The sequence below is a fragment of the Marinomonas sp. MED121 genome (genome assembly GCF_000153025.1).
In the GTDB taxonomy this organism is placed as follows: Bacteria; Pseudomonadota; Gammaproteobacteria; order Pseudomonadales; family Marinomonadaceae; genus Marinomonas.
In genome coordinates this window covers 563,294-620,964 of the sequence record NZ_CH672430.1, presented here as the reverse complement: position 1 = coordinate 620,964, position 57,671 = coordinate 563,294, and the positions used below count along the sequence as shown (strand labels likewise).

Here is a 57,671-nt window from a genome sequence, read left to right as displayed (position 1 = left end):
TAAAGCGCCCAAGCCTATGGGTCAGCACAAAAAAAGCCACACCGATAAGGTGTGGCTTTTTAGAGAAAACAAAGATTTAAAGCTAGATTAACACGATATTTTGAATATCAGTTATTAACGGCCTCATCTCCTTTTTCTAATAACATCAAAGGTGCTGCTTCACCCTTCATAGAATTGGCATCCATAACCACCTTCACAACATCAGTACGAGAAGGTAAATCATACATGCAATCTAACAAAGCAGATTCAAGAATACTTCTTAAACCACGCGCACCTGTCTTACGCTCTAGTGCAAGCTCTGCAGCAGCCTGAAGAGACTCAGTGGTAAACTCTAACTCAACACCTTCTAACTCAAATAAATGCTGATACTGCTTAGTAAGTGCATTTTTAGGTTCACTCAAAATGGTAATTAAAGCTTCTTCGTCTAACTCAGATAAAGTCGCCACTACTGGTAAACGCCCTACAAACTCAGGAATCAAACCAAATTTAACCAGATCTTCAGTTTCTACATTATGAACAGTATCAGAGAAAACCTTATCCTCTTCCTTGCTCTTCACAACCGCAGAGAAACCAATACTGCCCTTCTCAGTCCTGTCACTAATGACTCGATCAAGACCAGCAAATGCGCCACCACAAATAAATAGGATATTTGAGGTATCAACTTGTAAAAACTCTTGCTGAGGGTGTTTACGCCCACCTTGAGGCGGTACAGAAGCAACCGTACCCTCAATCAGCTTCAGCAAGGCTTGCTGTACGCCCTCACCCGACACATCACGTGTAATTGATGGGTTATCAGATTTACGTGAAATTTTATCAATCTCATCGATATAAACGATACCGCGTTGAGCCTTATCGACATCATAATCACATTTTTGCAGAAGCTTCTGGATGATATTTTCAACATCCTCACCAACATAACCTGCTTCAGTTAATGTAGTCGCATCAGCAATAGTAAATGGCACATCTAATACACGCGCTAATGTCTGCGCCAATAATGTTTTACCACTACCAGTTGGTCCAATAAGCAGAATATTACTCTTACCTAGCTCAACACCATCAGTTTTACCCTGATGTTTCAATCGCTTATAGTGATTATAAACCGCAACCGCCAATACACGTTTTGCTTTTTCTTGACCAATTACATATTCATCAAGGGCAAACTTAAGCTTAGCTGGAGCAGGAAGCTCATCGCTCTCTTCACTTGTTTCATCTGTTTGCAATAACTCTTGCGTAATAATGTTATTGCAAAGATCAACACACTCATTACAAATATATACTGAAGGACCAGCGATCAACTTTTTAACTTCATCCTGGCTTTTGCCACAGAATGAGCAATATAAAAGTCGATCAGATTGCTCACCTCGACTAAACTTATCGTCTGACATTAAAATTCACCAATTAAACTTCGCGTTTTAACAATATATCGTCAATCAAACCATATTCTTTGGCTGCAGTAGGATCCATAAAGTTATCACGATCTGTATCTTCAGCAACTTCTTCAATAGGTTTACCTGTATGGAATGAAATAATTTCATTCAACCTATGTTTAATACTTAAAATCTCACGAGTATGTATTTCTATATCAGAAGCTTGCCCCTGATACCCACCCAAAGGCTGGTGAATCATGACACGTGAGTTTGGTAAACAGTAACGCTTACCAGCAGCACCCGCTGTTAATAGCAATGCGCCCATACTTGCAGCTTGCCCAATACACATAGTGCTCACATCAGGCTTAATAAACTGCATAGTATCGTAAATAGACATACCCGCAGTAACCGAACCACCTGGGGAATTAATATAAAGGTGAATGTCTTTATCTGGGTTCTCAGACTCTAAAAATAATAGCTGAGCAACCACCAAATTAGCCATATGGTCTTCAACCTGACCTACCAAAAATATAACGCGTTCTTTCAATAAGCGCGAATAAATATCAAAAGAGCGCTCACCGCGAGCAGTTTGCTCGATAACCATAGGCACTAGGCCTGCACTTGTAATTGCAACAGGACCAGTCGTTGGATTCGTCAAATTCATATTCCATTCCTTAAAACAAAAAAGCCGACATAGCATTAGCTATGTCGGCCTTAAATAGAAAGATAAGAGTTATCTTATGCTTCTTCGCCTTCCTCTACTTCAGCAGTAGCAGGAGCGTTTGGCTTAATAGCGTCTTCATAACCCAAAGTAACTTCAGTAACTTGAGCAGATTCTAGCAGTTTATCAACAACTTGCTCTTCAAGTACAGCAGATTGAACTTGAGAAAGTTGCTCTTTGTTCTTCAAGTAGAAATCGATAACTTGTTGTGGCTCTTGATAAGCTTGCGCCATATCTTCTAAGAAAGCACGAACGCGATCATCTTCTACTTTAATGTCATTAACTTTAACAACTTCTGAAATTAGTAGACCAAGTTTAGCGCGTTTGCTAGCTTCTTCTTGGAATAACTCACCTGGAAGTTGAGAAGCATCAAAACCTTCACCGCCAAATTGTTGAGCAGCTTGCTTACGCAATACATCAATCTCTTGATCAACAACAGTTTGAGGCACTTCAATCGGGTTAAGTTCAACTAGAGAGTCAAATAAACCTGTTTTCAATTTACCTTTAACAGCTTGATTCAGTTCACGCTCCATATTCTTACGAACTTCAGCGCGCAATGCATCTAACGTACCTTCAGCTAAACCAAACTTCTCTACGAAAGCATCATCTAGCTCAGGAAGAACTTGCTCAGCAACTTCAGTCACTGTGATCTTAAAGCTAGCTTCTTGACCTTTTAGGTTTTCTGCTTGGTAATCTTCAGGGAAGGTAACTGAAATTGTTTTTTCTTCGCCTGCTTTAGTACCTAAGATACCGTCTTCAAAACCAGGAATCATAGTACCAGAACCAAGTACTAGTTTATGACCTTCTGCAGCACCACCTTCAAATGCTTCATCACCTAGGTAACCAACAAAATCGATTACAACTTGGTCGCCATCAGCAGCTTCACGCTCAACAGCATTCCAATCAGCATTTTGCTTACGCAAAGTTTCTAGCATGGTATCTAGATCAGCATCTGTTACTTCAGAAAGAACACGCTCTGCAGATACCTTAGTTAAGTCATTTAGTTCGATTGTAGGATAAACTTCTACTTTCGCAACGAATTCTAGGTCAGCACCTTCTTCCATTTTTTTAGGTTCGATTGAAGGCATACCTGCTGGTTGAAGTTCTTCTTTTTGAACAGCTTCAACATACGCATCACGCATGATTTGCTCAACCGCTTCTAGACGAATACCTTGGCCGTATCGTTTTTTAACAACGCTAACGGGTACCTTGCCTTTACGGAAGCCATCGATACGAACAGTTTTCGCAGTTTTAGCAACTTCTGCGCTTACTTTTTCTTCGATACGAGCAGCAGGAACACTAATAGTAAGTACGCGTTCAATTGTCGATGTTGTCTCTACGGAAACTTGCATATAACTCCCCTTGGGAACCTTGCTATCCTTGTCGAATACCAATGAAAAGATATCGATATACAAGCAACTTTTGACAGCAAAGCTTAAAAAATTAAGTTGATTATTAACAATGAGATGAATGGCGCGCCTGAAGGGATTCGAACCCCTGGCCCTCCGCTTAGAAGGCGGATGCTCTATCCAACTGAGCTACAGGCGCATTACTCATTGCTTTTTCGTGGTGGGCTATTATAGGGAAGCTAACGCCTGCGTCAACAGGGTCCTTATAAAAAGCTAGACATTTTGAGTCAAAACATCAATATGCTCATTACAATCTGCTATTTTTTGATCAAAAACTGGGTTTTATGTAAAAAATGTGCAGAAATTACCGCTAAAAAAGATGCGAGGCATAATACAAGAAGCTTATACTGGGCGCAACGCTTACAGACTTAAATAAATTGAAAAAAACAAATAAAATCATAAATATGCGTAACGCTAAGCCATTTTATAATCACAACAAACTGACTGATCAAAAGTTCACCTACTTAAAGGCTTTCAAATGCTTAATCCAGTTACGACAAACCTTATAAAGCAGCTCAAAATTAGCATAACGCTTTTTAAGCAAGCCAATGCCTCTTTACGTGTTTATCAACTCACTCTCGCCAGCCTTCTCGCTGCAGTACCTATTATCACCATTATAATGGGCATACTAGGCTTCACCCCTACACTCAAAACAATGCAAGCCAATATGGTTAGTTTATTAGAAAAGCATCTCGCACCCGGTAGTAGTGAGGTGATACTACCCTATTTAATTAGCTTTTCAGATCATGCTAAAAACTTACCTATTCTTGGCATTGCGATTTTAATTTTAACGGCACTTCTATTATTAAATAGTTGTGAGCAAGCGATACAATCTATCTGGCAAATTAAACAATGCAGAAACCTTAAAGAGAGATTACTCACTTACTGGGCCATGCTTACTTTGGGCCCCATATTACTTGGGCTAGGCCTAAGCATTTATGCGACCTTATTAACATTAAAATGGCAAGGTATCGAAATTGCAGAATTTTTAGGTCATTTGGCAAACCTAAGCTCTTTTATTTTATATTTCTTACTCCTTTTTACTTTTAATTATCTAACCCCGAATACCAACACTGAGATCAAGCTAACGGCACTATCAACATTTATTGGTACGCTTATACTCAGTATTAGTAATTATATTTTCACCTCTTTTGCACAACTCTTTGCAAATTACCAAATTATTTATGGTGCATTTGCCGCATTACCCACACTCATAATTTGGCTTCAAATAAGCTGGAGCATAGTGCTAGCCTCGGCCTGTTTAAATGCAGCCTTACATAAACAAAGTCTTAGCAAAGACCCCCACATACTGTAAACTGCGCAAAAACCCATAGAGTTAGGTTAAATGAAAACTAAAATTGAACAATTAAATACGGTATTAAGCGAAGCCGATTGCCTAGTTGATGAAGCACAACTAAATAATATTCTCGATAAAATGGCGAGTAATATCAGCGAAGATTTAAGGGATAAATTACCACTTGTTGTTTGCGTTATGAATGGCGCCTTAGTTCCTGGTTCCGCTTTACTACAAAGATTACGCTTTCCTTTAGAAATAGACTTTATCCATGCCACACGTTATGGCATGGAAACTCAAGGGGATGCGCTAAAATGGTTGTGCTATCCACAATCAGAACTTGAAAACAGAGAAGTATTAGTCATAGATGATATTTTTGATCAAGGACACACCTTAAAATCCATCATTGATTGGTTTAAAAACCATGGTGCTGCAAAAGTTTATAGCGCAACCATTATTAATAAGTTACATGACAGAAAAGTTGAAATGCGCCCAGATTATGTCGGCATAGATGTAGACGATAGATTCTTATTTGGCTACGGCATGGACTACAAAGGGTATTTTCGAAATTTGCCTGGTATCTATGCAGTAAAAGGAAGCTAAACTTTTAGTTAATTTTGCTCAGAATACAGACATAAAAAAAGCGCCAATGGCGCTTTTTTTATGTCTCACTTTAACTAGCAAATTAACCCATTAAAAAACACGGTTAAAGCCATTTAATGCAGCAACACGATAGGCTTCTGCCATGGTTGGATAGTTAAAGGTGGTATTCAAGAAATACTTAAGCGAGTTAGCATCACCTTCCTGCTTCATAATAGCTTGGCCGATGTGCACAATCTCAGATGCTTGGTCACCAAAACAGTGAATACCCAACAACTCAAGGGTTTCACGATGGAACAAGATCTTCAACATACCAACACCTTCGTTGGTAATTTGAGCTCGTGCAGTATGCTTGAAGAAAGCCCTGCCCACTTCATAAGGCACTTTTTCAGCGGTCAATTCAGCTTCGTTCTTACCAATAGAGCTGATTTCAGGAATGGTATAAATACCAGTCGGTACTTCACTGATAAAGTGTCCACCTTCAAGACCATACATATTAGCAGCAACTGAGCGCCCTTGATCATAAGCAGCACTTGCAAGACTTGGCCAGCCAATGACATCACCAGCGGCATAAATATGTTCGACAGAGGTTTGATAGCTATCTTTAACCGCTAATTGGCCACGACTATTCGCTTCAATACCAACATCATCAAGTCCCATATCATCAGTATTACCAGAACGACCATTACAGAACAAGAAAGCGTCAGCGCGCATTTTCTTACCTGATTTAAGATGCATAATCACACCACGGTCGGTACTTTCAATTCTTTCATAAGATTCATTATGACGAATTAGAACCCCGTTATCACGCAAGTGATAACTTAGCGCATCAGTAATCTCATCATCCAAGAAACTAAGTAGTTTTGGACCAGGGTTAATGAGTTCGACCCTTACACCCAAACCACAGAAGATAGACGCATATTCACAACCAATGACACCTGCACCATAAATAATAATCGTACGAGGAGTGTGGTTTAGACTTAAAACAGTGTCTGAACAATAAATTCGTGGGTGATCAAAATCAATATCAGCAGGGCGATAAGGTCTAGAGCCTGTTGCTATAACAATTTTTTCTGCCCCAAGCAGCTCAGGTCCCTGCTCAGTCGCCACTTCAATAGTATTGGCATCTTTAAATTTGCCACGACCAAAATAAATATCGATTCGATTACGGGCATAATATTCGGTACGGCTTTTTACCTGCTTATCAATAACTTTATTAGCACGCTTTAAAACCTTAGGGAAAGAGAACCAACGTGGCTCCCCAATATCACGGAACATAGGGTTGGTATTAAAAACAATGATTTCCTTAACCGCATGTCTTAATGCTTTTGAAGGAATGGTGCCTAAGTGAGTACAACTCCCGCCAACCTGATCACTTGCTTCAATGACAGCAACTCTTTTACCTGCCTTGGCTGCATTCATTGCAGCGGATTCACCCGCAGGCCCCGTACCTAAAACCACGACATCATAATGCCTAGTTGTCATAGTATCCCCTTATCGTTATTTACTTAGACGCATCATAAAACTGATCATCAGACTGAACAGTTGCAGCTACACTTTTATTCTCTTCGTCACACTTTCCTTTGTCGCCACCGCAAATATCACAGGCAACTTCCATACCTAATGCGCTCATGCCTCCGCAAGAACCTGAAATAGGCTTGCGCCCCATCAGTACACCTACTGCCATTGCAGTAACAAGTAGCAACATCACGACAAATGCCAACACGATAGTAAGCATAGAATCACCTCACATTTCTTAAATTAAAAACTTATTGGACGCTTAAATAAGGCTCAAACGCCTTTGAATACTGCTCTACAAAGCCTAAATTCTCTTTTACCAACATATAAACAGCAAGCCCATTTTCTTCTGCAAACGCTAAGCCTTTTTCAGGCCCTAATACTGTTATCGCTGTTGCAAGGCCATCTGCTAATGTGGCATTTTTTTCTATCACTGTAACAGATACTAATCTATGGGTTATTGGTTTACCCGTTTTTGGATTAATAGTATGTGAATAGCGCACACCATCTCTTTCAAAATAATTACGGTAGTCACCAGAAGTCGCAATGGCAACATCAGCCAATTCAACTACTTTTTGCGCAACACTATGGCCACCATTAGGACTTTCTACCGCCACACGCCATGGTTCACCATCAGGTTTAGTACCTTTTGCAACTATTTCTCCACCCACTTCAACTAGGTAAGAGTCAATGCCTAGTCGCTCAAGCTTTTGTGCAACCGCATCTACACCATATCCTTTGGCAATAGATGATAAATCTATATAAACATCTTTTGCTTTCGACAACGTCTGCTCAGATAACGCTATCGCTGAAAAGCCTACTTTTTGTTTTGCGATCGCAATATCATCTACACTAGGCACAGTATCCGTTTTTTTACCTGGACCAAATCCCCACAAATTAACTAAAGGTCCCACAGTGATATCATATTCACCTTTAGACATTTTGCTAATCATAAGCGCTTGATCGATAACATAAGCTAACTCTGTTGAAACCCTCACCTCTTTATTCACACTAGTTTGATTAAATAGTGAAAGCTCTGACTGAGAGTCATATGTAGACATAAGCTCATTAATACGAACTAAAACCCTATCGACATCATCTTTATATTGCCATGCTGAGTCCATGTCCTCATTGGTATAAAATTTTACCGTATAAGTGGTTCCCATAGTAGGACCAGAGAAACTTACCAATTCAGGCGTAAAGGAAAATGCTTTAACAACGATTGCGAGAATTATCACTACACCCGCAATTAAGACATATTTTTTAGGCATAAACTTCATTTGATATTCTAATGCATTAAAAATAAAGACCCACCAATCGGTGGGTCTTTATCAACTAGGTAGTTTAACCACCAAAGTCATCTAGTAAGATATTTTCATTCTCGACACCTAAGTCAAGCAACATCTGTACTACCGCCTGGTTCATCATTGGCGGCCCACACATGTAGAATTCACAATCTTCAGGTGCTGGATGGTCTTTCAAGTAGTTTTCATAAAGTACATTATGAATAAAGCCTTGATAGCCTTCCCAATTATCTTCAGGCTGAGGGTCAGAAAGGGCAAGATGCCACTTAAAGTTCTCATTTTCGTCTTGTAGCATGTCATATTCTTCGTTGTAGAAAGCTTCACGCAAACTACGAGCTCCGTACCAGAATGACATTTTACGAGTAGATTTCAGACGCTTAAGCTGGTCAAAGATATGAGAACGCATTGGCGCCATACCTGCACCACCACCAATGAATACCATCTCAGCATCAGTATCTTTAGCGAAGAACTCACCAAACGGACCGTATACTTTAATTGTATCACCTGGCTTAAGGCTGAATACGTAAGAAGACATTTGACCTGGTGGCAATTCATCTTTGCCTGGAGGCGGTGAAGCAATACGTATATTAAACTTAACCAAACCTTTTTCTTCAGGATAGTTAGCCATTGAGTAAGCACGGATGACAGGCTCAGTGACTGTAGAAGTAAACTTCCACAAATTAAACTTATCCCAATCTCCACGATATTCTTCTTCAATATCAAAGTCTTTATAGTGCACAGTATGGGCTGGTGCTTCCAGCTGCACATAACCACCGGCACGGAAATCAACATTCTCACCTTCAGGCAATTTCAATGTTAATTCTTTAATAAAGGTTGCTAAGTTAGGGTTAGACTCAACAGTACAATCCCAAGCCTTAACACCAAAGACTTCTTCAGGCACTTCAACTTCCATGTCTTGCTTAACAGCAACCTGACATGATAAGCGAAGACCTTCTTTTTCTTCACGACGTGTAAAGTGAGACGCTTCAGTTGCTAGCATAGAGCCGCCGCCATCAAGCACCTTACATTTACACTGGGCACAAGTACCACCGCCACCACAAGCTGATGACAAGAATACGCCACTCTCAGCCAGTGTTTGCAGCAATTTACCGCCTGCCGCTACTTTAATTTCTTTTTCGCCATTTAGTCGTATCGTGATGTCACCAGAACTCACTAATCGTGCGCGAGCTACCAAGATGATAGCTACTAACGCCAATACGATTGCTGTGAACATCACCACACCTAGAATGATTTCTAAGTTCAGCATCTATTTAAACCTTATTCTTGGTTATTCTTGGCCAGCCAATTAAAGCTGAACACCCGAGAATGACATGAAGCCCAAACTCATTAGTCCCACTGTGATAAAGGTAATCCCTAAACCACGAAGACCAACAGGTACATCAGAGTATTTAAGCTTCTCACGAATCCCAGCTAATGCTGCAATTGCAAGCGCCCAACCAACACCAGCACCTACGCCATAGACAACACTTTCACCAAAGTTGTAGTCACGCTCTACCATGAACAATGATGCACCCATGATGGCACAGTTCACTGTAATCAAAGGTAGAAATACACCCAAGGCGTTATATAACGCAGGCATGTATTTATCGAGCAACATCTCGAGGATCTGTACCGCAGCAGCGATAACCCCGATATAACTCAATAGACCAAGGAAACTTAGATCAACACCAGGAAGACCAGCCCACTCAAGCGCCCCATCAGCTAACAAGTTAGTGTAGATAAGGTTGTTAAGAGGAACAGTGATTGCCAATACAACAACAACTGCGATACCAAGGCCAATGGCAGTTTCAACTTTTTTGGACAAAGCCAAGAAAGTACACATACCCAAGAAGAAGGCTAATGCCATATTCTCAACAAAAACAGCCTTAATAAATAAGCTAATATAATGTTCCATTATAGAGCCTCCTGCGCTTTAGAATTGGCAACAATTTTGAAATCAGCCTCTTCAACTTGATCAGATTTCCAAGCACGTAGCGCCCAAATAACCAAACCAATCACAAAGAAAGCACTAGGTGGTAGCAACATCAAGCCGTTTGGCTGATACCAACCGCCATTCTGTACTGTGGTAAAGATTTCCACACCAAATAACTTACCTGCACCAAGCAACTCACGGAAGAAAGCAACAATGATAAGCATAATACTGTAGCCAAGACCATTACCGATACCATCGATAAAGCTCATAACTGGGCCATTTTTCATAGCGTAGGCTTCAGCACGACCCATTACGATACAGTTTGTGATAATCAAACCAACAAACACAGAAAGCTGCTTAGAGATTTCATAAGCAAAGGCTTTCAATACCTGATCAACCACAATAACCAAGGATGCAATAATGATCATTTGTACAATGATACGAATACTGCTTGGAATATTGCTTCGAATAATCGAGATAAACAGGTTGGAAAACGCTGTTACCATAGTTAAAGCGATCGCCATTACAAAGCTAACACTTAAACTACTTGTTACAGCCAAAGCAGAACAAATACCCAGAATCTGAAGTGCGATTGGGTTATTGTTAAAAATTGGCGTAAATAAGACCTTTTTAACTTCAGACATAATTAAGCTCCTTCACCACGCAAGTTTGCTAAGAAAGGACCAAACCCTTCGTTACCTAACCAATAGTGAACTAGATTAGTTACACCACGACTCGTTAAGGTCGCACCCGATAAGCCATCAACTTTATATTGTGCTTTAGGATCTGCTTTATCAACTGAACCTTTTGCCAAGCTCAACACAGCTTCACCTTGGTCATTGTAAACAGTCTTACCTTTCCAAAGTGCTTTCCAGTTAGGGTTATCAACCTCACCACCTAGCCCAGGGGTTTCAGCTTGGTCATAAAAACCAAAACCAACAACGGTTGTAAAGTCATTTTCAAGCGCCATGAAACCATACATGGTTGACCATAAGCCATAACCATGAACTGGCAAGATAACCTTATCGATAGCATCACCCTGCTTAACCAAGTAAACAGTTGCGAATTTTGCACGACGTTTGATACTCGCAATATCTTGCTCTCCACTTAAGGAAACAGATAATGCAGGATCTTTCGCCGCCGCTTTTTGATCGTAACTTGCAACATCAATTCCAGCAGATGCCAATTCACTTTCAGATGCAAATGCACCAGTATCAAAGTTTATAATGCGAGTTTCGATTTGCTCAAAAGACGTATCAATAGACACGGTAGGATCAAGCAGCTCTGCTGCAGCAAGAATATTTTTCTTACGATCCTGGTCTTTGTTATTTTGTTGAGTTGACTTTAAGCCAACTGCCGCCGCTGCAACAAATACTGAGCACACTAGGCACAAAGATAGCGCAACCAGAACTGTTTTTTTAGTACTGTCGTTACCACTAGACATTGCGTGCTTTCCTCCTGCTGATGTTAGCTTGGACGATGAAATGGTCGATAAATGGTGCAAACAAGTTTGCAAACAAGATCGCCAACATCATACCTTCTGGGTAGGCAGGGTTTACTACACGAATCAGTACCACCATCAGACCGATCAACGCGCCGTAGAACCATTTGCCTTTTTGAGTCATAGACGCAGACACAGGGTCAGTTGCCATAAACATCATACCAAAGGCAAAACCACCGACAACTAAGTGCCAATACCAAGGTGTTGCAAACATTGGGTTTGTGTCGGAGCCAATCAGATTAAGCAAACTTGATGTTGCTATCATACCGACCAGAACACCTGCAACAATTTGCCAAGATGCTATCCGCATTATCAACAGAGCACTACCACCTATTAAAATGGCAAGTGTTGATGTTTCACCCATAGAGCCTTGTACAAAACCAAAGAATGCATCAGACCATGCAATACCGTGAGCAGCTAAATTTTGGAAACCGTCAGCAGCAACAACACTCAATGCAGTCGCACCAGAGAAGCCATCAACCGCAGTCCAAACAGCATCACCAGACATAGAAGCAGGATATGCGAAGAACAAGAATGCACGACCAGCAAGCGCAGGGTTCAGGAAGTTTTTACCTGTACCACCAAAGACTTCTTTCGCTAGCACAACACCAAAAGTAATACCTAAAGCGACTTGCCATAGCGGCACAGTTGCAGGTAATGACAGTGCAAATAGAATAGAAGTAACAAAGAAACCTTCGTTAACTTCGTGTTTACGTACGGCAGCAAACAAGACTTCCCAGAATCCACCAACAGCAAAAGCAACTAGGTAAATAGGTAAGAAGTGCATGGCACCATAAATCATATTGTCCCATAGGCTGCTGGCATCATAACCAGTCAAGGAACCGATAATGGCATGCTGCCAACCATCGCCACCTGTTACACCCATAGCATCCATCGCTGTATTTGCTTGGAAACCTATGTTGTACATACCAAAGAACATAGCCGGGAAGGTACACATCCAAACTAAGATCATAATACGCTTCATATCAACCGCATCACGAACGTGAGAACCACCTTTCGTTACTGAGCTTGGACGATAGAAGATAGTATCCACTGCTTCATACAGGGCATACCATTTTTCATATTTACCACCTGAATGGAATTCAGGCTCCATTTTATCAAGTACTTTTCTAAGCCCCATGAATCAACCCTCTTTTTCAATCAAAGTCAGGCAATCCCTAAGGATCGGGCCATATTCAAATTTACCAGAACAGCTATAAGTACATAGAGACAAATCTTCTTCGTCTAATTCTAATGCACCTAACAATTGCGCTTGTTCTGTATCTTTTACTACCAGAGATCTTAGTAATTGAGTCGGTAAGATATCCATTGGCATCAAACGCTCAAAATGACCTAGCGGTAACATAGTACGATCACTACCATTCGTTGTACTACTCATTGCGAAGTTGTTTTTACCTGTCAATTTTGACCAAAAAACATTTAACACAGAGTGTTTTTCAACACCTGCGCGCAAGTAGTGCATCATTTGACGTTCACGCCCTTCAGCAATCACAACAACTTGATTATGGTAACGACCTAGGAATGCATAAGGACCGAATGCCTTACGACCAGAAAGCACAGAACCAGAAATGATACGGTTATCACCTTCAAGTAATTCGCCTGACGTTAGACTATCAAGGTTAGCACCTAATTGTGTTCTTACTAAACGAGGCTTAACAACTTGCGGTCCTGCTAAAGAGATTACGCGCTCAGCATCAAGTTCACCTGTGACAAACAACTTACCAATAGCAACAACATCTTGATAGTTGATTGACCAAACACTTTTCTTATCGCTTACAGGATCAAGAAAATGTATATGTGTGCCCGCAAGGCCTGCTGGATGAATACCCGCAAATTCTTGTACGCTCACATCGGTTGTCGATGGAATTTTTGTATCAGGCGCTTTACAAAGAAAGACTTTTCCTTGAGTAAGACGAGACAAAACAGTCAAACCATCAGCAAAAGCTTCCGCTTTATCTGCCAGAACAACTTCTGCAGATGCTGCTAACGGATTGGTATCCATCGCCGTAACAAAAATAGAACTAGGAATCGATGCGACTTCAGGTACTTTTGAAAAAGGACGCGTTCTAAATGCTGTCCATAGACCTGAATCAATAAGGTTAGTTACTACAGCCTGTCGCTCTAATGACTTAAGCTCTGAACCTGAAAAAGAAGCAAATTCTTCCTTCTCATCACCTTGAACATCAATAACAACTGATTGCAATACACGCTTATCGCCACGATTGATGGCTGCGATAGTACCTGCAGCAGGTGCTGTATATTTTACACCTTCAGTTTTTTTATCTGTAAAGAGCAATTGCCCTTTTTTCACCTTATCTCCGACCGCAACTGCCATAGTAGGTTTCATACCATGATAGTCAGGCCCGATCACAGCAACAGAGCGTGCTGCTGGAGCATTCTCAATCACTTGATTGGGAGCGCCACTAATCGGAAGATCAAGGCCCTTAGTAATTTTAAACATATGTTCTGCCCAACAAAAATTGAACACAAAAGCGCATTACGTGATTTCTGTGACCCCCTCCGGGAAAACATTCACAATCCATCGGCTGTTACTAAAGCAGCCTTTTAACGTAAACTCACTTCACCAAAAAACCGACGCATTATAAAGATCATTATGCAGAATGACTACTGCTAGCTGGCGAGATAGCCCATTTGTTTAACGAATTAAGACATTCTTGTAGTGAAAAACGACCCATTTTAGGTGTTTTTTCAATTTTTCAAGCCTAAGTGATTATTTTAGAAACAAACCTTATATATTTTTGTCATGAGTCATATTCACCCTAGAAGCAAGCTTTATGAGGCTAATTCCATATCCTTCAATGCTATAAAACTCTAGAAGATATCTTAATAAAAAAAAGAAAATATCTGTATTTTCTTAATATGAATAATAATTCTAAAAAAACTTGCCCTTAAAAAGCGCCCTAAGGAATAGAAAGTCATTTCGCTTCGCTATTTTACTTTCCCATAGTCACACCGCATTGCCCCCATTAAATTTACTACGTACACTTGGCTACCTAATACTTATCTATTCAAAACAAGCATTCATGCACAACAGGGAATTTTGCCTTAATAATGTCGTTACTACCTTCGCTAACGCTAACTTTACGCCCAGGTTATGAAAACCAAGTCTTTGCTGAGAACAGCTCCACACTAGCTATTCAATTACTAGAGATGTGCCAGCAACTTGATGGGCCACTCATTTTATTAGTTGACTCTGTGGCGAAAATTAATCAGCTAGAAAGCGAACTTAGTTTCCTTAATAACAATAGAGTGCCTGTATTACGATTTGCTGATTGGGAAACACTCCCCTACGACGCCTTTTCTCCCCATCAAGATATTATTTCAGCTCGCCTTGAAACCCTCTCTCAGCTGGCTGATTTAAGACAGGCAATTGTCATAACCACCCTAGCTTCTGCTAATTCAAGACTTTGCCCAAAATCACATATTGATGCTCAACGCTTTGTTGTTAGCGAAGGTCAAAAATTACCCCTAGAAAAATTAGCGAGCCAATTAACCAGTGGCGGTTATTTACATGTTGAAAGCGTAAGAGAACATGGTGAATTTGCAATACGCGGCGCGCTAATGGATGTTTATCCAATGGGGGCGAATAACCCGATTCGCATCGATTGGTTTGATGATGAAATCGACTCTTTACGCTGGTTTGATGCAGAAACCCAAAGAAGTACAGAAAAGCTGTCGGCGCTAAAAATGTTGCCAGCCAGAGAAATACCAGCAAGCCAAGAAGGATGCCAGACCTTCAGACAAAAGTGGCGTGAACGCTTTAGTTCAAGTCCTTTAGATACCCCTATTTATCAAGATGTCTCAAACGGCATTATCCCAGCCGGGATCGAATACTATTTACCACTCTTTTTTAATAAGACTGAAAGTTTCTTTGATTATTTACCCAAAAACAGTGCGCTTGTTTTAAACGAAGACATTGGCACCCAGCTGGATTTTTTAGACAGTGAGTTTAAAGCAAGACATGAGTCACTAGGTTACAACCTTGAGCGCCCGATTCTTGAACCTCATGAAATCAACTTACGTAAAGAAGAGTTTTTTCAACAACTGAAAAGCTTTCCCCAAATTAGAATCAATAAGGGAGCTCACCAACACTTCACTTTATTACCTAATTTGATACTTGAATCTAAAGCCAAGAATCCTATCCATAAACTTGCTGATTTTCTAACAAACAAGAATCAACGCACTCTCATCGTCGCTGAAACCGCAGGGCGTCGTGAAGCGCTGTTAGAGCTTCTCAGTGAATACAAAATCAAACCAATACAATGCGACAGCTGGCAAACGTTTCTGCTTAACAAAGACACACTAAGCATTACGACAGGCTCATTAGAAAACGGCTTTATATTAGATCAAAACATCGCAGTGATTGCCGAGCAAGAAATTCTCGGTGAGCGAGTCTCTCAACATAGGCGCCAAACCAGCACGGATATCAATCAAGATGCCATTATCCGCAATCTTACCGAGCTCAGATTAAACGCGCCGGTCGTGCATATTGATCATGGCGTTGGCCGCTATCTTGGGCTCACTAATTTAGAGATTGATGGGCAAGAAACTGAGCTCTTAACCTTAGGCTACGCCAACGAAGCCAAACTCTATGTGCCCGTCTCATCACTGCAACTCATATCGCGTTATACCGGCGCAGATGAAGACCACGCCCCTTTGCATAAACTTGGCACCGAAAAATGGAGCCAAGCTAAACAAAAAGCGGCAGAGAAAGCGCGAGATACAGCAGCAGAACTACTTGAAATTTATGCGAAAAGAGAATCTCGTCAAGGTCACGCATTTAGCAAGCCAGATCAAGAATATGCCCTCTTCTCTCAAGGCTTCCCATTTGAAGAGACACCAGATCAGCAACTTGCTATTAGCGCAGTCATCCAAGATATGGTGAGTAAAAAACCCATGGATAGACTGGTCTGTGGTGATGTGGGCTTTGGTAAAACCGAAGTGGCTATGCGCGCAGCTTTCATGGCGGTTCAAGGCGGAAAACAGGTTGCGGTACTTGTTCCAACTACACTCCTTGCCCAGCAGCATTATGAAAACTTCTGTGACAGATTTGCAGATTGGCCCATCGAGGTCGAGCTTCTTTCCCGATTTAGAAGTGGCAAACAAACAAATGCCGCCATTGAACGCTTAGAACAAGGTAAAGCAGACATTGTTGTCGGCACCCACAAATTGATTCAAGGGGATATAAAGTACGCTAATTTAGGCCTAGTCATCATAGATGAAGAGCATCGATTTGGAGTGAAACAAAAAGATCAGTTTAAAGCGCTGCGCTCAGAAGTTGACATCCTCACTCTTACCGCGACGCCTATCCCGAGAACATTAAACATGTCCTTATCCGGTATTCGCGACTTATCTATCATAGCCACTCCACCTGCTAAGCGTTTATCCGTTAATACTTTCGTCAAGAAAAAGGACAACCACACGGTAAAAGAAGCCATTTTACGTGAGCTTCATCGTGGCGGTCAGGTGTACTTTTTACATAATGATGTACAAACTATCGCCAAAGCGGCCGAAGAGCTTGCTGAACTTATTCCGGAAGGTCGCATACTGATTGGCCATGGCCAGATGCGAGAGAGAGACCTTGAGCAAGTCATGTCGGATTTTTATCATAAAAGAGCCAATATACTTGTTTGCTCAACCATTATAGAAACCGGCATAGACATCCCCAATGCCAACACCATCATTATCAATCGAGCAGACAAGTTTGGTTTAGCCCAACTTCACCAACTAAGGGGGCGTGTTGGCCGCTCTCATCATCAGGCTTATGCCTATTTATTGACCCCAGAAGATAGGAATGTCACTAAAGATGCACAGAAGCGCCTTGAAGCCATCCAGTTAGCAGACACCCTTGGGGCGGGCTTTACATTGGCAACACACGATTTAGAAATCCGAGGAACGGGTGAACTATTAGGTGAAGGCCAAAGCGGCCACATTGAACATGTGGGCTTCTCTCTCTTTATGGAAATGCTCGATCGCGCAGTAAAATCCTTACAGCAAGGTGAAGCACCTGATGTAGATATCAGCACACCTGCTCAAACAGATATTAACTTAAGAGTACCCGCTCTGATTCCGGATGATTATTTAGGGGATGTCCATAGCCGACTTATCCTCTACAAACGTATCGCGAATGCGAGTACTGATAAGGAATTAAAAGAGCTTCAAGTTGAAATGATAGATAGATTTGGCTTACTACCAAATCCAACAAAAAACCTCTTTCAACAAACGCATATTAAATTGAAAGCAGAAAAACTTGGCATCAATAAAATTGAGGCGGGACCGCAGGAAGCGAAGATTTCCTTTAATGAAAAAACACCGATCGATCCAATGAAGCTAATTAACCTTATTCAAACCAAGCCTGATACCTATAAACTGGCAGGGCCTGCTGCACTAAAAGTACAAGCAAGCATGCTTAAAGCGGAACAAAGGTTTGAAAACATTCACAAATTATTGGAACTATTACATTAATGTCCATTCAACATTTAACGCTAGCGCTTATTAGCCTTGTTATCTCTACTGGCATTTTTGCAGAAGATAAAGAAACTCAAGAGGCAGAAAAGTCGAATGCGCGTGCCTATCGCGCCCACCTACTTACCTTTACCTGGTCAGATAAGATGAGTAGCGAGCAAATTAATTATGAGAACATTTATCAGTTAGAAGATATTCAACGCTTTGAAAATGATGAAGATGCCATTTTAAGCAGCAGCATTATCAATAAAACCTCTGCCAATGAAGGTGAAGACATCAACCCCTTCGCCCAATACCAAGCATTAATAAAGCGAAGAGTTAACATTCTATCGAATCAAACATGGCCGATGATTTTTGAAGACCAAGGCAGCATTAATTTTGCAGAGTTTCATAGTGATAACATTCTAGATGGTTACCCTGAATTAACAGGCCAAATCCAAGTAAAGCTAGGTCGCTACCTCGAAACAAAAGTACAATATCAACACTATCTATTTGACACCTTTACCACGCAAATTAAAGAGCCTGAAACAATCAATAACAGTCTAATATTTGATGAACTCGACCCTTTTTTAGACTCGCCAGACATCACTAAAACAGAGACAGTACAATTATTTGAGCCTGCGCTAGTACTTCGCTTTGAGGTAGAACGTAAAACGGCGAGCAAAAAACTCAACTACTTAGATCACCCAACTGTTGGCAGCCTACTATACTTTGAACCTATTTCTGTTGATGACGCCGAACACGAGCTCATGTTGCAAGCACTAACCGAAGAAGAAATGGTCAGAGATGCAGAAGCTAGCATTAGCTTAGAGGCCGAAGAGGAAGAAATAAACAGACTTATTCCGATCACAGAAAATGACGGCTTTTAACCATACTTTACAGATTTAATTGGCTAGGGAATAAAACTCTTCTAAACTCAATACATGCAATTAAACTTATTTAGATCAAACAAATAGACTCATATTCTGATAGGACGCAATTATGATAAAGACAATTAAACGCTTAATAGTCTGTTGTGCAATTGGCAGCTTTAGTCTAGTGCAAGCTCAAACACTTACCTTAGGAATAGTCCCTCAGCAATCAGCAAAAAAACTCGCTCGCTTATGGACGCCTATTTGTTCTTACTTAAGTGAGAAAGTAGGCCACGAAATCCGCTTTAGCACAGCGAATGATATACCCACTTTCGAAAAAAGAGTCTTAGAAGGTCAATATGATATTGCCTATATGAACCCTTATCACTATACCGTTTTTCACGAACGTCCTGGGTATAATGCCATTGCCAAGCAAAAAGACAAAAAAATCAAAGGCATTCTTGTTGTACCAAAAGACAGCACAATTACAAACCTTGAAGAGCTAGATGGCAGTACACTCGCCTTTCCTGCCCCAGCCGCGTTTGCAGCCAGTGTTTTGCCAAGAGCCAAAATGGCAAAAGATGGCATTAATATCACACCCAAATATGTGTCATCCCATGACTCTGTCTACTTAACTGTCTCACGTAATTTATTTCCAGCAGGTGGTGGCGTTCAAAGAACACTTAACAATACCGCTCCTGCTGTAAATGAAAAACTTAAAATTCTTTGGACCACACCTGGCTACACTCCCCACGCCATTGCCACCCATCCGGATCTTGATAAGGATTTGAAAAACAAACTTCAGCAAGCCTTGATTGATATGAATACAGATCCAAAAGGGCAAGCACTTCTCAAAACAATTAATTTTAAAGGAGTAGAAAGAGCTGAAAATAAAGATTGGGATGATGTTCGAGACCTTGACATCACCCTGCTAGAACACCTGCTGCAATAGTGTTATAAGCCTTAATAGGAGCACACCTTGTCACTAAGAACTAAAACCATTCTTGGGATTGCTTTTATTGAGGCTCTACTCCTTATCCTGCTTATCAGTATGACGCTGGATTATCTAAAGAGCACCAACTATTCAAGTTTAGCGAAAAGAGCCACCACCACTGCTGAGCTATTCTCGACGACAACCAAGGATGCCATCCTTTCCTATGACCTCGCCTCTCTAGAAGCTTTTGTCAGCGAAGTATTAAAGAACCCAGATTTAAGTTATGCCAGAGTACTTGGCCCAAACGGAGAAATATTCGCAAGTGGCGGCGATACACAGGCTTTAAACAAAGTATTTGCTGAGGATGACAGTGTAGAAACTGTCGATGATGGTATTTTTGATACTCACGCCATTATAGAGGAAAGCGAGGTAATCTACGGACGCGTTGAAATCGGCATCGATATCACAGGTATTTTAGACACCATCAAAGAAGCGGAACAAAGAAGTATTTTTATTGCAGGGATTGAGATGCTACTTGTTGCCCTCTTCTCTTTTGCGCTAGGGACATACCTTACCAGACAATTAAAAGTCTTGATGAAAGCAACGAAACAAATCTCTGCTGGAGACTTTAAAGTTAATGTCCCCGTATCCGGTAAAGATGAAATAGCAGCGGTAACTAAAGCGTTTAATAAAATGGCAAAAAACCTAAGTGAAGCCAGTGAAAAACGTGACTTATTTGAAGAAGAGCTAAAAGAATTTAATCAGAAACTTGAGGAAACCGTACAAAGGCGTACTAAGGTCATCATTGATAAGAATAAGCAACTTGAAGATGCCAACAAAAGTATTAAAGACACTCAAACTAAGCTAATGCAATCAGAGAAGATGGCCTCTGTTGGTTTATTAGCGGCTGGGGTTGCCCATGAAATCAATAACCCGATGAGCTTTATCATTAGCAATATAGAAACATTAGAGGAATATAGTGACCAACTCATTTCCCTCATCAATCTCTATCAGAAAGTGCTAGATGAAGATCAAAAAGATAAAGCAACAGCATTAGAAAAAGTAAAAAGCTTAGAAGAGCAAATAGACATAGAGTTTATTCATGATGATATTCCAGGCTTAATTAAAGACACCAAAGAAGGTACCACTAGAGTTAAAGAAATAGTCAAAGGCTTAAAAGATTTTTCCCATGCGGATCAAGAAAGTACACATTCCTATTGCGACCTTAACGAATGCATTGAAAGCACCCTTAAAGTTGTGAATAACGAATTAAAATACCACTGCGAAATCAAAACAAATTTAGGCAAGCTCTCTCCTACCTTTTGTGCTCCAGGGCAAATAAAACAAGTACTTCTCAATTTATTAATTAATGCAGGTCATGCCATTAAAGAGAAGGGTCTTATTGAAGTAAGTAGTATAGAAATTAAAGAGAAAATTAAAATTCGAATTAAGGATAATGGCTGTGGTATTTCAGATAAACAAATGGAAAAATTATTTGATCCTTTTTATACCACCAAGCCACTTGGCAAAGGCACAGGACTTGGCTTAGCCATTTCCTATGGCATCATCCAAGATCATGAAGGTACGATCGATATTGAAAGTGAAGTAGGTATTGGCAGCACCTTTATTTTGACACTACCAATCACCCAAGCACCAGAGACCCAAACTGAGCAATGATTATTGCTCAACAGGGCTTAGCAAAAATTAATAACCTCTAAATTGACTCACCTTAGTTACCCATTTTGTTGCTTTTGCTTCTAATGCAGACAATACAGACAACCCAAGCTTTTCAGCCAACTTTTTAGGCTCCTGATAACGTACAGAAACCACATCAGCCGAGTCAAAATGAGACACTAAATAAGCATCACTGGTACTCACTTGATCGACCAGATTATTCTTTAAGGCTTGAGAACCATACCAAACATCACCCGTTGCGATGGCTTCTATATCAATCACAGGGCGAGCACTAGACACAAACTCTTTAAACAAAACGTGAGTATCTTCAAGGTCTTGCTTAAACTTTTCACGACCTTCATCGGTATTTTCACCCAACATGGTTAAAGTACGTTTGTACTTACCTGCCGTATGAAGTTCTACATCCACTAAACTTTTATCTAATAAACGATGGATATTAGGTACTTGTGCTACCACACCAATTGAGCCCAAAATCGCAAACGGCGCAGCAATAATTTTATCGGCCACACAAGCCATCATATAACCACCGCTTGCGGCGACTTTATCAACACAAATCGTTAATGGTAAGTTGGCATCTTTAATGCGTTGCAACTGAGAAGCAGCCAAACCATATCCATGAACAACACCACCACCACTTTCCAAACGAACCACGACTTCATCGTCTGCTGAAGCGACAGATAAAACGGCGGTAATTTCACGACGCAAAGTTTGGGTTGCACTGGCTTGAATATCCCCATCAAAATCCAGTACAAAAAGTCGCTTTTTAGTCTCGATGACAGAAGACGCTTGTTTCTTTGCCTTTTTATCTGCTTTAGCTGCTAATTTGTCCTGCTTTTTCTTTTCTTTTTGCTGTTGTTTTAATTGCTTTTTATCAAGCAGTTCATTCTCTAACTGGGTTTTCGCCGTATCATAATTGTCGTTCAATTTAGTGATTTTCAAACCGCCTGGCTTTTCTTTACCTTTGCTCGCAAAGATCCCAGCGAAAGTGAGCACTATGATGAGTGCGACTGTCACCAGTTTTAACAGGAAGCCTGCATATTCAATTAAAAATTCCAATTTATTCCGCCTTTTTTGACTATTACCAATCGTTTTTTTGTAAAACTCTCTACCTTTGTATATATGGTAAATTTTGTTAAAAACAATGTCTTATATTAAAAAGTCTAGACTTCCTCTAACCCTCTTTATCTCTTATCATTCACGTCATTAATCTTTATCATTCCAAACTAGGAGCAAATCCATGACTGCGACCCTATTTCAGGCTCTCAGCAAGAACTTTTTAGGAAGTTCTCCTCTATGGTTTAAACAAACCATCATTGCATTTCTAATATTAAATCCAATTATTTTTATGACTGCAGGACCCTTTGTCGCCGGCTGGTTATTAATTGTTGAGTTTATTTTTACCCTTGCGATGGCATTAAAATGTTACCCACTACAACCTGGTGGCTTACTTGCCATTGAAGCCGTTGCAATTGGCTTAACAGATTCCCATGGTGTCTATACCGAAGTAGTCAATAATTTCCCCGTTATTTTACTTCTCATGTTTATGGTGGCTGGCATTTACTTTATGAAAGATATGCTGCTATTCATCTTCAACAAATTATTGATTCGTGTTCGTTCGAAAGTTGCAATTTCTTTACTTTTCAGCCTTTCTGCTGCAATCCTATCTGCTTTTCTTGATGCACTGACTGTAACCGCCGTACTTATCAGTGTGGGAGTGGGCTTTTTCTCTGTATATCATAAAGTTGCTTCTGGTAAAAAACCTGATCACGACCATGATCACGGTTCAGATGATCACGTCTTAGAAACGAATCGTGATGACCTTGAAAAATTCCGCGCTTTTTTACGTAGTTTATTGATGCATGGTGCTGTTGGTACTGCTCTTGGTGGCGTTTCAACCTTGGTTGGCGAACCTCAAAACCTACTGATTGCTGAAGTTGCAGGTTGGGATTTTGCTGAATTTTTCTTGTATGTTGCACCTGTGTCTATGCCTGTTCTTGTTGCAGGTTTAATCACTGTGGTCCTTCTAGAAAAAACGAAAAGCTTTGGTTATGGCGCACTACTACCGGACAATATTCGTCAAATTCTGCAAAACTACGATGAAGAAGCTGACAAACGCAGCACACCAGCCCATAAAGCAAAACTATTAGTACAAGCCGTTGTTGCGGTTATCTTGGTTCTATCTTTGGCTTTTCATATTGCCGAAGTTGGCCTTGTTGGTCTCATGATTATCGTACTTCTAACAGCGTTTAACGGCATCACAGAGGAACACAGAATTGGGCACGCATTCGAAGAAGCTTTGCCTTTCACAGCGCTTTTGGTGGTTTTCTTTACTATCGTCTCTGTCATTCACCACCAACACTTGTTCCAACCCGTAATCACTTATGTATTGTCTTTACCATTAAGCCAGCAACCCATTATGTTCTTTGCGGCTAACGGTATTTTGTCTGCGATTAGTGACAATGTGTTTGTCGCAACGGTTTACATTAATGAAGTGAAAGCCGCCCTTGATGCGGGTACTATTTCACGTGAGCACTTTGACAAGCTAGCCATCGCGGTTAACACAGGTACCAACCTACCCAGTGTTGCCACCCCTAATGGTCAAGCCGCTTTCTTATTCCTATTAACCTCAGCGATTGCGCCTCTATTGCGTTTATCCTATGGTCGTATGGTTTGGATGGCACTCCCTTATACCATTGTATTAAGCCTTGTTGGCGGCTTGTGTGTCAGCATATTTTTATAAATAGCACATAAGTTTAAACCCAAAAAAAAACCAGCTTAGGCTGGTTTTTTTATTTTCTAAAAAGTCTTAAAGACACTGTTCCGGGCAAAAATTAGACTTAGTAGCAAAAGATTAAGCAAAAAAAAGCCCTCTATAAAAAGAGAGCTTAATTTTAATCAGGCAAATTCTGCTTATTTTAGAACAAATAAGTGATGTTTCTTCTTACCTAATTTCACTAAGAAGTACTTATTGTAATAACCATTCTCTGCTGCAAAAATTTCTGTCGCTAACATATTATCTTGCATTCCCTTCGCTTCGCCATTTACAAAAACAGAGTTACGCTGAAGTGCATCTTTAACTTGCTTACCATTTGTCGCAAGTCCCGCTTCCGTGAAGAAGCTTGTTAAAGGCATATCAGTCAAGCTAGATAGTTCAAACTCAGTTGAAGGCAAGCCATCCAATTGGATTTGAGCTAAGTCCTGCTCGCTAAGGTCTGCCGCTTCACCACTAAACAAAGCCTGAGTAATACGTTCAGCCGCTGCTAAACCTTCCTCACCATGAACCAGTTTAGTCACTTCTTTCGCAAGAATAGCTTGAGCTTGAGGACGACCTTGTGCTTCTTGATCCGCTTTTTCAATGGCATCAATCTCTTCGACTGATAAGAAGGTAAAGTATTTCAGGAATTTATACGCATCGGCATCAGCAGTATTTAACCAGAATTGGAAGAAAGCATATTGACTGGTCTTTTTAGCGTCTAACCAAATGGTGCCAGATTCAGTTTTACCAAATTTAGTGCCGTCAGATTTGGTCACTAACGGCATAGTCAAACCAAATACATGATTGCCATTTTGACGACGTGTTAACTCAGTACCGCCAGTAATATTGCCCCATTGGTCACTACCACCAATTTGCAAACTACAGCCATTAAGACGATTTAATTCAGCAAAATCAAATGACTGTAAAATCATATAAGTAAATTCAGTAAAGGAAATCCCTTCACCTTCACGATTAATACGCTGCTTAACAGATTCTTTTTGAATCATGGCATTAATAGAAAAATGCTTACCAACATCACGTAAAAAATCGAGGATGTTAAGGTCTTTAGTCCAATCATAGTTATTGACGACTTCAGCACTGTTCGCACTATCATTAAATTCAATAAACTGACTTACCTGAACCTTAAGCTTACTGACCCATTCGTTAACCACTTCTGGACCATTTAGCTTACGTTCAGCGGCTTTAAAGCTTGGATCACCAATAAGACCCGTTGCACCACCCACTAACGCTAATGGTTTATGACCTGCTTGTTGGAAACGCTTTAGCATCAACAAAGGCACCAGGCTACCAATGTGCAAACTATCAGCCGTTGGATCAAAGCCACAATAAAGAGTACGACTCGCCTCATTCAAATGATTAGCCAACTCTGCTTCAGCAGTTGTTTGCGCAATTAGCCCACGGTTTTGTAGGTCTTTTAGAAGGTCGTTACTACCTATTGTCATAGCGAAATCGTTTCCCAGATTAAAAAGTCATAAAAGTTAAGTGATTAACTGTCTTGTTTCAGTAAAAGCATTCAATTATAAAGGCATTATTGGTAACATTATAAGGCTTTATTTCAGATTTTTAGGTATTCTCTTGGCTAAAACAAATCTTACAAAACATCTTTTATTACTTGCGGCGACCACTAGCATCGTGGCTTTGCTTGTTGGCTTTACGCCATCTGACGTCGAAGAAACAACAATTAACATCGAAGTACCACTTCAACTTATTGCAACTGATGGTGAAGTTGCCAACCAAACTATCCAAAATAATTTATCTAACTCCATCCAGAGCACAACGACAGGCATACCAACGCCAGCTGGATTAGTTAAACACGCACCTGCTTTTACCACCCAACAAGCCACGGTCAAAACAGGTGACTCGCTTTCCAAAATATTATCCCTGCATGGTATCTCTAACCAAGATATTTACCGCGTCTCTAGTTCTGATAAAAAATCAAAAGAGCTCACGCGCATGCGCCCCGGGCAAACACTTGAGTTTGTAAAAGACAAAAATACTGATGAGCTCATCAGCCTTAAACTCATTAAGTCCCAGCTTGAAACCATTGTTTATGAAAAGAGCGACGGTAAGTTCACTAGCAACAAAGTGGTTAGGGAACCTGAAATAGTTAAGGTTTATAAAGAAGCGACCATTAGTAATTCACTATTCCTAGATGGCTTGAAAGCCGGTATTAGTCAGTCAATGCTGATTGAAATGGCAAACATTTTTGGCTGGGATATCGACTTTGCACTAGACCTTAGAACAGGCGACACCTTTAGCCTGTTGTTTGAAGAAAAGTATCTCGATGGGCAATCCATCGGATTTGGTAATATTCTCGCCGCTCAATTTGTCAACAATGGCCGCGTTTACCAAGCGATACGCTACAAAACATCAAAAGGCTCTCACTATTACACGCCGGACGGTCTTTCGATGCGTAAAACGTTTTTGCGTACACCGGTCGATTTCACCCGTATTTCTTCCAAGTTTAACCCTAATCGTTTACACCCTATCTTTAAAACAACTCGACCACACCGAGGCGTTGACTATGCGGCCTCAAAAGGCACACCGGTTAAAGCATCAGGTGATGGTAAGGTAATATTTAAAGGCAGACAGAACGGATATGGCAATGTGGTCATTCTTGATCACGGACGAGGCTACACTACGCTATATGCACACTTAAATGGCTTCTCTCGCAAAATCAAACGTGGTGGCAGAGTAAAACAAGGACAAACCATCGCCTTTGTCGGCCAAACAGGTTATGCCACTGGACCACATCTACATTATGAGTTCCGAATTAACGGCACTCACAAAAACCCTGTGACCGTTAAGCTACCTAACGACGAGCCTATGGCAAAGAAAGATCTGAAAAAGTATTTGCCTTACGCTCAAACCATGGCAAGCGCCTTAGAAAGCTACCATTCGCCTAACTATATGCAGAAACTGGCAAGCTTGAAAAAGTAGCCCGCTTTCAGCAACAGATATTGAAGCATAAAAAAAGCAGCCAATTGGCTGCTTTTTTAGTCTCTAAATCTAAAAAAGAATTAGATAGATGTGTCGATAAAATCAACTAGCTGGCTTTTTGAAACAGCACCCACTTTCGTTGCAACCACTTCACCGCCTTTTACAACCAATAAGGTTGGAATACCGCGTACATTGTACTTAGGTGCAGTATCAGGGTTTTCATCAACGTTGATTTTTACAACTTTAATTTTGCCTTCCATTTCACCAGCAACATCTTCAAGTACTGGACCAATCATTTTACAAGGACCACACCAAGGGGCCCAAAAATCTACCACAACGGGTACTTCAGAGTTCAGCACTTCTTCTTGAAATTGTGCATCGGTAATTTGGATTGTGTTATCACCCATTTGAAATTCCTTAAATCATATTATCTTTGAATATGTGCTAGTTTAGCACTTTTTTATGGGGGTAAAAATGAGTTCCTACTACTAACTCAATAGTAAATAACTATTTTCATATTCCTTAAACTTTCACTGAATTAATTTTGCGCAATCATATCCGCAATAACTTCAGGTAATTCTTCAAGAGCATGGACCTCTGCATCAGGACGCCCCTGCCAGCTATCTTGCCAACGTCTAGCGCCATGTCGGTTAAACCAAATACTCCGACCGCCGACCTGATTAATGCCATTGACATCATCGTGAACATTATCACCCACATGAATCAAGCTAGTGACATCCACCTTGGCAATATCAGCTGCTTTCACAAAAATATCAGCATGTGGTTTTGCAATACCTTCAATATCAGCCCTAACAGCAAATTCAAATGAATCCGCCAGACCAACTTCAGGGTGATAGACATCGGCATTACCATTAGTAATAACGGCAAGACGATAGTGATTTGCTAGCTGCCAAAGCACCTTTTTTGTGCCTGGATACAAATCCACTTTTTGTCGCCACTGATGGAAAAAATCAAATGCTGCCTTTGCAACAGAACCCGCTTCTTCTTTTGGTAAACCAAACTCCTGCAAAGCAATTCGATAGACTTCAATACGCAACTGTGAAATATCCGCCCTCAATTTACTCGAATCTTCCAACAGCTGAGTTTTGAGTTTAAAAAGAGCCGCATTATCAAAAGCCTGATTAAAGCCAGGAAATCTATCTTCAAACCAATGAAACATAGCCTGATCCGCTCTTACTATCACAGGCTCAACATCCCATAGGGTATTATCCAGATCAAAGGTAATTAAACGCGTCATGGTAGCAACCTTATTAAAATGGCACTTAAAATGTCAGATAAGTACTCAAGAAACAAAACACCTTTTTCTTGCTTAAACTTCTCAAGCTCATCGCTACCTAATGCCAACATGCCAATGTATTTATCTGCCCCTTGATAATGAGACACCAAAGGCAAGACAGCTGAAGACATTACCTGATCCGCTTTATCTTCAAATAAATATTTAGCTTCAGCGACAGATAACGCGCCACAGTAACAACCTGTTTTTAAAAGCACTTCTTTTAAAACAGGTTCAGCATCTGCCATGGCAGTGACTCGAATATTGGTATCCAGAGGGAGATCAGAAAATAAAACCAACGAATGTAGCTTGATATTAAAGTCATCACGCATAGCATCATCTAACATAATGGCAAACTCATCCAAACTAGCACACCCCATACTGGCAAGTACTAGCCTTCTGCTTTTATGCATAATAGCTTCGTTTTCACGGGCCACATGGACTAAACGTTCAAACTGACTTTTATAATCCTCAGCTGATTTCCTTAGCAAAAAAACCTGTCTTTCGATTAAGGAAACCGTATTGTTTGCCTCCAATGCATGGGGGACATCCATCATTTCCAATAGATCTAAATGCTCATGAAAGAACTTTGGGTTCGCTTTTAAAAACTCAATGACATTCGCTTCGGTCATACTGCCTCTTTAGAGATAAATTTGGCCTTCAAATACTTTTGCTGTTGGCCCTGTCATCAAGATGGGTTGACCTTCGCCCTGCCATTCTATTGTCAGCTCTCCACCCAGTAAGTTTGCTTTCACTTTTGCAGCCAACCACCCTTGCTTTATTCCAGCAACAACAGCCGCACAGGTTCCAGTGCCACAAGCCTGAGTTTCACCAACCCCTCTCTCATAAACACGCAAATTAATTTCACTGTCTGACACTAGCTGCATAAAGCCTACATTGACATTATTAGGAAACAAATCATGACTCTCAATTGCTTCACCAATACGCTCAACATACTCATCACTTAACTCATCGACTTTATGAACGGCATGGGGATTTCCAACGGACACAGGCGTAATCGGGTAAGACTCACCAGCAACTGGGATATCATAAAACGCCCCGTTTGCCGTCCCAGTAAAAGGAAGGTCAGCCGGCTCAAAACTAGGCACTCCCATATCAACGGTAACCTGACCATTAGCCAGCACCCTTAATTGAATAGGGCCATTCTTAGTCTCAACATTAATAATGTCATTACTAATCAATTCTTTATCTTGTACAAAGGTAGCAAAACAACGGGCACCGTTACCACAGTGCTCCACCTCAGTACCATCGCAATTAAAAATACGGTACCTAAAATCCATATCAGGATTAGTCGGTGGCTCAACCACCAGCAATTGGTCAAAACCAATGCCAGTATGGCGATCACCCAAGCGAGCAATCATATCTTTATTGAAATACACTTTACGGCTAACCGCATCAACCACAACAAAGTCATTACCTAGGCCATGCATTTTAGTAAATTTAAGCAACAAAATTGGCCTCCTTATTCTGGTAATATTTGCTCACCAGCAAGCTGATGTTCTATGGTTTCACGTGCTCGGATAAGATGAACCTTATCCCCATCAACCATCACTTCAGCCGCACGATTTCGACTATTGTAATTTGAAGACATGGTAAAACCATAAGCACCAGCAGACCTAACGGCCAACAAATCACCTGCTTCTAAATCTAGCTCTCTGTCTTTACCTAAAAAGTCACCGGTTTCGCATACAGGTCCAACCAAGTCATACAGTTTTTTATTGCCCGTCGCTTGAGACTTAAGTTTAACAGGCACAATATCCATCCAAGCACTGTACAAAGAAGGACGAATTAAGTCATTCATAGCACCATCAATAATGGCAAAGTTTTTATGCTCAGAACATTTTAGAAACTCAACCTGAGTCACTAAGATACCAGCATTGGCAGCAATGGAACGACCTGGCTCAAAGGCTAATGAAAAAGCTCTATTCTCAACCTTAGGCAAAACGAGTGCAGCATAATCTGCAGGCACAGGAGGTACTTCATCACGATAGCGCACACCTAAACCGCCGCCTAGATCAACGTGCTTAATTTCAATCCCAACAAGAGCAAGTTCATCGATCAATTTTAATAAACGATCAAAGGCATCAATAAAAGGGGTTAACTCAGTTAATTGAGAACCAATATGACAATCAACGCCCATGACATCTAAGTAAGGGAGTTCATGGGCAATAGTATAAATTCGTACCGCATCATTGATATCAATACCAAATTTATTCTCTTTAAGCCCAGTCGAAATATAAGGGTGTGTTTTAGCATCCACATCAGGGTTAACCCTTAAAGAAACGGGTGCTTTTTTACCTAATTTTTCAGCAACTTCATTTAAGCGATACAATTCAAATTCAGATTCGATATTGAAGCAATGAATCCCCACTTCAAGTGCTCGCTCCATTTCATGAGCTTGTTTGCCAAGGCCAGAAAACATGACTTTACTCGCATCGCCACCAGCACGAAGCACTCGCTCTAGCTCCCCAACAGAAACAATATCAAATCCTGCGCCCATTTTGGCTAGCACATTTAAAATAGCGATATTTGAACACGCTTTCACGGCATAACAAATTAAGGATGGGTGTGAAGCAAACGCATCAGCGTAGGCTTTATAATGGCGCTCTAATGTTTCTCTTGAATATACATAACATGGTGTGCCGTGCTGCTGAGCAATGCTAGCAATAGATACGCCTTCAGCCATTAACGCTTGATCTTTGTAATTAAAAAAGTCCACTAAACTTTACCCTTATAAATTGTTCTGACTAGGTTGTGCTGGTCCATTATCGGCTGTTGGTAAATACAAAGCCCCTTTATTTCCACATGCAATTAAGAGTGATGCAACAAACAAAATGGTAAGCAATCTAGACATAAATTTTTCTCATATTTTATACTGGCAACAGTATACGTTGGCAAGGTTCAAAGCCCAACCCCGAAGCGCAAAAAGCCCGTTGATATTTGCCACTTTTTCGTTCTAGCCTTATATCTCGTTCAGTTTCTAATTTAAGGCGTCAGAAAACAAAGAACTTATTTACTTAAGCCTTATGCTCAATTAGGGCAAACATGAAGCAATAAAGAAAGCCATCGATTAAGAGATATAAAAAGGTTAAACTCAGCAATCAATAAGCCAAACATTTTTTAGTAACAATATTTGTGAAGATCCAACCTAAACACCTTATTATCTTAGGCCTCGCGGTCGCGATACACCTGCTTATATTATTGCCTTTTACTTACCCCATTTTCGGCCTTCCTTCTTTTGCACAAACGTCAAAAGTGAGTTCTCAAAAAACCTTAACGGTTGAACTAATTCAGCCAGAGCCAATGAGCAAAAGCTCTCAGCCAGCAACCGAAAGGAAGCAAGCTGACGACATTGAGTTTAATCACACTAACAATTTAGCAGACACGTTAGACAGCCTTGATATTAACAAAGCCACCCAACCAAACCTTTTAAAAGGACTTGAAGGCATTCAAAAAGAGAGTTTTAACAATGCTCAACAAGAGGTGCCGTTAGACAAGGCCATATTGGAAAATGTCTTTTCCAATCAAACCCAAGAGCAGCTTATTCAAGCCGAAAAAGCTCAACAGAGCTATCAGGAAATACAGACAGAGGAAATTGAGTACGCCATTACCGAAGACTCAGATGGAACTCGTTACGTCAATATCAAAGGAGTATGTTGGCGAATTCCACCGCCAGGTACAGAAGAGCCATGGACCATTGTTTATGCAGGCTGCTCAGGTCAAACCAAAACATTTAACATTGAGATTAATATTGGCTTAGATGTCTTAGGGCCAGACTCCCCCCTAGCAATTGATTAATGACTCAAATGCTAGGGTTTAGTGACCCTCGATATTAAGGATCAAACTTTTCCAGTCGAATAGTTACACGGCGGTTACGCTCTCGGTTAGCCCGTGTTTTATTATCAATCGTTGGATAACGCTCACCATGGTATCGAGAAATAATTTTTTCGACTTCAACCCCTTGCTCTAATAAGTAAGCGGTAACCGCCTCAGCCCTTTGCTTAGACAATTCTCGGTTATCACGCCTTGAGCCCAATGAGTCCGTATGGCCATCAATATAGATATATTCAACACTTGGGTCATTCGCCACATACAAAGCAACAAGATCAAGCCTATCCTTCATTCGCGTCGACAATAACACGCCGTTTTCAGGGAACAGCACCGCAGAACGAGCAATCTGATCATAATTGACAGGAAGAAGACTTGCCATACAGCGCCTAAATTCATTATAAGCTGGGGCAAAGTTGATATTGGTTAAAACCACTTCGATTGTTTCTCGGCCACTTTCCCACGCACTGCCTGCTAAGATAGGGTGTAAACCCTTATTCAAACTGGTGAGCATGCGTTCAGCAACTTTCCCTCCCACCTCAACCGTCATGCCATAACCTGGGTAAGCGAGAACCTCAAGGGTCTCTGGTTTTAAACCCGGAGACCAATTTGGCGCTTGAGAAATAATGTAAACATTACCAGGACCGAGTTTCTCATTGCCCGGGTTAAGAATGAATTTCATGGGTTCACCGGCATTTTTAATAAAATGCCCATCACCATATGACATGATAGGGTGACTCAAACTGCAGGAAAAAATATCACCAGAAAGTAACCACTGAGCATCATTTAATTCAGATTGATATCGGGTAATTGCCTGTGAAGAGGCACTAAATCCAATACCAAGCGCACAAACAGCTGGTATTAGTGTTTTTTTCAAATTTTTTAGTACCGCATTTCCCATTAGATATCTCGTTCAAGCTAACAAATGTGTTATGCTGCAATCCTATCCAGCAATAACATTACGAGCAAGTGGCACAATTAAGGATTACTCTTGTCAAACCAGCAAAATTCCACCATGCACGAAATTAAAGACCGCTTCCGTGGTTTCTTACCTGTAGTTATCGACGTTGAAACCGCAGGCTTTAATAATAAAACAGATGCATTATTAGAAATTGCTGCCAGCATCCTTCGAATGGATGAAAATGGCGAGCTATACATTCACGAAACCATTGAATTTAATGTTAGACCTTTTGAAGGGGCAAACCTTGAAAAATCAGCATTAGAGTTTACTGGTATCGACCCATTTGACCCGGAACGCAAAGATGTGGTGGAAGCAGAAGTGCTTGGGCAAATCTTTAGTAAAGTGCGTAAAGAGCTTAAATCAGTCGGTTGCAAACGTGCGATTCTAGTCGGTCATAATGCGGCTTTTGATCATGGCTTCTTAAATGCAGCAATTGAGCGTTGTGATATTAAAAGAAACCCTTTCCACCCCTTCTCAAGCTTTGATACCGCAAGCCTTGCTGGCCTCGCATTTGGTCAAACCGTATTAGCAAAAGCCTGTGAAGCCGCTGCTATTCCATTTAGCAACGCAGAAGCGCATTCAGCCAAATACGATACCGAAAAAACCGCCGAGCTGTTTTGTGAAATCGTTAACCGTTGGAAACGCCTAGGCGGCTGGAGTCTAGCTGCACCTGAATCAATGGACGACATGTCCTCATTTATTTAATACAAATCCTTATAAAGAGGCTAAGGTTAACCTAGCCTCTTTCACATAAAAGTCATTTACACACCCTTAATTTGTGCTTTACTGGTTGATATCATAGGTTTTATCCAAGTAGATGAAAGCGTCACCAGAGGATCCTTAGTTAACATGAGCAAGTTAGCCACAAAAGAAAACAACCCTTTTAAGCGACTGCTACTCTTATCTATTGGATGGATATCACTCATTCTAGGTGTGATTGGCATTGTACTTCCCCTATTACCCACTACCCCTTTTATACTGTTAAGTGCCTGGTGTTTCTCTCAGTCATCCAAGCGTTTTCACCTATGGTTGAAGCAACACAAGTTTTTTGGCCCCATAATAGAAGATTGGCAATCTGATAAAGGCATCCCCAAAAAGAGTCGTAACCGAGCCATTATTTTTATGTGGTGTGGCATGGGCTTATCTATCTTTATCGTGGCTAAATTCTGGGCAACCCTAAGCCTAATTTGTATTGGTATTTGCGTCAGTATCTATTTGCTACGCTTACCTGTTCGCGCAGATAGTTAAGCTCAGCGCACTCACTCCTCACCCAGCATAGCTCCAGCTCATTCAACATAAAATTGTCATAAAGTCAGATTAACCTGATACATATCAGGGAGAGTTTAAAACTTTAAACTAGTCTATTTTTTTAATCAAAATAGTTAGCTAATCTGATATAAATTTCTTGAAGACTGAGTAAGGAGATTCAGATGACACGTCAAATCGTAAAACTCATGTTCGAACACCCTCAATTTGCTGATGAAATCAGGCTATTAAATTTACATAATACCGACTTTCAGAATATGGCAATCGAATACTTAAATGTCAGTAATAAGGTGCAAAACCTTGATGCAGCCCAGCAAGAATTTGAATTAGAGCAGTATCAGAAAAGGCAAAATGAGCTAAACCTTTCGATTCAATCAATGCTCAGCAAACACGCCCTTGCCGCTAAAGTTTAGAGGAGACCAATATGTCTTATTTTCCGATTAGCCAATCTCTTACCCGTAACCTAAAGATTGCTTCTTTTAATCATCCCATTAGCCGTGCAGAAGCAGGGCTTTTGGACACCTATAAAGATAGTTTAGATCGCTTAAAGCAAATACGTTTAGAGCAGAGAAATATCATCCAAAAAAATGAAGTCATTGAAGAGTGCCGAAAAGCGGAAAACCTAGCCTTAGAAGCCGTTCAATATGCCATAAGCCGCCTACAAGAATCAGATTATGGCCTATGCAAAACCTGTAGTAAGCCAATAGAAGAAAAGCGTTTAACCATTTTACCCGATATTAAACACTGCTTTGATTGCAGCCATTAATAACATACTTGAAGTTAGGCTATTTACTTTGCTTGAATTAGCCTTTCCTTAATCTAAATCAAGATAAAATATTAAAGCGCGCTTTATGCTCTTCCTTGTTATTTATCTAATAAAACAAGGAAGAGCCATGTCTGTAGAACACCATACACTTGCCAATGATTTACCTGAGTTTAAGCATGAAATTCACCAATTAAAAATGGAGAATGCTCACTTTAAAAAGCTATTTGATGAATACCACGAACTAACACGCAGCATTGAGAATATGGAAAATGAGGTCACTTTAGCCACTACAGCTGAAGAAGAAAAAGCCAAGCATCGTCGTGTTTATTTAAAAGACGAGCTGACTAGCATGCTAAGAAAAGCCCAAGCAGCAACGGCTTAAATAAATAATGAAAAGCCCACATCAACCTTATGATGTGGGCTTTTCATACGTTAGTTAGCTAAATTAATGGCTAAAATAGAAGATGCAGTTTCAACCCCCATTTCAGCTAATTCACCATTTTGAAATTTATAGCCCGCCATACTGCCTTCAAGCCAAAGCCCATCTATGACGGCATTAAGCTTAATGGCAAATCGCTGTGACTCTTCTTCTGAAATATTACGGTTCTCTTGAGCAAGAGAAGCTATAACCAAGGGCTGTAAAATGTTAGTCGTTTCCACATAACCTTCATTTCGTATCGCAGCCATTTCATCGTCAATATAGGTTAATGGTAAAAAGTTGGCCCACAACAATACCGTACGTGGGGAGACAATAGGAAAAGAAAGGGTCGCTTGAATAAAGCGACGTAACCGTTCTTTTACAGGTAATTGGGCATCTTCAATATTCGCCCTAGCACTGACATAAATTTGCTCTAATAAAGCAGCATATGCTGCTCTAATGAGCTCATCTTTACCTGAAAAATAAAACCGTATCAGCCCATTAGTAACACCGGCATAGTCAGCTACTTTTCTGACTGTAGCCCCTTGTATCCCTTCATTTTCAATACAGTTTAATGTGGCTTCAATCAGCTCTTGACGACGATTATTACCTTCTCTTCTCTTAGTTGACATACTAGGTATGAATTAGCCTCGTAAAATTGGATTCGTTAAACATGTGGGCCCGCCTTCACAGGTAATACAAAGGGCATCACCTTTAAAAACATGCACCTGACAGCCAGCCTCTTCCATCATCTTTTTAGTCTCTGGGAAGCCATCTATCATAACGCACTCTTTTGGATTCAAAGGTAGGACGTTCAGATTAAGCCCACCACTTGCCAAGTACTCCTGCGCTGGTGCATCTATCAGGGTGTAACCCTCTTCCAACAGTAAATTATAAAATGCGGTTGGCATAAGCGGTGAATATATTAACGCTAACTTATCATCAAGAGGAGAAATCATCGACATTAAATGCAAACATGCCTCAGCACCTTGCCAAACAGGCAGATCAAAACCGATTACATTAATGTCGTAAGGGTTAAGAATGGCATTGAGTTGCTCTATTCCTTCACGGTTAGAACGGAATCCACAGCCGACCACTATGGTATTGTTATTCAACCAAATAAAGTCCCCACCTTCGATCATAGCTGTACCGGTTAACTCTCCCAATATTGGCACACCAGCTGCGCGATAAGCTTCCCCATGAACTTGAGGTTCTGGGACTCGCAACGCTTTGCCCATATTTAATAAAACAGCACCGTGATTAGTCACTAAGGAAGCATCCTGAGTAAACATAGCATCACATAACCCATCCCCCTTATCTTCTATCCAGCTAATTTCAGCCCCGCAGCTTGCCACTATCTCAGCAAACGCATTGTATTGTTCAATTGCTTTTGGCGCATCAAACATACTGCCGTAATGCCACTGGTTCGCATCTGCTGCAAGTAAGCTTTGCCCAGGACGACGCATGAGTACACGCTTAATCGGTGCAACCATTGACTGACTACCAAATAATTTCATTCTTTTACTCTCCTAAGTTCGCCTTTATTTGATTACTTATCGCTCAAAGCAATCTTGTTGACATCATTATTATGCAAGTGTATAAATTTATGCAAGCGCATAATTTAATTATTTTAAAAATCATTTAGAGACATCCGACATGGCCATAAATGAGATAGATATAAACAACAACATTCTTGAAATCACCAATCTCAGGAAGAGTTTTGGTCAACTTGAGGTTTTAAAAGGCATAGACCTTAGCGCCAAGAAAGGCGATGTCATTGCCCTTATCGGTGGCAGTGGATCCGGTAAATCCACCACGCTTCGTTGCATCAACATGCTGGAAACACCAAGCGCAGGTGAGATCAGTATTTTTGGTAAGAAGATAGAGCTCATTCGCAATAAACAAGGTGACATGGTTGCAAAAGACCAAAAGCAGCTTCGCCTTATCCGTCAGAAACTTGGCATGGTTTTTCAAGGCTTTCATCTTTGGCAGCACATGACTATCGAGCAAAACATTATCGAAGTGCCGACTCAGGTATTTGGCATGTCCAAAGATGAAGCCTTAATCAATGCCCACCAGCTACTAAAACGCGTTGGGCTTTACGATAAGAAGCTCCAATACCCTTGCAACCTCTCCGGTGGCCAACAACAAAGAGCAGCCATAGCTAGAGCTCTCGCAATCAACCCTGAGCTAATGCTTTTTGATGAGCCGACCTCGGCCTTAGACCCAGAACTTGTCAGTGAAGTTTTAGCTGTTATGCATGATTTAGCAACTGAAGGCAGAAGCATGATCATAGTGACGCATGAAATGAAGTTTGCGGCGGATGTCGCCAATAAAGTCATGTTCTTGAATGCAGGTAAAGTTGATGAGTTTGGCTCTGCAGCAGAGATATTCAATGCGCCAAAATCAGAAAGGCTAAAACAATTCATCCAGTCAGTTTGCTAATAAAAAGAAAAATAGAAATACCAAACATAAAACAATCTATTTAGAGGAAGTAAATCATGAAACTCAAAGCATCTATTGCGTATATTAGCGCCTTTGTTATTGGCTTTTTCTCAACAACACTAGCAGCCCAAACGATTAAAGTAGGTATTGCCACCGAGCCCTATCCACCCTTTTCTGTCCCTGATGCATCTGGTAATTATTCAGGTTGGGAAATAGACATAGCTAAGGCAATTTGCGCACAAGCCAAACTAGATTGTGAAATTGTGGCTACCGCTTGGGATGGCATTATTCCAGCATTACTCTCTAAAAAAATCGATGTGGTAGCTGCCTCATTATCCATTACGGCAGACCGTAAACGTGTGATTGATTTTTCGGATAAATACTATCAATCCGGCGCTTCAATTATTGGTTCGAAAAATGCAAACTTCAGCAGTACACCAGCCGAACTCGATAATAAAATAATCGGCCTGCAAGCCGCCAGCATTCACGTGAAGTTTGCAAAAAAGTATTATCCTAATGCCACGATTAAAGAGTATCAGAGCCAAGACGAAGCTAACCAAGACCTTTACTCTGGCCGCATAGATGCAACCCAAGCAGATGCCCTCACCCTTGAAAGTTTCCTTAATTCAGAACAAGGAAAGAACTGTTGCGATCTAAAGGGGATGGCGGTTAATGATGAATCCTTATTAGGAGAAGGTATTGGTTTTGGCCTACGTAAAGGTAATCCAGAGCTAAAAGAGCAGCTTAACAATGCCATTGACGCCATTCGAGAAAATGGTACTTACGAGCAAATATCCCAAGCTTATTTCTCCTTCAATATTTACGGCGAATAAGATAAACAAAAACTAAGCAAGTTAACTTGCTTAGTTTTTGCTTGTTAACGTTAGGGTGACTTATGTTTATTGATTATCAATCTATGTCTGTTTGGCAGTTATTAGCTTTTGAAGCGCCAGGATGGGGTGGCACCTTATTATCTGGACTTCTTCTCTCATTAGAGATAGCTATTCTAGGCTTTTTATTTGGACTTGTTATTGGCTTTTTTGGCGCGCTTGGCAAGCTAGGTAAGAGTATTGTCTGTCGTGATTTATGGTCGTGCTACACAACGGTTGTACGAGCTATCCCAGAACTCGTCCTAATCTTATTAATTTATTTTGCTTTACCAAACTTACTAAATAGTCTGCTCAGCCTAGTAGGGATAAGCAACATTGAAATTAATGGATTTATCGCAGGTGTACTGGTCATATCGTTTGTTCAAGGCGCTTATGCAACTGAAGTGGTACGCTCAGCGATGCTTGCGATTCCAGCAGGTCAAATAGAAGCGGCCCACGCATTTGCCATGCCTAAATACAAAATTCTATACCGTATCAGCTTGCCAGCCATGCTCCCTCACGCTTTACCTGGTCTCTCCAATCTCTGGCTAATAGCAACTAAAGATACCGCATTACTCGCTGTCGTTGGCTTTACTGAATTAACATTGGCAGCAAGACAAGCGGCAGGAGCAACAAAAGAGCAGCTATTATTTCTGACCGTGGCAGGAGGGCTTTACTTATGCATTTCATTAGTTTCGGATGCTTTATTTAAGTACTTCATTCGTCGCTCAAATAAAGGGCAAATACATGGATAATCAGCCTTTAATTCAACCTAACTTATCTCACGAAAAAAAAGCGACATCCATGCTTGATCTACTGGCAATAAAAGCTTGGTTTATGCCACATAGAATACTACTGATTGTTATTACATTAGGCTCGATAGCTGGGCTAGTTAACAACCTTAGCTGGTACTGGATTCCGGAATATCAAGACGCTATTTTAGAAGGCCTTTGGCGAACCCTTATTTTGTTAGTAACAAGCTTTATCACGGGCTTCTTAATCGCGATTCCAATTGGTCTAGTTCAAGTAACAGGCCCTAGTTTTCTAGCAAAATTAGCCCTGAGCTTTTGTACTCTTATAAGAGGAACACCTCTATTACTACAAATATGGCTTCTTTATTATGGTGTTGGTTCTATCTTCCCTGAAATAGACTGGTTGCGGGAATCATTTCTTTGGCCTTATTTAACCGATGCTTGGCCTTATGCCTTTATTGCTTTAACACTATCTGTTGCCGCTTATGAAGGAGAAATCATGCGAGGGGCTTTTGCTGGTGTTCCTAAAGGAGAATTAGAAGCGGCCAAGGCATTTGGTATGCCACCATTTAAAATCTTATCGCGTATTTGGCTACCCAGAGCCATACAGCGCACATTGCCAGTCATCGGAGGAGAGGTTATTTTACAACTCAAGGCAACACCTTTAGTGGCAACTATTACTCTCATTGACACCTATGCAGTATTTTCAAAAATACGACAGGAGACCTATATCGTCTATGAACCATTACTCTTAATGACAGGGATATACTTGTCTTTAGCAGGTATTATTGCCCTGTTATTTCACTATTTAGAAAAAAGAAATGGGGCTAGATAGCCCTATTTCAAACCTATCTATATAGGCTAATAAGACCTAGTCCCAGTTCTTTTTACGCAACGCCTTAATCTGGCCCTTTTGCTTTTTATGATCAACGCGTTTACGTTGCGAGGATTTAGTTGGCTTGGTTGCCCGTCTCACCTTCTCTACCTTAATCGCATCTAGAATCAAGGCTTTCAGTCTAGCGAGCGCATCTTCACGATTAAGTTCTTGGGTTCTATGTTGTTGTGCTTTGATAATCACAACCCCATCTTTAGTGATTCGCGAATCTTTTAAAGCAAGTAGTCGGCTTTTATGGAATTCAGGCAAAGAAGAAGCCTTTATATCAAACCTTAAATGTATGGCCGATGACACCTTGTTCACATTTTGACCACCAGCCCCTTGTGAACGAATCGCGGTCAGCTCCATTTCATGATCGGGAATAGCGACCGCAATTGATATCTGTAACATGGGGTATTTTCCATTAAATTAAGCAAAGATTAGACCAAAGTTTTTAACCTAAATCTGGTTTCGATTTGATAAAAGCGGCATATTGTAACAGTTATTCGAAACATAAAGACATTTAGAGGAAGCGGTAGAATGAATCAGGTACAATTAGCGTCATTCACGACACCGCATTTTAAGCAGTAACTAGAGATTATTTGGAGCAATAAGATTGACTAAGTTTCGTCCCTGTATCGACCTTCACCAAGGAAAAGTAAAGCAAATTGTTGGTGGCAGCTTGAATGACCATGGCGCCAAAGAAAACTTTATCAGTGAGCATGATGCAGCTTATTATGCAGCCCTCTATAAAGAACATGCTTTAACAGGCGGACATGTCATAGCATTAGGACCAGGCAATAAAGAAGAAGCCATTAAAGCACTCAAAGCCTACCCTAATGGCTTGCAGTTTGGAGGAGGCGTCAATCACAAAAATGCAAGCGAGTTCTTAAAAGCCGGCGCATCTCACCTTATCGTTACCTCTTACTTATTTGAAAATGGCGAATTCTCCTGGGACAGACTCGATAGAATTAAACGAGAAACAGGAACAGAAAGATTGATTCTTGATCTGAGCTGTCGTCGCACAGCCACCGGTTGGAACATAGCAACAGACCGCTGGCAAACAATAACATCGACCCAAATCAATCAAGAAAACCTGAATGAATTAGCAGATCACTGTGATGAGTTTTTAATCCATGCTGCCGATGTAGAAGGCCTCCAAGCAGGTATAGATACAGAACTTGTAGAACTATTAGGAAAACATGCTTCTATTGCGACCACCTACGCTGGAGGTGCTAGAACATTGGATGATCTAGCCTTGGTACAATCACTTTCGCAAGGTAAGGTGGATTTAACCATTGGCAGTGCATTAGATATTTTTGGCGGTGAAGGTATTCGTCTCGAACAATGTATTGAATGGAATAATACTATTTAAATACTAGGGAAGCTGCGAATAAGTCCACCCGCCTCAGCGTGTGGATAAAAGCCGCTAGATTTATGGCTAGAGGTGTCACTTAATAGTTATTCTATTGATAAGCACCTCAACGTAAAGATAGGGCTTTTAGACCGCGCCCTTCGGATCTTTGAGCTGTAGTGGTCAAATAGCTGTAGTGTTCAAATAATACCTAGACAGCATATAAAAGTAACACCCTGCGTTTCCCTTCTCTAAAGGTGTATAACATAACTTTTTATTAAACAAACACAAAGTGACGCCTTGCTTGATGCTTTGCCCCATATACCTTTACAGTTTTCCCCATATCCCTTTTAAAGAACAAACTGAGAAGTGGTGACTTAATCACGGGCTCCCTAGGCTTAAGCAATTCAACTTTAATCTATTTTTGACGCTGAATTGCTCTCATGCTTTTTTACCGCGGTTTCCCTAAACGCCCTATCAGCCAAATCGAACTCAGAGCTTTCAAGCTCAACTAAATCAAATCGAAACATGGCGAGAATAAATAACTGCAAGACTATGGCGGCATAAACGATTAATGGCCAAGCCGAATGCATAGTGAGCGCCAGTAATAGAGCAATCAAACCTGTGCAATAACACAGGCCCTTAACCATATATTTCACTTTGGTTTTAACACCAAACGCTTGACCACAAAGATGGCATGTTGCGGTACCAAAGGATCCCATAAAAACATTGAATAAATGCCTAATACAACGTCCTTTGCAATGGGGACAAGTCAACATCTTAGCCTCCTTTAAATCCTTTATTAACAGCCTATTGAGCTTAACTATTAATCGATTTGTTCCGTCAGGGAATAACAGCCTATTACTCAAACAATTTAACCCGTAAATTTTACTAAGACTTCTTTTTCATTGAAGAAAATTCACGCTCAAGATCATACTTTTTAGACGTAACATACCTCTCCATTTCTTCTATTCGTCGGCTGGCTTGATTCATCCTGTCTCTTGCTCGCTTTAAACGTACCGAAGAGGAATCAGAGTACTTGAACATTTTTTTAGGGCCATACTGATGGCGTCTCTCGTCATACTCAAACTGCATTTCTCCGCCGCCAGGTTTTAGAAAGTACCAAAGTGCGATATAGGCAAATAGGGTAAAGCCTCCAAGAAATAAAAAACCGGCAAAAAAGCTTAAACGAACCACCCAAGGTTCAATATCAAAATGGTCAGCCAGTCCCGCACATACACCACCCATATAGCCTTTTTCGCGATTCCGATACAGGTTCATATTCCATCCCTTTTGCTTATTCTCATTAAACATCTGCTTACACTTATCTTTAAATTTGTGATTCATTATCTCTCTCCTGCAGAAGAGCGCTCATCCATTGAGTGCGCATCTCGTTTGCGGTAACTCGCTTCGGCTTCTTTTTCTCGCCAATTCGGACTATCGACATCTAATATTCTTTCTAATATTTCAATACGATCCGTTAATTTATCAGCGGTTTTTAGTAGGTCATCCAGTTCCACTCTATCCTCCTCGGCCAAACCTTTTGCTGAGCGCCTTTTACTAAAGTAATGCAGCACTAGCCAAAGTGGGGCGACTAGCCCCATAAAAATGATGACTGGCACAAAGAAAAAAACAGCCATATTCATAGGTACATCCTTACTAATCTAATTGGTTAAAAGCTTTATTGGGTAAACGCCAAATTACTTATTTGCCATTTTGGCTTTCAGTTGAGCTAACTCGTCATTAATTTCGTCATTTTCTTTAAGTGCATCAATTTCTGTTTTAAGGTTAGTTTTTGCATTAGCGCCTATATCCATGGATTCAAGCTCACCTTCTAAGGTATCCATGCGACGCTCAAAACGCTCAAACTTGTCAAAAGCATCATCCAGGTTAGAACGCTGATTTTGTCTTCTCACTTTAAGACGATTCTCAACACTGGTTTGTCGCATTAACATGGCTTTTTGTTTCGCCTTAGCATCATCAAGCTTAGTTTGAAGTTGAGAAATTTCGTCATTTAAACTGGTTAAATGATCATCTAGCTCGGTTAGTTCGCTCTCAATTACATCCACTTCTTTTGCAGTAGCCTGCTTCTCAGATAAAGCGGCACGGGCCAAATCTTCACGACCTTTATCAATTGCCAACATAGCCTTATCTGTCCATTCTGCAATTTCTTCCTTAATTCTAGCGAGACGACGAGCCGCGGTTTTACGATCAGCAATAACCCGTGCTGAACTTGATCTCACTTCAACTAAAGTCTCTTCCATTTCTTGGATAATCATACGAATCATTTTTTGCGGATCTTCTGCTTTATCCAGCAAAGAAGTGATGTTGCTGTTAATGATGTCTGTCATTCTTGAAAATATACCCATTGCATTACTCCTTTAGGAACTAAGCTTTCACATTAAGTTTTTGAATTTGTTATAGCTATATCAGGATATGTGCCAACTTTTAAAAAACCTTTAAATTCAATCAGATAAATAAAAAGCAATCTTTTTTGCATCAATAAAGAAAACAAAAATGGCAATTTAAACCACGCAAAATGGTTTTATTAACCATTAAAAGAGGTTATTTTAACCACACCCTATAAATAATTTAATTGAAGTAAGCCCAAAATGACCTCAAGCCCACAAAGAGCAATAGGTAGCTCAGCCGCACTTGCTCAAGCACTAGAGCAAGCTTCCGCACTTGCCAGCATTAACCGCCCAGTACTGGTACTGGGAGAGAGAGGCACCGGCAAAGAGTTAATCGCAGAAAGATTGCATTATCTCTCACCTCGCTGGGATCAGGCATTCGTGTCCCTTAACTGCGCCACGATCAGTGAAGATCTCATGGAAAGCGAATTATTTGGTCATGAGCCGGGCGCATTTACTGGTGCGCAAAAGATTCATCATGGCCGCTTTGAACGTGCAGACGGTGGCTCACTCTTTTTAGACGAGTTAGGGGCAATGTCCACCAGACTGCAAGAAAAGCTATTGAGAGTCATAGAATACGGAGAGTTTGAACGCCTTGGTGGACACAAGACCTTAAAAGTGGATGTACGCCTAATCGCCGCCACCAATGCAGACTTAAAAACCATGGCTGCAAAAGGGGAATTTAGAGCAGACTTGCTCGATAGACTTGCTTTTGATGTCATCCCTACCCCCCCTCTTAGAGAACGAAAAGAAGATATTCTGGAACTGGCTGACTATTTTGCAATGCGTATGAGCATAGAGTTAGGCTGGGAAAGCTTTACAGGGTTTAGCGATAAAGCAATGACAGAATTAAAACAGCACGATTGGCCTGGCAATATTCGCGAACTCAAAAATTGCATAGAGCGCTCTGTTTTTAGACAAGGAGAAAATGATGAGGCCCTTGAAAATATCATCATTGATCCTTTTCCTCAGCATTTGGCTGACACAAGTGCTAAGCAAGAATCAATAAAAGAGGCAGATGAAAAGCCGGAACAAGATCTGCCACAAACCGCTCTCGTGAAAACATCTAGCAAGCAAATCGATCTAAAACAAAGCCTTAATGAATTAGAAAAAAGCCTATTAATTCAAGCCTTAGAACAAAACCAACAAAGCCAGAAACAGGCAGCTAAAGCACTAAACCTAAGTTATGACCAAATCCGCGGCTTGATGAAAAAACATTTCAAATAGCGGCGCAGCCTAACTTAAATATCGACTCCTTTCATTTCTTATGGCGATTAATGCTTGCTCAACAATACACTCAATAGCCTGATCAACTTCAATACAGATTGCCTCATCATGGGAGGGTTCAATCAAGGTATCAAATTGGCTTTTCAGCATATTTTCTCCATTAAAAAAGTGATCTTGACGCTTTTTGTGACGATGCAAAATAACCTCATAAGAGCCTTTTAAATAGAGAACCATGAGCTCTTGATTATTTTCTTTTAGTAAATGTCGGTACTCAGGCTTTAATGCAGAACAAGCAAGTATCAGACACGGATGACGAATGAGCTCTCGATTAAGAGCTTTCAACCATCCCTCCCTATCACTATCCGTTAACGGTATGCCGCTTTTCATCTTGTCTAGATTCGCTTGCGGATGAAAATCATCCCCATCAATAAAAAAGATTCCTAAAGCATCGGCAAGCAGCCGACCAATCAAACTTTTCCCTGTACCAGAGACCCCCATCAAAAGTATTTTTGTATTAATCATATCGCCACTCACTATGATGCGTAAAAAAAGATTAAATACGAAAGCCAGTTTCTGTATCAAAAAAAGAGCACTTAGAGGGCTCAATCTTTACATTAACTCGCTCACCTTTAGCAAAAACAAGCTCCGAACTCACACTATGAGACAAAGTTTGCTGAGAGGTAAAACGTGTCCAAATTAAAGTCTCAGAACCCATAGGCTCAACCAATTCAATTACACCGCTAACCAGATTCGCATCTTCTTTATCGGCCTCTAGAGTCTGAATATGCTCAGGACGTATACCCATAGTGACATGCTGCCCGTCATCTGGCTCTTTCATAAATTGATAATCACTCACATCCAATAACATATCAGCAGAAAAGAAAGTGACTTTCCCACCGTTTGAATACAAGGTCCCCTCAAGACAATTCATACTAGGAGACCCTAAAAATGTGGCGACAAATAAATTGTCAGGTTTGTTGTAAATATTATAAGGCGTGTCTAACTGCTGAATTACCCCATCTTTCATCACAGCAATACGGTCAGCCAAAGTTAAGGCTTCTATTTGATCATGGGTAACATAAATCATTGTCGATTTAAGTTTTTGATGTAACTTCTTAATTTCTAACCTTAATTCAGTTCGCAGTTTCGCATCTAAATTAGAAAGAGGCTCATCAAATAAATAAATACCCGCATCCCTAACTAAGGCGCGGCCAATCGCCACCCTTTGCCTCTGCCCACCAGAAAGAGAGGCGGGTTTGCGTTTAAGCAAGGGTTCTAACTGAAGTAGTTTTGCCGCCCAATCCACCTTTCTTGCTATCGTCTCTTTATCAACCCCCGCTATTCTTAGGCCAAAAGACATATTTTTCTCAACCGACATGGTCGGGTATAAAGCATAGGACTGAAAAACCATTCCTATCCCTCTGTCTTTAGGATCAGCCCAAGTAACGTCGTTTCCATCGAAATAGATAGAGCCTCCAGTGGTATCAATAAGACCGCCAATGGCATTTAATAAGGTTGATTTACCACACCCAGATGGACCCAGTAATACAACAAACTCGCCATCCTCTATCGATAAATCCAATTGGTTAAGAATAAATGTTGTGTCGTAGCTAATGTCTAGCTTATTAATGCTTACGTTTCCCATGAGACTATCCTTTAACTGCGCCAGAGGCGATACCACGGACAAACCAACGCCCAGAAGCGACGTAGATAATCAGAGGTACAAGTGAAGTGAGAATGGTGGCAGCCATATTGACGTTATAGGCTCGCTCACCTGTGGTGGTATTAACAATATTATTGAGTTGTACTGTCATGGGTAAGTTATCACTGCCAGCAAAAACCAACCCAATTAAAAAGTCGTTCCAAATATTAGTCACCTGCATAATGACAGCAACAATAATAATGGGGGTCGACATGGGCAACATAATGACAAAGAAAACTTTAAAGAAGCCTGCCCCATCAATTCTTGCGGCATTAAAGAGCTCTAACGGCAGAGTACTATAATAATTACGAAACAAGAGTGTCATGATGGGCATACCAAAAATAACATGCGATACAACCACCCCAGTCAAGGTGCCATAGATACCAATTTCGGCATAGACCCGAATAAGAGGATAAATAAACACCTGATATGGAATAAAGGCCCCAAGTAATAAACAGGCAAATAAGATATTTGCGCCCTTTATCTTCCAAAACGATAAGGCATAGCCATTAATCGCGCCGAACATGACCGAAATAATCACACTCGGAATGAGTATTTTCACCGAGTTCCAAAAGCCAACCTTTAAGCCGCTACATTCCAACCCGGTACAAGCACTGCTCCACGCAATTTTCCAATAATCCCAAGAGAACTCTTGTGGCATGGCAAAAATAGACGACAAACGAATCTCATCAAGCCCTTTAAAGGATGTCACCAACATCACATAGAGTGGTAGTAAAAAGAACAAGGCCGTAACCAGCAAAAATCCGTAAATACCTATTCGTCCCCATTGCATCTGAAGAGAGGAACCTCTCTTTGAAGCCAACTTCGAATTGGTAGGTGAAAGTATTGATAACATAAATTACCTACCTTGCTTCTTGATGTAATTTGAATATATGAATGGCGCAATCAAACATAAAATAGTAGAAAGCATGACGGTCGATGCCGCTGTTGCTATCCCTATGTTGGCGCGCTCAAACAAGTTATCCATGATGAATTTTGCGGGTACTTCACTGGCCACACCAGGCCCCCCCCCAGTCATGGCGACAACAACATCATACATTTTGATAATACTGATCGAGAGAAGCACCACTGTCGTAATAATCATAGGTCGCAGCATTGGCAAAATAATACTGATGTAAACTCGCCATGCGGGAATACCATCTATTTTTGTCGCCTTCCAAAGGTCATCATCAATCCCTCGAAGCCCTGCAAGTAGTAAAGCCATAACGAGACCTGCCCCCTGCCAAACTGCCGCAATCACAACCGTATAAAGCACCATATCTGGGTCGACAATCCAATCGAATTTAAATGACTCCCAACCTAAAGCCTGCACCGTTTTCTGAACCCCTAACTGAGGGTTAAATATCCATTGCCATACCAGTCCTGTCACAATGAAGGACATGGCATACGGAAAGAGAAAAACCGTACGAAAAAAGCTCTCTGCTTTAATTTTTTGGTCAATAAAGACAGATAAGAGAAACCCCAATACAAAACAAATGGCTAAAAACAAAAAGGCAATCAGCAATAAGTTTTCTAACGACGAGATCCAGCGAGACGTATTAAAAAGTCGCTCATATTGAGCAAAGCCAACAAAGTCATCTTTAGGCAGCATGCGAGAACTACTAAAAGATAAACGAACTGACCAAAACATGGTTCCCATGTAGGCAACAAACACAGTTAATGCCATAGGCAATGCCGCTAAATAAGCGAATGAGTTACGCTTAAGATGCACCTGAATAGCGATAACGTTCATTTTTCACCTCTTAGAATGACTAGTATTTAAAACAAGCGTTAAGAATGGAGATATCAACAAAACACCTCCATCATTTAACCAACTAGCCCTGCAAAGCCTGTGCAAGAATTTTCACTGCTTTTTGGGTAGACATATCTCGACTATTCCAAACTTCAGTAATCGCATCCTTGAGAGAACCGTAACGATAAGACTCCATCAACATTGAGCCATCAGGTACCTGACGAGACTCATCTTTCAAAATCCTTGAACCTAATTGAGCACATCGACCCATACTTGAAACATCGATATCGGTTCTTACTGGAATTGATCCTTTCAATCGATTAAATCGAATTTGCGTCAAAGGATTAAGCATAGTTTCAACTAACTTTTCTTGAGCAAGAATTTGCTCTTTATTGTCTGTTTTAGGAAACACAAACACATCCCCTCCTACAATATAAAGGGAGTCACTGCCTAAACCAGCAAAGCAGCCGTAATCCCTATTAGGTCTTTTCCTAGCTTGGGTAAATTCACCTTTGGCCCAATCCCCCATCACTTGTATCCCAGCCTTGTCGTTAATCACTAAGCTGGTTGTATCATTCCAATTTCGACCTGGAGAGCCGGTATCAACATAAGGTTTTAGCTTAAGAAACATCTCCACCACCTTATTAAAGGCAGGTGAATTTAACGTATTAGCATCACGTTTATTTAGAACATCAAGGTAAAGCTGCTTGCCCCCTACATTGCTTAAAATTGCCATAAAGAGAAGGTTTTCTTGCCATTTTTGCCCTCCTAATGCTAAAGGAATGACGCCAGAGGCTTTTAGTTTATCTAAAACAACAAATAGCTCATCAATAGACTGAGGCTCTTTAACTATGCCTGCTTTTCTAAACGCTTTTTTTGAGTACCAAAACCAAGTAGGCATATGAATATTGATTGGTGCAGCATAGAAGTGACCATCGACCTTAATCGCATCAAGAGTCGGTTTAGGTAAAATCTCATCCCATTGGTTTGCTATGGCAATGGAATCTAGATTATTCAACATCCCTTCAGCAATCATTTCGTGATATTGCTGAGAGGTATTAAATAATGCGGCAGTAGTGGGTGACCCACCTATCATACGATTGATTGCCGCACTTCGTGCATTTGATCCACCAGCAACAGCGCTATCCTTCCAGCTGCCGCCTTCTGCTTCATAGGCATCTGCTAATACCTTGATTGCGGCAGATTCACCACCAGATGTCCACCAGTGCATAACTTCGGCTTCTTCCTTAGCCATAAGAGGAGACGTGACTAGCGCAATCACAGTGCAGAAAAAAATTATTTTAATCATAGCGGTACCTTTTAATCTCATTTTTGTTCTTATGGAATATTTAACTTAGCACTCTTTTTTTAATTTTGGAAACGGTTCCAAAAAATAATTTAATATTTAAAAATAAAAAACATTCTTTATTAACTTCATCTTATTGTTTTATATAATTTTATTAAGCTATAAATTTTTACATCAATTTATAATTAATAAAAAACACTATAAAACTAGTAGTTTAGGTCTTATAATGAAAAAAATTGAAGACAATAATTTTAAGGCTTTTTAACAATGGCAACCATTAAAGATGTAGCAAAACTGGCTGGAGTAGGTGTTGGAACTGTTTCCAGATACCTTTCAGGGAACAGCTCAATCTCTAGCAAAACAGGAGAAAAAGTCGCTGCTGCTATGACTGAGTTAAGCTATCGCCCAAACAGCATGGCAAGATCACTATCATCAAAAAAGTCAAACATCATAGGCTTATGGGTCCCTTCTTTCTCCGGCTCTTTTCACCGCAAAATGCTGCAAACAATTGAAAGAGAGTTACGCAAGCGAGATAAGCACATTATCTTGGCAAACGCTGAAGACAGCATTTCGGACAAAGAGCGCATTGACTGCTTGGATTATCTTATTGAGCGAGACTGTGATGGCATTCTTATGTCCTGCCCTGAACTCTCCGTTTTTGAATTAGCAAAAATTGAAGCTCGCTACCCTAAAGTCGTTTTCATTAATCGAAATATAGAAGATTTGGCAGAGAAAGCATTTAGCACTAACCATTACCAAGGGGGTCGCCTTGCAGCTAAGCACTTTGTCGAATTGGGACATAAAAAAATCGCCATTGTGACAGGTCGCATGAACGCACAAGATGCCCAAAGCAGACATAAAGGCTTTTTGGATGAACTCTTAGCAGCTGGCATAGAAGTTGACCCAAGCCTGATAGAGTCTGGTGGTTATAGCTTTCAACAAAGCGTTGAAGCTACCGAGCTATTACTCAGCAAAAAGAAGCCTTTCACCGCCCTATTTTGTTCAAATGACAATAGCGGTATGGCTGCAATTTCAACCCTAAGCAAACACGGAATCACTGTCGGAAAAGACGTGTCGGTTATTGGCTACGATGATATTGACCTTGCTGAATTTACATCCCCCCCTATGACAAGCGTCAATATCCCACTTGAAGCGATTTCAAGAAATGCTTGCCATCAAATTTTGAACTTATGTTACGGAGAGTCACTTCCTATACAGAATCTATTTGAACCTAGTTTATCCATTCGCGAGTCGACACATTCAATAACTAGTAACAAATAGAACGGACAAAAGAGCGCCATAAAGCTTATTTATACTTAAAATCCGGAGGGTATTTCGATGACAATGTACATTGAAGGCGGTAAACGTTTTTTATTATCTGATCCCAAATTAGTGCCAAATTCCGCTGGCTACTTATGGAACAGACACATGATGATTCATATGAATTGTCAGGGCTATGCGGTTGCTCAGTATATGAACCCAGAACCTAAAAAATACGCCCATGCCCCGAATTTAGCTGCCACAAGTTTTATGCAGCCCGAACAACCTTATTTCGCCAACCATCCTGGTCGTTTTTTCTATGTACGAGATGATGAAACAGGAGAGATGTTTTCAGCCCCTTTTGCCCCAATGAAAACCCCTCTGCAGAGCTTTGAATTTTTACCAGGGCTAAACGATATTTGCTGGCGAGTAAAAAACCAAGATATCACCATTGAAATCACCCTCGCCCTTGGAGAACAATCCCAAGCTGAGCTTTGGCATGTGAAGGTCATAAATTCAAGTAATTCAAATCGAAAACTTTCACTTATCCCTTACTTTCCAGTAGGTTATATGTCGTGGATGAACATGGGGGCACATTATGATCATACGCTTAATGCGGTGGTCTGCACTTCTATCACCCCCTATCAAAAGCTCGAAGACTACGAAAAAAACAAACACCTTAAAGATATCACTTTTTTTGCGAGTGACTGCCCCCCTGACCATTTTGAAACCAGCGGTGTCCGCTTTGAAGGGCTAGGAGGGCTTCACAACCCTGACGCCCTAAGCGAGTGCTCAGACCTTTCAGACCAAGACTGTCATTATGAAATGCCAGCCTGCGTCATGCAGTTTAAAATCGATTTAGAAAGGCATAAATCCAAGGAGTTTAATTTTGTATTTGGCCCAGCATTAGACAAGACAGAAATTCAATCTGTTATTACCCAAGCGCTGGGCGAGAAAAAATTAGAACAAATTCGCAACTATAGTCACTACATTCATTCAGGACGTGGCGTAATAGACATAGATTCACCCGATGAATCATTAAATCATTTTGTGAACCACTGGCTACCACGCCAGGTTTTCTACCATGGTGATACCAACCGCCTTACAACTGATCCACAAACACGCAATTATCTTCAAGATGGCATGGGGATGGCCTATGTCGATAGTCGTATCACTAAGAAAGTCATCCTCACCTCACTTGCTCAACAAAATAGCGATGGCGAAATGCCCGACGGCATATTACTCACACCGGATGCCAAGCTGAACTATATCAATCAAATTCCACATACAGATCACTCTGTATGGTTAGCCCTTATTTTGGACGCCTACCTCAATGAGACAAATGATTGGCATATACTCCATGAGGGCGTTGAGTGGCAAGATTCATCTGATAAAGACACGGTTTTAGAACACATCAATCGCGCTATGACACATATGTGCCAAGCACGCGATAGCAGAGGCCTTCCCTATATCGACCAAGGCGATTGGTGCGACCCTATGAATATGGTCGGCCATAGAGGCAAAGGGGTCTCTGGCTGGCTAACACAGGCACTTAGTGTTGCCTTGCAAACTTGGATTCGCATATCTGAAGAATACAACCCAGCTCAAACACTTAAATATTATCAGAAAACCATTAACGAGCTTAAAGAAATCGCCGAAACCTTTCTATGGCAAGGAGACTGGTACGCTAGAGGCATTACAGATGATGGTGTCACATTCGGGGTTCCAAAGGATAAAGAAGGCCGCATTTTCTTGAATACACAAAGCTGGGCTTTTTTAGCAAACATGCCGACTGAGCAACAAAAAGCGCGTATGTTAGATGCGATTGATGAGCAGCTTGATACGCCTTTTGGCGTCATGTTGTGTGCTCCTGCCTATACCGCTATGCGAGAAGACATTGGCCGAGTCACTCAAAAGTGGCCAGGGTCCGGCGAAAACGGCTCAGTATATAATCATGCAGCCGCCTTTTATGCGGCCAGTTTATACAAAATCGGTGAACCTGACAGGGCTTTTAACACCCTAAGAAAGATGATTGCCGATCCTAATTGCAAAACCTTTTCCCAACGGGGTCAACTCCCGGTTTACGTACCCAACTATTACCGTGGCGCTTATTATCAGTTCCCAAGTACAGCAGGGCGTTCCAGCAATCTTTTTAATACCGGCACTGGCGCTTGGCTCTATCAAATGATTATTGAGGAAATGTTTGGCTTAAAAGGCACTACCACGGGTCTCGCTATTCACCCTAAATTTCCTTCAAGCTGGAAACAAGCATCAGCGACACGCCTTTTTAGAGGCGCCACCTTACACCTAAACTATTCGCGCGTTACTTGCGAATCTGAATGCGGTCTCATGCTAAATGGAACCACGTTAGAAAGTAATGTGGTTGAAGGCATTGAATCAGGTAAAGAGTATTCCGTTGAAGTCAGGTTTTGCTAGAAACATTACCAAAAGGCTAAAAATATATTACCCCCTACTAATAATTTATAACTAGCTTAAAAAAACCTACTTTTACTAAAAGTACTTCCCAGTCACCACTTTCGCAGGCTCTCTTTGCATTATGGTTTCGCCCTCTTTCACCGAGAGCAGTACGTCACCTTGTTTTCGAAGCACGCTGTAGTCGTCTTCCCCATCCAATAGGATAAAGCTAGCTGGCTTACCCACTTCGATGCCGTAAACATCTTCTATACAGAGGGTTTTAGCACTGTTATCTGTGATCAGGCTCAAGGCGGTGCTGAAATCTTGATAACCCATCATTTGACAGATATGTAAGGCAAAATCCAAGGTGCGAAGCAGTTTACCATTACCAAGGGAATACCAAGGGTCAAAGATAGAATCTTCACCTAGGCAAACGTTAATGCCAGCGGCGTTAAGCTCTTTTACGCGGGTTACACCTCGGCGTTTAGGGTAGGTGTCAAAGCGGCCTTGCAGATGAATACTTTCTGTTGGGCAAGAAACAAAGTTAATGCCTGAGTTCTTCAATAAACGAAAGAGTTTAGAGCAGTAGGCATTGTCATAAGAGTGCATGGCGGTGGTATGGCTCGCTGTGACTCTGTGGCCTATTTTATTAAACAGGGCTTCGCAAGCAAGAAGCTCTAAAAAGCGGGAGTTGGCATCATCAGTTTCATCACAATGCACATCAATTAATCTGTCGTACTTTAGGGCCAGTTCGATAATTTTTTTGACTGAGGCTTCGCCCAGCTCACGGGTATATTCAAAGTGAGGGATACCACCTACCACATCCGCGCCGATTTCTAAGGCCTCTATCATAAGCTCTAAACCGCCTTCGTAAGACAGCAAACCATCTTGCGGAAAAGCGACCACTTGAATATTAATCTTATCTTTTAATTCGTCACGAATAGCGCAAAGGGTTTTCACACCAATCAAACTTGGGTCTGTCGTATCTGCATGGGTTCTCACATGCTGAACACCGTTTTCAACGAGGAGTTCTAGGGTTTGATAAACACGGCTTCGAATATCGGCCTCATTAAGCATAGGTTTGCGCTCACCCCAACGCTCAATCCCTTCAAATAAGGTACCCGAGTTATTCCAATTAGGCTCACCAGCCGTTAAAGCGGCATCAAGATGAATATGAGGCTCAACAAAAGGCGCACAGACAAGCTTTCCTTGAGCATCATATACCTCTTCATGCTTAGGTAGATCAAGGTAATCATGCTGCACATCAATCGAAAAAAATTTACCATTGACGATTTTGATTCGATAAAATTCTTTTTTACCACGCAAGCGTGCGTTGATTAATTCCTTCATGATGAATTCTCCGCTGAGTAATTCATCTATTAAACAACTATTTAGCGCGCTTCGCCAACCATTTAGTAAGGATAGGCAGAGCAGATGTAGGCACTTGGATTGCACCAGCAAGCGGCAAAAACATAGGCCCTAATAATGAACCTGCGATGGTATGAGTGAGCAGCACATTACGATTTCCTGCCGTCACAGCCGCCATAAACGCCTGCTCTTTTCCCAGTTTCTTATACAAGAAGAATGCAGCGACAAAAAACAAGGCCACCAAAAAGGTTGAAATACCAATAAGCTGATATGCCAACATAGGATCTTGATCCCATTGCAGTCTAAAATTACTGATCAAGCCAAATGGGAAGGCAAACACCACCAAAATGGTATAGGGAGAGATTTTTACCAAGGCGCGTCCTAATTTATCCTCTGGTACATATTTATGTATTACAAAAGAGAGCAACATTGGCCCAAAGATAAAAATAACCAAACGCATAATATAGGCTTGCATATCCAAGCTTACTTCACCTGATTGCAGCAAAAACAAAGAAACATAAATGGCAACAGGTAATAAAATGGTAGACGCTATTGTCATGGCCATTGAGGTCATCACATCAAAACCAAGCGCACGAATGATCGCAGGGGTAGCAAACAATGAACCTGTAGCCGCAACCGCAACGATAGCCAAAGTCAGGGCTTCATCCGCCCCGATAAACTTAGCAAAGGCAAAGCTTAGCAGCATCAAAACAAACGAGTGAAAGCAGGCATACCACCAGACATAGAGCTGTTTCAGCTTAATCACGAGTTCATTTTGTTTCATACCAATTAAGGTTAATGTCATTAAAACAAAGAGGCAGTAAGGCAGAATCGGAAAAACTTTTAAGGAGTACTCAGGTAATAAAAAACCAAGAATGGCCGCCGCAAAAATAAATACCAAAGAATGGCGTATTAAAAAAGAAAACATACAATCTGTTGCCGAAGAGGAAAATTAAGTTTTGAGGGTTTATATCTTACGGCATTTTAGCATCAAGCCTTGCTAAAGTGTCATGCGCTTAGAATCTATTGTTTTTACAATCCAGATTTATCGAAAAATCATTATGTTAATTATAAAAAAGAATGACGTTTATTTTTCTCGGGTAGCTCAGCTTCTTCTTCAGGCCAATCCAATCTTGCCTTATCAAACGCCTCACGCAATCTCATCAGATCTAAGTCATTCATTTTATCTATTATGTCGAACGACTCTTCAAGGCGCTCATCCCAAGCTTTTGACTCAGCAGATTCAAGCTCATTTATCTCATTTTTCTGAGCGGTTAATTCTTTAGGAAAATGTAGCACATTGCTCTTCATAAATTCTCTCTATTGAACTTCACTATAGATATCTATCGTTACTCTATGGATAATCTGTAACAAACGCAATATATCTTGCCCTTTATGTTACAGGATTCTCAATGAAGTTTTTAATTTCTCCCGCAAAAACATTAGATTTAGACAGCAAGTTACCAACTAAAGAGTCAAGTCAGCCTATCGCTTTATCTCAAGCTCAAGCGCTTATTGATACCATTAAGCCTTATACACCTGCTGATGTTGCCTCTTTAATGAAGCTAAGTGACAAACTTGCCGCACTCAATGTAAACCGTTATCACGAGTGGAACAAAACTCACTCTGAGACAAATAGTCGTCCTGCTTTATTTACGTTCAAAGGCGATGTCTACACGGGCCTTGATGCTCACTCCCTTAGTCAAGATGACATAGCGTATGCACAAGGACATTTGCGCATGCTCAGCGGCCTATATGGCTTATTAAAACCATTGGACTTAATGCAAGCTTATCGTCTTGAGATGGGGACTCGCTTAAGTAACGACAAAGGCACTAACCTTTACCAGTTTTGGGGAGATGATATTGCCAATATGATTGTCAGCGAATTAGCTGAGGATGAATTATTGGTAAACTTAGCGTCTAATGAGTACTTTAAAGCCGTAAATACTAAAGTCATTTCACAGCGTATCGTATCGCCTATTTTCTTAGATGAGAAAAACGGTAAGTTTAAAGTGATTAGCTTTTACGCGA

Annotated in this window: 59 protein-coding genes and 1 tRNA gene; 23 read left to right on the top strand and 37 right to left on the bottom strand. The window is 40.8% G+C overall.

Features of this window, described 5'->3' with window-relative positions:
• Window positions 1-107 precede the first annotated feature (107 nt).
• The 4 genes from clpX to MED121_RS10700 form a co-directional block, all read right to left on the bottom strand.
• Window positions 108-1,385, bottom strand: a complete 1,278-nt coding sequence (gene clpX, locus MED121_RS10715) for an ATP-dependent protease ATP-binding subunit ClpX (RefSeq protein ID WP_009833710.1) — start codon at window positions 1,383-1,385, stop codon at window positions 108-110.
• Between the two features lie 13 nt (window positions 1,386-1,398).
• Window positions 1,399-2,031 (bottom strand): ATP-dependent Clp endopeptidase proteolytic subunit ClpP, encoded by a 633-nt coding sequence (gene clpP / locus MED121_RS10710; protein ID WP_009833709.1) that lies wholly within the window; start codon window positions 2,029-2,031, stop codon window positions 1,399-1,401.
• A gap of 74 nt (window positions 2,032-2,105) precedes the next feature.
• Complete coding sequence (tig, locus tag MED121_RS10705) at window positions 2,106-3,440, bottom strand: trigger factor (protein ID WP_009833708.1); 1,335 nt, start codon at window positions 3,438-3,440, stop codon at window positions 2,106-2,108.
• 119 nt (window positions 3,441-3,559) lie between these two features.
• A tRNA-Arg gene (locus MED121_RS10700) sits at window positions 3,560-3,636 on the bottom strand.
• Window positions 3,637-3,975: 339 nt separating this feature from the next.
• Between MED121_RS10700 and MED121_RS10695 the strand changes: the two genes are divergently transcribed.
• Together MED121_RS10695 and MED121_RS10690 are read left to right on the top strand one after the other, a co-directional pair.
• The gene (locus tag MED121_RS10695) at window positions 3,976-4,812 is read left to right on the top strand and encodes a YihY family inner membrane protein (RefSeq protein WP_009833707.1); all 837 of its coding nucleotides are present in this window, start codon (window positions 3,976-3,978) and stop codon (window positions 4,810-4,812) included.
• Between the two features lie 30 nt (window positions 4,813-4,842).
• Complete coding sequence (locus MED121_RS10690) at window positions 4,843-5,394, top strand: hypoxanthine-guanine phosphoribosyltransferase (RefSeq protein ID WP_009833706.1); 552 nt, start codon at window positions 4,843-4,845, stop codon at window positions 5,392-5,394.
• A 90-nt stretch (window positions 5,395-5,484) separates the two neighbouring features.
• Here MED121_RS10690 and sthA read toward each other — a convergent pair whose 3' ends face one another.
• From sthA to MED121_RS10645, 9 genes are all read right to left on the bottom strand, one after another.
• On the bottom strand, window positions 5,485-6,876 hold the full coding sequence (sthA, locus tag MED121_RS10685; RefSeq protein WP_036179963.1) for a Si-specific NAD(P)(+) transhydrogenase: 1,392 nt from the start codon (window positions 6,874-6,876) through the stop codon (window positions 5,485-5,487).
• 19 nt (window positions 6,877-6,895) lie between these two features.
• On the bottom strand, window positions 6,896-7,129 hold the full coding sequence (nqrM, locus tag MED121_RS10680; RefSeq protein WP_009833704.1) for a (Na+)-NQR maturation NqrM: 234 nt from the start codon (window positions 7,127-7,129) through the stop codon (window positions 6,896-6,898).
• 31 nt (window positions 7,130-7,160) lie between these two features.
• A complete protein-coding gene (locus MED121_RS10675; protein WP_050764575.1) occupies window positions 7,161-8,180 on the bottom strand; it encodes an FAD:protein FMN transferase in 1,020 nt (339 codons plus the stop codon).
• Between the two features lie 73 nt (window positions 8,181-8,253).
• On the bottom strand, window positions 8,254-9,480 hold the full coding sequence (gene nqrF / locus MED121_RS10670) for an NADH:ubiquinone reductase (Na(+)-transporting) subunit F (protein WP_009833702.1): 1,227 nt from the start codon (window positions 9,478-9,480) through the stop codon (window positions 8,254-8,256).
• A gap of 39 nt (window positions 9,481-9,519) precedes the next feature.
• Window positions 9,520-10,128 (bottom strand): NADH:ubiquinone reductase (Na(+)-transporting) subunit E, encoded by a 609-nt coding sequence (nqrE, locus tag MED121_RS10665; protein WP_009833701.1) that lies wholly within the window; start codon window positions 10,126-10,128, stop codon window positions 9,520-9,522.
• Entirely contained in the window at window positions 10,128-10,790 is a 663-nt protein-coding gene (locus tag MED121_RS10660) for an NADH:ubiquinone reductase (Na(+)-transporting) subunit D (RefSeq protein WP_009833700.1), read from the bottom strand. Before MED121_RS10660 ends, nqrE begins: the two co-directional genes overlap by 1 nt.
• Window positions 10,791-10,792: 2 nt before the next feature.
• Complete coding sequence (locus MED121_RS10655) at window positions 10,793-11,590, bottom strand: Na(+)-translocating NADH-quinone reductase subunit C (RefSeq protein WP_009833699.1); 798 nt, start codon at window positions 11,588-11,590, stop codon at window positions 10,793-10,795.
• Entirely contained in the window at window positions 11,583-12,788 is a 1,206-nt protein-coding gene (locus tag MED121_RS10650) for an NADH:ubiquinone reductase (Na(+)-transporting) subunit B (RefSeq protein ID WP_009833698.1), read from the bottom strand. Before MED121_RS10650 ends, MED121_RS10655 begins: the two co-directional genes overlap by 8 nt.
• Before the next feature lie 3 nt (window positions 12,789-12,791).
• Window positions 12,792-14,129 carry a Na(+)-translocating NADH-quinone reductase subunit A gene (locus MED121_RS10645; RefSeq protein ID WP_009833697.1) on the bottom strand — a complete coding sequence of 446 codons (1,338 nt, stop codon included), beginning with the start codon at window positions 14,127-14,129 and terminating at the stop codon, window positions 12,792-12,794.
• Between the two features lie 611 nt (window positions 14,130-14,740).
• Here MED121_RS10645 and mfd point away from each other — a divergent pair.
• From mfd to MED121_RS10625, 4 genes are all read left to right on the top strand, one after another.
• Window positions 14,741-18,154 (top strand): transcription-repair coupling factor, encoded by a 3,414-nt coding sequence (mfd, locus tag MED121_RS10640; RefSeq protein WP_009833696.1) that lies wholly within the window; start codon window positions 14,741-14,743, stop codon window positions 18,152-18,154.
• A complete protein-coding gene (locus MED121_RS10635) occupies window positions 18,154-19,023 on the top strand; it encodes a hypothetical protein (protein WP_009833695.1) in 870 nt (289 codons plus the stop codon). The genes mfd and MED121_RS10635 overlap by 1 nt, the downstream gene beginning before the upstream one ends.
• A 112-nt stretch (window positions 19,024-19,135) precedes the next feature.
• Window positions 19,136-19,957, top strand: a complete 822-nt coding sequence (locus MED121_RS10630) for a phosphate/phosphite/phosphonate ABC transporter substrate-binding protein (protein ID WP_009833694.1) — start codon at window positions 19,136-19,138, stop codon at window positions 19,955-19,957.
• Between the two features lie 27 nt (window positions 19,958-19,984).
• A complete protein-coding gene (locus MED121_RS10625; RefSeq protein WP_036179959.1) occupies window positions 19,985-21,616 on the top strand; it encodes an ATP-binding protein in 1,632 nt (543 codons plus the stop codon).
• Window positions 21,617-21,643: 27 nt separating this feature from the next.
• Here MED121_RS10625 and sohB read toward each other — a convergent pair whose 3' ends face one another.
• The gene (sohB, locus tag MED121_RS10620; protein ID WP_009833692.1) at window positions 21,644-22,690 is read right to left on the bottom strand and encodes a protease SohB; all 1,047 of its coding nucleotides are present in this window, start codon (window positions 22,688-22,690) and stop codon (window positions 21,644-21,646) included.
• 181 nt (window positions 22,691-22,871) lie between these two features.
• On the opposite strand from sohB, the gene nhaB reads away from it, so the two are divergent.
• A complete protein-coding gene (gene nhaB, locus MED121_RS10615; protein WP_009833691.1) occupies window positions 22,872-24,374 on the top strand; it encodes a sodium/proton antiporter NhaB in 1,503 nt (500 codons plus the stop codon).
• A 170-nt stretch (window positions 24,375-24,544) separates the two neighbouring features.
• On the opposite strand, the gene tyrS is transcribed toward nhaB, so the two are convergent.
• The gene (gene tyrS / locus MED121_RS10610) at window positions 24,545-25,852 is read right to left on the bottom strand and encodes a tyrosine--tRNA ligase (protein WP_009833690.1); all 1,308 of its coding nucleotides are present in this window, start codon (window positions 25,850-25,852) and stop codon (window positions 24,545-24,547) included.
• A gap of 133 nt (window positions 25,853-25,985) precedes the next feature.
• Between tyrS and MED121_RS10605 the strand changes: the two genes are divergently transcribed.
• Window positions 25,986-27,350, top strand: a complete 1,365-nt coding sequence (locus MED121_RS10605) for a peptidoglycan DD-metalloendopeptidase family protein (protein ID WP_242603201.1) — start codon at window positions 25,986-25,988, stop codon at window positions 27,348-27,350.
• A gap of 80 nt (window positions 27,351-27,430) precedes the next feature.
• On the opposite strand, the gene trxA is transcribed toward MED121_RS10605, so the two are convergent.
• From trxA to MED121_RS24265, 6 genes are all read right to left on the bottom strand, one after another.
• Entirely contained in the window at window positions 27,431-27,757 is a 327-nt protein-coding gene (gene trxA, locus MED121_RS10600) for a thioredoxin TrxA (RefSeq protein WP_009833688.1), read from the bottom strand.
• Window positions 27,758-27,888: 131 nt separating this feature from the next.
• On the bottom strand, window positions 27,889-28,608 hold the full coding sequence (locus tag MED121_RS10595; protein WP_009833687.1) for an HAD-IA family hydrolase: 720 nt from the start codon (window positions 28,606-28,608) through the stop codon (window positions 27,889-27,891).
• A complete protein-coding gene (locus MED121_RS10590) occupies window positions 28,605-29,276 on the bottom strand; it encodes a DUF484 family protein (RefSeq protein ID WP_009833686.1) in 672 nt (223 codons plus the stop codon). Before MED121_RS10590 ends, MED121_RS10595 begins: the two co-directional genes overlap by 4 nt.
• A gap of 9 nt (window positions 29,277-29,285) precedes the next feature.
• Window positions 29,286-30,116, bottom strand: coding sequence for a diaminopimelate epimerase (gene dapF, locus MED121_RS10585; protein WP_036179956.1), 831 nt, complete (start codon window positions 30,114-30,116; stop codon window positions 29,286-29,288).
• An 11-nt stretch (window positions 30,117-30,127) separates the two neighbouring features.
• Window positions 30,128-31,384 (bottom strand): diaminopimelate decarboxylase, encoded by a 1,257-nt coding sequence (gene lysA, locus MED121_RS10580; protein WP_009833684.1) that lies wholly within the window; start codon window positions 31,382-31,384, stop codon window positions 30,128-30,130.
• 12 nt (window positions 31,385-31,396) lie between these two features.
• Window positions 31,397-31,519, bottom strand: coding sequence for a lipoprotein (locus tag MED121_RS24265; protein ID WP_116371607.1), 123 nt, complete (start codon window positions 31,517-31,519; stop codon window positions 31,397-31,399).
• A gap of 281 nt (window positions 31,520-31,800) precedes the next feature.
• Between MED121_RS24265 and MED121_RS10575 the strand changes: the two genes are divergently transcribed.
• On the top strand, window positions 31,801-32,463 hold the full coding sequence (locus MED121_RS10575) for a hypothetical protein (protein ID WP_009833683.1): 663 nt from the start codon (window positions 31,801-31,803) through the stop codon (window positions 32,461-32,463).
• A gap of 34 nt (window positions 32,464-32,497) precedes the next feature.
• Here MED121_RS10575 and MED121_RS10570 read toward each other — a convergent pair whose 3' ends face one another.
• Window positions 32,498-33,370, bottom strand: coding sequence for an OmpA family protein (locus MED121_RS10570; protein WP_242603200.1), 873 nt, complete (start codon window positions 33,368-33,370; stop codon window positions 32,498-32,500).
• A 138-nt stretch (window positions 33,371-33,508) separates the two neighbouring features.
• On the opposite strand from MED121_RS10570, the gene rnt reads away from it, so the two are divergent.
• From rnt to MED121_RS10545, 5 genes are all read left to right on the top strand, one after another.
• Window positions 33,509-34,159 carry a ribonuclease T gene (gene rnt, locus MED121_RS10565; protein WP_009833681.1) on the top strand — a complete coding sequence of 217 codons (651 nt, stop codon included), beginning with the start codon at window positions 33,509-33,511 and terminating at the stop codon, window positions 34,157-34,159.
• Between the two features lie 144 nt (window positions 34,160-34,303).
• A complete protein-coding gene (locus tag MED121_RS10560; RefSeq protein WP_009833680.1) occupies window positions 34,304-34,702 on the top strand; it encodes a YbaN family protein in 399 nt (132 codons plus the stop codon).
• 182 nt (window positions 34,703-34,884) lie between these two features.
• Window positions 34,885-35,133, top strand: coding sequence for a hypothetical protein (locus MED121_RS10555; RefSeq protein ID WP_009833679.1), 249 nt, complete (start codon window positions 34,885-34,887; stop codon window positions 35,131-35,133).
• An 11-nt stretch (window positions 35,134-35,144) separates the two neighbouring features.
• A complete protein-coding gene (locus MED121_RS10550; RefSeq protein WP_009833678.1) occupies window positions 35,145-35,486 on the top strand; it encodes a TraR/DksA C4-type zinc finger protein in 342 nt (113 codons plus the stop codon).
• A gap of 127 nt (window positions 35,487-35,613) precedes the next feature.
• Window positions 35,614-35,868, top strand: coding sequence for a DUF465 domain-containing protein (locus MED121_RS10545; protein WP_036179952.1), 255 nt, complete (start codon window positions 35,614-35,616; stop codon window positions 35,866-35,868).
• Between the two features lie 50 nt (window positions 35,869-35,918).
• Here MED121_RS10545 and MED121_RS10540 read toward each other — a convergent pair whose 3' ends face one another.
• A complete protein-coding gene (locus MED121_RS10540; protein WP_009833676.1) occupies window positions 35,919-36,536 on the bottom strand; it encodes a TetR family transcriptional regulator C-terminal domain-containing protein in 618 nt (205 codons plus the stop codon).
• Between the two features lie 12 nt (window positions 36,537-36,548).
• On the bottom strand, window positions 36,549-37,421 hold the full coding sequence (locus MED121_RS10535) for an arginine deiminase family protein (RefSeq protein ID WP_009833675.1): 873 nt from the start codon (window positions 37,419-37,421) through the stop codon (window positions 36,549-36,551).
• Window positions 37,422-37,560: 139 nt separating this feature from the next.
• On the opposite strand from MED121_RS10535, the gene MED121_RS10530 reads away from it, so the two are divergent.
• The 4 genes from MED121_RS10530 (at window position 37,561) to MED121_RS10515 (ending at window position 40,805) form a co-directional block, all read left to right on the top strand.
• Window positions 37,561-38,349 carry an ATP-binding cassette domain-containing protein gene (locus tag MED121_RS10530; protein WP_009833674.1) on the top strand — a complete coding sequence of 263 codons (789 nt, stop codon included), beginning with the start codon at window positions 37,561-37,563 and terminating at the stop codon, window positions 38,347-38,349.
• Window positions 38,350-38,405: 56 nt separating this feature from the next.
• The gene (locus MED121_RS10525) at window positions 38,406-39,182 is read left to right on the top strand and encodes a transporter substrate-binding domain-containing protein (protein WP_009833673.1); all 777 of its coding nucleotides are present in this window, start codon (window positions 38,406-38,408) and stop codon (window positions 39,180-39,182) included.
• A 62-nt stretch (window positions 39,183-39,244) separates the two neighbouring features.
• A complete protein-coding gene (locus MED121_RS10520) occupies window positions 39,245-39,973 on the top strand; it encodes an ABC transporter permease subunit (RefSeq protein WP_009833672.1) in 729 nt (242 codons plus the stop codon).
• Window positions 39,966-40,805 (top strand): ABC transporter permease subunit, encoded by an 840-nt coding sequence (locus MED121_RS10515; protein WP_009833671.1) that lies wholly within the window; start codon window positions 39,966-39,968, stop codon window positions 40,803-40,805. Before MED121_RS10520 ends, MED121_RS10515 begins: the two co-directional genes overlap by 8 nt.
• A gap of 36 nt (window positions 40,806-40,841) precedes the next feature.
• Here MED121_RS10515 and arfB read toward each other — a convergent pair whose 3' ends face one another.
• Entirely contained in the window at window positions 40,842-41,255 is a 414-nt protein-coding gene (gene arfB / locus MED121_RS10510) for an alternative ribosome rescue aminoacyl-tRNA hydrolase ArfB (RefSeq protein ID WP_009833670.1), read from the bottom strand.
• A gap of 205 nt (window positions 41,256-41,460) precedes the next feature.
• Here arfB and hisA point away from each other — a divergent pair, with 205 nt between their 5' ends.
• Window positions 41,461-42,219 (top strand): phosphoribosylformimino-5-aminoimidazole carboxamide ribotide isomerase, encoded by a 759-nt coding sequence (gene hisA / locus MED121_RS10505; RefSeq protein ID WP_009833669.1) that lies wholly within the window; start codon window positions 41,461-41,463, stop codon window positions 42,217-42,219.
• Between the two features lie 392 nt (window positions 42,220-42,611).
• Here hisA and MED121_RS10500 read toward each other — a convergent pair whose 3' ends face one another.
• From MED121_RS10500 to pspA, 4 genes are all read right to left on the bottom strand, one after another.
• A complete protein-coding gene (locus tag MED121_RS10500; protein WP_036179948.1) occupies window positions 42,612-42,977 on the bottom strand; it encodes a hypothetical protein in 366 nt (121 codons plus the stop codon).
• Between the two features lie 112 nt (window positions 42,978-43,089).
• The gene (locus MED121_RS10495; RefSeq protein WP_009833667.1) at window positions 43,090-43,545 is read right to left on the bottom strand and encodes a PspC domain-containing protein; all 456 of its coding nucleotides are present in this window, start codon (window positions 43,543-43,545) and stop codon (window positions 43,090-43,092) included.
• Window positions 43,545-43,844 carry an envelope stress response membrane protein PspB gene (gene pspB / locus MED121_RS10490; RefSeq protein WP_009833666.1) on the bottom strand — a complete coding sequence of 100 codons (300 nt, stop codon included), beginning with the start codon at window positions 43,842-43,844 and terminating at the stop codon, window positions 43,545-43,547. The genes MED121_RS10495 and pspB overlap by 1 nt, the downstream gene beginning before the upstream one ends.
• Before the next feature lie 54 nt (window positions 43,845-43,898).
• Entirely contained in the window at window positions 43,899-44,567 is a 669-nt protein-coding gene (gene pspA, locus MED121_RS10485; protein ID WP_036179945.1) for a phage shock protein PspA, read from the bottom strand.
• 243 nt (window positions 44,568-44,810) lie between these two features.
• Here pspA and pspF point away from each other — a divergent pair, with 243 nt between their 5' ends.
• Window positions 44,811-45,836, top strand: coding sequence for a phage shock protein operon transcriptional activator (gene pspF / locus MED121_RS10480; protein ID WP_009833664.1), 1,026 nt, complete (start codon window positions 44,811-44,813; stop codon window positions 45,834-45,836).
• A gap of 9 nt (window positions 45,837-45,845) precedes the next feature.
• On the opposite strand, the gene MED121_RS10475 is transcribed toward pspF, so the two are convergent.
• The 5 genes from MED121_RS10475 to MED121_RS10455 form a co-directional block, all read right to left on the bottom strand.
• Entirely contained in the window at window positions 45,846-46,358 is a 513-nt protein-coding gene (locus MED121_RS10475) for a gluconokinase (RefSeq protein ID WP_009833663.1), read from the bottom strand.
• Window positions 46,359-46,389: 31 nt separating this feature from the next.
• Window positions 46,390-47,481, bottom strand: a complete 1,092-nt coding sequence (locus MED121_RS10470) for an ABC transporter ATP-binding protein (RefSeq protein ID WP_009833662.1) — start codon at window positions 47,479-47,481, stop codon at window positions 46,390-46,392.
• 4 nt (window positions 47,482-47,485) lie between these two features.
• On the bottom strand, window positions 47,486-48,331 hold the full coding sequence (locus tag MED121_RS10465; protein WP_207382802.1) for a carbohydrate ABC transporter permease: 846 nt from the start codon (window positions 48,329-48,331) through the stop codon (window positions 47,486-47,488).
• A 66-nt stretch (window positions 48,332-48,397) separates the two neighbouring features.
• Complete coding sequence (locus tag MED121_RS10460) at window positions 48,398-49,291, bottom strand: sugar ABC transporter permease (protein ID WP_009833660.1); 894 nt, start codon at window positions 49,289-49,291, stop codon at window positions 48,398-48,400.
• An 82-nt stretch (window positions 49,292-49,373) separates the two neighbouring features.
• On the bottom strand, window positions 49,374-50,600 hold the full coding sequence (locus MED121_RS10455; protein WP_116371617.1) for an ABC transporter substrate-binding protein: 1,227 nt from the start codon (window positions 50,598-50,600) through the stop codon (window positions 49,374-49,376).
• A gap of 264 nt (window positions 50,601-50,864) precedes the next feature.
• Here MED121_RS10455 and MED121_RS10450 point away from each other — a divergent pair, with 264 nt between their 5' ends.
• Both MED121_RS10450 and MED121_RS10445 read left to right on the top strand, forming a co-directional pair.
• Complete coding sequence (locus tag MED121_RS10450; protein WP_009833658.1) at window positions 50,865-51,878, top strand: LacI family DNA-binding transcriptional regulator; 1,014 nt, start codon at window positions 50,865-50,867, stop codon at window positions 51,876-51,878.
• Window positions 51,879-51,935: 57 nt separating this feature from the next.
• Window positions 51,936-54,293 (top strand): glycosyltransferase 36, encoded by a 2,358-nt coding sequence (locus MED121_RS10445; RefSeq protein WP_036179941.1) that lies wholly within the window; start codon window positions 51,936-51,938, stop codon window positions 54,291-54,293.
• A 75-nt stretch (window positions 54,294-54,368) separates the two neighbouring features.
• Here MED121_RS10445 and codA read toward each other — a convergent pair whose 3' ends face one another.
• The 3 genes from codA to MED121_RS10430 form a co-directional block, all read right to left on the bottom strand.
• Window positions 54,369-55,625, bottom strand: a complete 1,257-nt coding sequence (gene codA / locus MED121_RS10440) for a cytosine deaminase (protein ID WP_116371616.1) — start codon at window positions 55,623-55,625, stop codon at window positions 54,369-54,371.
• A 34-nt stretch (window positions 55,626-55,659) separates the two neighbouring features.
• On the bottom strand, window positions 55,660-56,568 hold the full coding sequence (locus MED121_RS10435) for a membrane protein (protein ID WP_009833655.1): 909 nt from the start codon (window positions 56,566-56,568) through the stop codon (window positions 55,660-55,662).
• Window positions 56,569-56,708: 140 nt separating this feature from the next.
• Entirely contained in the window at window positions 56,709-56,951 is a 243-nt protein-coding gene (locus MED121_RS10430) for a hypothetical protein (RefSeq protein WP_009833654.1), read from the bottom strand.
• A gap of 101 nt (window positions 56,952-57,052) precedes the next feature.
• Here MED121_RS10430 and yaaA point away from each other — a divergent pair.
• On the top strand, window positions 57,053-57,671 hold a 619-nt coding region (yaaA, locus tag MED121_RS10425), incomplete at its 3' end, for a peroxide stress protein YaaA (RefSeq protein ID WP_009833653.1).

What these genes read in the sequence shown, in the direction of transcription:
- nqrM (WP_009833704.1), bottom strand. Translation starts at nt 7,129, where the DNA reads ATGCTTACTATCGTGTTGGCATTTGTCGTGATGTTGCTACTTGTTACT.
- MED121_RS10500 (WP_036179948.1), bottom strand. Translation starts at nt 42,977, where the DNA reads ATGTTGACTTGTCCCCATTGCAAAGGACGTTGTATTAGGCATTTATTC.
- MED121_RS10535 (WP_009833675.1), bottom strand. Translation starts at nt 37,421, where the DNA reads ATGAAATTATTTGGTAGTCAGTCAATGGTTGCACCGATTAAGCGTGTA.
- trxA (WP_009833688.1), bottom strand. Translation starts at nt 27,757, where the DNA reads ATGGGTGATAACACAATCCAAATTACCGATGCACAATTTCAAGAAGAA.
- clpX (WP_009833710.1), bottom strand. Translation starts at nt 1,385, where the DNA reads ATGTCAGACGATAAGTTTAGTCGAGGTGAGCAATCTGATCGACTTTTA.
- MED121_RS10445 (WP_036179941.1), top strand. Translation starts at nt 51,936, where the DNA reads ATGACAATGTACATTGAAGGCGGTAAACGTTTTTTATTATCTGATCCC.
- arfB (WP_009833670.1), bottom strand. Translation starts at nt 41,255, where the DNA reads ATGTTACAGATATCAATTGCGGTCGCTATTCCCGATCATGAAATGGAG.
- mfd (WP_009833696.1), top strand. Translation starts at nt 14,741, where the DNA reads ATGTCGTTACTACCTTCGCTAACGCTAACTTTACGCCCAGGTTATGAA.
- MED121_RS10545 (WP_036179952.1), top strand. Translation starts at nt 35,614, where the DNA reads ATGTCTGTAGAACACCATACACTTGCCAATGATTTACCTGAGTTTAAG.
- MED121_RS10540 (WP_009833676.1), bottom strand. Translation starts at nt 36,536, where the DNA reads ATGTCAACTAAGAGAAGAGAAGGTAATAATCGTCGTCAAGAGCTGATT.
- MED121_RS10595 (WP_009833687.1), bottom strand. Translation starts at nt 28,608, where the DNA reads ATGACGCGTTTAATTACCTTTGATCTGGATAATACCCTATGGGATGTT.
- tig (WP_009833708.1), bottom strand. Translation starts at nt 3,440, where the DNA reads ATGCAAGTTTCCGTAGAGACAACATCGACAATTGAACGCGTACTTACT.
- MED121_RS10675 (WP_050764575.1), bottom strand. Translation starts at nt 8,180, where the DNA reads ATGCCTAAAAAATATGTCTTAATTGCGGGTGTAGTGATAATTCTCGCA.
- MED121_RS10645 (WP_009833697.1), bottom strand. Translation starts at nt 14,129, where the DNA reads ATGTTTAAAATTACTAAGGGCCTTGATCTTCCGATTAGTGGCGCTCCC.
- pspA (WP_036179945.1), bottom strand. Translation starts at nt 44,567, where the DNA reads ATGGGTATATTTTCAAGAATGACAGACATCATTAACAGCAACATCACT.
- MED121_RS10590 (WP_009833686.1), bottom strand. Translation starts at nt 29,276, where the DNA reads ATGACCGAAGCGAATGTCATTGAGTTTTTAAAAGCGAACCCAAAGTTC.
- MED121_RS10515 (WP_009833671.1), top strand. Translation starts at nt 39,966, where the DNA reads ATGGATAATCAGCCTTTAATTCAACCTAACTTATCTCACGAAAAAAAA.
- MED121_RS10660 (WP_009833700.1), bottom strand. Translation starts at nt 10,790, where the DNA reads ATGTCTGAAGTTAAAAAGGTCTTATTTACGCCAATTTTTAACAATAAC.
- MED121_RS10460 (WP_009833660.1), bottom strand. Translation starts at nt 49,291, where the DNA reads ATGAACGTTATCGCTATTCAGGTGCATCTTAAGCGTAACTCATTCGCT.
- nhaB (WP_009833691.1), top strand. Translation starts at nt 22,872, where the DNA reads ATGACTGCGACCCTATTTCAGGCTCTCAGCAAGAACTTTTTAGGAAGT.
- MED121_RS10520 (WP_009833672.1), top strand. Translation starts at nt 39,245, where the DNA reads ATGTTTATTGATTATCAATCTATGTCTGTTTGGCAGTTATTAGCTTTT.
- MED121_RS10655 (WP_009833699.1), bottom strand. Translation starts at nt 11,590, where the DNA reads ATGTCTAGTGGTAACGACAGTACTAAAAAAACAGTTCTGGTTGCGCTA.
- MED121_RS10690 (WP_009833706.1), top strand. Translation starts at nt 4,843, where the DNA reads ATGAAAACTAAAATTGAACAATTAAATACGGTATTAAGCGAAGCCGAT.
- MED121_RS10530 (WP_009833674.1), top strand. Translation starts at nt 37,561, where the DNA reads ATGGCCATAAATGAGATAGATATAAACAACAACATTCTTGAAATCACC.
- MED121_RS10695 (WP_009833707.1), top strand. Translation starts at nt 3,976, where the DNA reads ATGCTTAATCCAGTTACGACAAACCTTATAAAGCAGCTCAAAATTAGC.
- MED121_RS10555 (WP_009833679.1), top strand. Translation starts at nt 34,885, where the DNA reads ATGACACGTCAAATCGTAAAACTCATGTTCGAACACCCTCAATTTGCT.
- pspF (WP_009833664.1), top strand. Translation starts at nt 44,811, where the DNA reads ATGACCTCAAGCCCACAAAGAGCAATAGGTAGCTCAGCCGCACTTGCT.
- MED121_RS10450 (WP_009833658.1), top strand. Translation starts at nt 50,865, where the DNA reads ATGGCAACCATTAAAGATGTAGCAAAACTGGCTGGAGTAGGTGTTGGA.
- MED121_RS10470 (WP_009833662.1), bottom strand. Translation starts at nt 47,481, where the DNA reads ATGGGAAACGTAAGCATTAATAAGCTAGACATTAGCTACGACACAACA.
- MED121_RS10430 (WP_009833654.1), bottom strand. Translation starts at nt 56,951, where the DNA reads ATGAAGAGCAATGTGCTACATTTTCCTAAAGAATTAACCGCTCAGAAA.
- tyrS (WP_009833690.1), bottom strand. Translation starts at nt 25,852, where the DNA reads ATGACAATAGGTAGTAACGACCTTCTAAAAGACCTACAAAACCGTGGG.
- pspB (WP_009833666.1), bottom strand. Translation starts at nt 43,844, where the DNA reads ATGAATATGGCTGTTTTTTTCTTTGTGCCAGTCATCATTTTTATGGGG.
- MED121_RS10435 (WP_009833655.1), bottom strand. Translation starts at nt 56,568, where the DNA reads ATGTTTTCTTTTTTAATACGCCATTCTTTGGTATTTATTTTTGCGGCG.
- MED121_RS10650 (WP_009833698.1), bottom strand. Translation starts at nt 12,788, where the DNA reads ATGGGGCTTAGAAAAGTACTTGATAAAATGGAGCCTGAATTCCATTCA.
- MED121_RS10495 (WP_009833667.1), bottom strand. Translation starts at nt 43,545, where the DNA reads ATGAATCACAAATTTAAAGATAAGTGTAAGCAGATGTTTAATGAGAAT.
- MED121_RS10635 (WP_009833695.1), top strand. Translation starts at nt 18,154, where the DNA reads ATGTCCATTCAACATTTAACGCTAGCGCTTATTAGCCTTGTTATCTCT.
- nqrF (WP_009833702.1), bottom strand. Translation starts at nt 9,480, where the DNA reads ATGCTGAACTTAGAAATCATTCTAGGTGTGGTGATGTTCACAGCAATC.
- sthA (WP_036179963.1), bottom strand. Translation starts at nt 6,876, where the DNA reads ATGACAACTAGGCATTATGATGTCGTGGTTTTAGGTACGGGGCCTGCG.
- clpP (WP_009833709.1), bottom strand. Translation starts at nt 2,031, where the DNA reads ATGAATTTGACGAATCCAACGACTGGTCCTGTTGCAATTACAAGTGCA.
- MED121_RS10630 (WP_009833694.1), top strand. Translation starts at nt 19,136, where the DNA reads ATGATAAAGACAATTAAACGCTTAATAGTCTGTTGTGCAATTGGCAGC.
- nqrE (WP_009833701.1), bottom strand. Translation starts at nt 10,128, where the DNA reads ATGGAACATTATATTAGCTTATTTATTAAGGCTGTTTTTGTTGAGAAT.
- rnt (WP_009833681.1), top strand. Translation starts at nt 33,509, where the DNA reads ATGCACGAAATTAAAGACCGCTTCCGTGGTTTCTTACCTGTAGTTATC.
- MED121_RS10475 (WP_009833663.1), bottom strand. Translation starts at nt 46,358, where the DNA reads ATGATTAATACAAAAATACTTTTGATGGGGGTCTCTGGTACAGGGAAA.
- MED121_RS10550 (WP_009833678.1), top strand. Translation starts at nt 35,145, where the DNA reads ATGTCTTATTTTCCGATTAGCCAATCTCTTACCCGTAACCTAAAGATT.
- MED121_RS24265 (WP_116371607.1), bottom strand. Translation starts at nt 31,519, where the DNA reads ATGTCTAGATTGCTTACCATTTTGTTTGTTGCATCACTCTTAATTGCA.
- MED121_RS10560 (WP_009833680.1), top strand. Translation starts at nt 34,304, where the DNA reads ATGAGCAAGTTAGCCACAAAAGAAAACAACCCTTTTAAGCGACTGCTA.
- MED121_RS10525 (WP_009833673.1), top strand. Translation starts at nt 38,406, where the DNA reads ATGAAACTCAAAGCATCTATTGCGTATATTAGCGCCTTTGTTATTGGC.
- MED121_RS10465 (WP_207382802.1), bottom strand. Translation starts at nt 48,331, where the DNA reads ATGCAATGGGGACGAATAGGTATTTACGGATTTTTGCTGGTTACGGCC.
- MED121_RS10455 (WP_116371617.1), bottom strand. Translation starts at nt 50,600, where the DNA reads ATGATTAAAATAATTTTTTTCTGCACTGTGATTGCGCTAGTCACGTCT.